Source organism: Atopobium sp. (assembly GCF_034113385.1).
Classification (GTDB): Bacteria; Actinomycetota; Coriobacteriia; order Coriobacteriales; family Atopobiaceae; genus Atopobium.
The window spans coordinates 57,672-115,342 of the sequence record NZ_JAXEXL010000011.1 but is presented as its reverse complement, the minus strand read 5'-3'; the positions used below and the strand labels follow the sequence as shown (position 1 = coordinate 115,342).

Sequence of the window (57,671 nt, the reverse complement as noted above, 5' to 3'; positions counted from 1 at the left end):
GTACGGACCTTCTACATCATTGCCCCAAACACCAGTATCCTGGCCAATGAGAATAATCTCGCGAACGCCACCCTCCATAAGAGTGTGCACCTCATCTAGAATCTCTTGTGCCGACCTTGAGGCATAACGACCACGGATATAAGGGATGGCGCAAAAGGCACAAAAACGATCACAACCATCAGAGATTTTTACAAAGGCGCTTGCGCCATCTACCGTACGCAAAGCCAGCTCTGAAAGATCTGCAACAGAAGAGCGTTTCTCGATACCTAAAACACCGGAAACGACGTCAACAATGCCATCTTCTTCATCGGTGCGTACAAAAGCAGCAACTTCAGGTAGCTCCTGAGGAAGCGCGTTGCCATACCGAGACGGAACACATCCACACATGATGATGGGTTTTTGTCGAACGCCAGAAGCGGCATCTTCGGCAAGCTCGAGGGTTGTCTCGATACTTTCTGTCGTAGCACTGGCGAGAAAAGAACAGGTATTGACGAGGACAATATCTGCATCCTCAACGTCCGTAGCATCGTTATAGCCACTCATACGCAAGAGCGCACGCATGCGATCCGTATCTACTTCATTTTTTGCACAACCGAGCGTGACATAACAAACAGATGGCATAAAGGCATAGTCCTAACGATAGTTAACAAATTGAAGAGGCTGATTGTAATCCTTTTCACGAAGGAAGCTAATAACTTGTTGTAAAGCGTCCTTAGAAGCAGAAGTAACGCGGAGTTTATCACCCTCTACGGTAGCCTTAACCTTAAGCTTCTGATCACGAATGTCCTTGGAAATCTTCTTGGCAAGTTCCTGCTCAATACCTTGCACAATATGACCAATCAAACGCACAGAAGAACCCGTTGCAGCTTGAGGCTTATCCCAGCGAACAGCCTTAAGGTCAACCTTACGTTTAACAAGCTTGCTATTAAGCACATCAGTTACTTGTGAAGCAGTAAACTCGGAAGGAGCATGAACCGTAATGATGCCATCTGCTTTAGAAAGCTCAATTGTGGCACCTGTATCTTTGAGGTCATAGCGCTGCGTAAGTTCACGTGCGGTCTGTTGGAATGCGTTATCAACTTCTTGCATATCTACCGTAGATACAACATCAAAACTAGAATCTTTTGCCATAATGATGCTCCTTTACTGGGTGCCCGAAGACGAGTGAGACGAAGAGTCGGAAGCAGTGGTGCTCTTGGTGTCAGAGTTAGCATCTGCAGCCTCTGTTGTAGCAGCATTGGGATTGGTGCCCTGGATAGTAATGCTGCCTACACCATTAGAACGCTCATCAAAGCGCACGTTTTCTCCGTTTTTACTTATGCTTACTGCAGAAGTGTCATTAACCCGAATAGTAATTTCCTTGGTAACGGTATAGGTCTTTGACCAAGGGCCTGTGACGGTTTGCGCAACCTCAGAGATTCCGTCATTGGTAATCTCTAACCATGTTACTGAGCCTTCTCCCACTGACACCTTTACTACGGTCTCGGTAACGGGAGCCGTCGTGGTAGCAGCAGGGGTATCGGCGGCGCTGGTTGTTGCAGCACTACTTGCAGCACTTGTACTAGAGGCAGCAGTAGTTGCCGTAGAAACAGCAACGGTTTTCTTGGTATTGGTTACTTGATTAGTACAAGAACGAACCGCTACAAAAACTATGATGATAAGCAGCACTGCCAAAGCTATCAAAATGCTTATCATGGCACGAATTCTGTCAGAGAAAAAGTAACTCAAAAACCCAAGTATTCCAGGCTCTTGAGGGGTTGTGTTAGAACGCCTATTGCGCAACTGTCTACGTTGCAGCTCATCATTGCGCTTGACTGAAGGACGATTGGTTGACGCAATGTTGCGGTACGAACGTCTACCCTGACGAGAAGAAGCTGACTCATACCTACGCGCGTTATTCTCGATACGCAAATCATCCGTGTATTGATCAGACGCTGGACGACGAGAAACCACATCACCAGTACGTGGAGTACGGACACGAGCTTGATTATCTTGTGAAGCAGCCGCATTACGAGAACGTCGAGAAGAGCGTCGAGGGCTTGTATATGCTGAAGAGGCAGAACTGCTGGTATAAGGACGGCCCTGCGGATATGACGTATTTGCAGATGACATCATATTGGTGGCAGTGTCATCATAGCTACGCATGGCAGAGCTACCCTGCTGATACAATTCAGAGCGTGAACGCGCTTGCGAGGTAGTATCAAAGGAACCCGTTCGCCCGAGTAAGGGGTTCTCGGGCAGTAAATGAGGTGGTTCTGGCAAGCGAGTGTTGGCTGAACGCCTACCAACAATAGGCAGTTCGTAGCTTGACGCCTCCATTGGACCGCGACCGTGTACACCATCACGTGTGCGACGGCGCAGCTCATGAGACATAACACCGTTGGTATGCTCATATAAATCTTCTTGGAACTGATCGACCACTTCACGGGCATTGAGACCCAAGTAGCGCGCATATGAAGAAAGCATGCCCTGAGCATAACCAGACTTTGGAATGGAGGTGAAGTCTGCTTCTTCAAAAGCGATAAGTGCCTGCTCCTTAAGCTTGAGTACGCGAGCAGCTTGCTCAATAGATAGACCAAGCTGTTTGCGGCGATTGCGCAACATTTCACTAAAGCGTGGATATGTCATGACTACACCTCCCTATACTCAGACTCTGCAGCACGAAGTTCCTCAAGTCCGTCTGCGTCAATAAGCACTTCACGGGGTTTTGAACCATCCGGAGGACCAACAACCCCTTTTGCTTCAAGCATATCCATAATACGTCCAGCACGAGCATAACCAACTTTAAGCCTGCGCTGAATACCAGAGGTAGAACCAAGCTGCGAATCCACAACTATTTGTGCTGCTTCCCACACCAAAGGATCATCATCAGAAGCAACATCTGCCCCACCAGCACTTGGCTTTCCAGGTGCTACGGCAGACAAGATATCCTCATGATAATCTGCCTCATGATGTTCCTTAATGAAGTCAACCACCTGTTCGACTTCTGCCTCAGAGACAAAACATGCCTGTGCACGCTTGGGTTTGCGGCCGCGAAGCTTATACAACATATCGCCGCGACCCAAAAGCTTCTCGGCACCCGTCTGATCTAAAATGATACGCGAGTTGATGCTGTTATCAACAGAAAGAGCTACGCGGTTATCGATGTTTGCCTTAATAAGGCCTGTTACCACATCGGCAGAAGGACGTTGTGTTGCAACAATCAGGTGAATGCCCGCAGCACGGCCCAGCTGAGCAATGCGAACAATAGATGACTCAACGTCTTTGCCGGCAACCATCATAAGATCGCTCAGCTCGTCAATAACAATAACAAAGTACGGCATTTTGTTGGGAGGATTGTCCATCTCGGACAATTTACCACTCTCTACCTGCCTATTAAACGACTTGATGTCACGAACTTTGTAGTGTTCAAACACCTTAAGACGACGTTCCATCTCGGTCACGCCCCACTGCAGGGCACTGGTAGCCTGCCTGGGTTCTGTAACAACAGGTACATACAAATGAGGAAGCCCTGCATAGAAAGTAAACTCTACGCGCTTAGGATCAACCATAATAAGACGCAGTTCTTCAGGCGTAGCACGCATCAGCATGGTCATAACAATGCTGTTAAGAAGAACGGACTTACCGGAGCCCGTCGTACCTGCAACAAGCAAGTGGGGCAGCGCAGCTATATCTACCACAACGGGAGCACCCTCAGAGTCACGACCAAATGCCGCCTCCAAAGGACCACCTGTTACATGAGAGAGCACATCTCCCAAATACACGGGCTGCGTTGCCTTATTTGGGATTTCAATACCAACCAACGAGGTTCCAGGAATGGGCGCAAAAATACGAACAGATTTTGCTGCCAGTGAAAGAGCAATGTCATCTTCAAGATTGCGAATCTTGTTTACACGCTCACCTTCGCCCATCTCAATTTTAAACGTCGTAACAGCAGGTCCACTAGTCCAACCCACTACCCTACTCACAAGACCAAACTCTTCCAACGTAGATTGAAGTTTGGTAGCTGTTGCAGAAAGCTCATCAGAGCTCACGGCATGAGATACCGAACGCTCCCCCCGTTTAATCATGTCAATAGGTGGCAAGGCGCCATCGAGCTGACCAGCACGTTCGCGCAGAGGATCCACCTTTGGAGCTGTAGAGTTCTTTGCCTTTTGATCCTGGGCGGATGCGTTTTGCAAAAAGCCGGGAATAGCCGCTGGACTGCTTGTTTCATTTTTTGTCGTGCGCTTATTGTTAGAAGGTGCAGCATCCCCAACAGCTGCTGTCTCATTCTGAGAAACATTTTTTTTCTTGCGTTTAAGCACCGTAGTTGCTGGAGTAGAAGCCTCTTCTGCTTTTGAAGCATCATTGCGCTTAATAACCGTAGTTTTACGTGCTCCAATAAAGGTAGTTGCAGGCTCATTACTTGCAGCACGCGCATTATGCGGCACTGCTTGATACTCTTGAGCACGTTCAAGTTTGTTGTGCGCTGCGCGCTTTGCCGCTTCTTCTCTTCTGATTGCGGCAGCTTCACGAAAATCTGCAGCTTTATCCTGCAAATTTGCAACCACAGAACTTATCGAGAAGCCACAAACAATAATGCCAGCAATCACGACACCAGCTAAAACAACCAAGGCAACCAGTTTACCTAACAAAGAAACTAATACCCATGCAACACCGCCACCTACATATCCACCAGCTCTGAGCAATACGGCTGTTTGGAAGACTATGGCTGGGTTAGTTTCTATGCCAGGTACAAGTACCGATAATATCGACAGAACCGCAACTACAATGAGCGTAAGACCCAGGGCGATACGATGAGAAATAGGCCCATCAGACGACATGAAGTATGTAAGTGCATACAAAAACAAAGCAATGGGCACTAAGAGAGCACCCGCACCAAACCCCTGCATAAGCGCCTGACCGGTAAGATGAGTTACTGGTGCATCTGAAGGAGAAAGAAGTGCGAGTGCGAGTGCAAGTGCAACAACAGCAATCAAAACACCAATGATGTCATTGATGGCTGTGCTTGAGGCAAACAAACGAGCATCATTACGACGAGCACCTGCTCCACGATTGGCACTCGCGTTGGACTTTTTGCCTTTACGGGATATGTTTGAACTGCGATTGGGCATGAAAAATCCTAAACTTCCATCACGACCGGGATAACCATTGGACGTGTGTGAGTCTTATTCCACAAATAATTAGAAAGGCTATTACGAGCAGTCTTACGCAGTGACTCAAGCGAGGAACCATTACTGCTTGCAGCATTGTTTACTGAATCACGAATAGAATCCTGCGCGCCAGACAACAAGGAATCATCGCCTGCAAAGGAAACACCACGCATGGAGATTTCAATCTCTGAAACCTTGCGATTGCGCGTAGAGATTGCAACAAAGCACGTAACAATACCATCCTCAGAAAGCTTTTGACGATCGCGCAAAACCGCTGGTTCTGTATCGCCAATACGAAGACCATCTACATATACAATGCCAGACTCAACCGGTGTGCCAAAACGCACCTTTCCAGCACGCATCTCCAGGGTATCGCCATTATCTAACAAGAAGATATTATCGGGATTAACTCCCATATCACGCCCAAGCTGAGCATGGGCACGCACATGAATAGCTTCACCATGAACAGGAGCAAAATTAACAGGATGCGTCATGGCCAACAAAAGCTTGAGCTCTTCTTTTGAACCATGACCAGAAACATGAACCAGCGCATTGCTTTTATCGTAAATAACGCAACCAATTTTAGATAGTGAGTTCACAATGCCCTGAACGGAACGCTCATTACCAGGAACAGGCGTTGCAGAAATAATGACGGTATCCTGTGCGGTAATAGAAAGCGATTTGTGCTCACCATTTGCCATACGTGCAAGCGCACTCAAAGGCTCACCTTGACTACCAGTACACAACACAACGATTTTATCGTCAGGAATCTCATCAACGTTGAAGGCGTCAATAATGTCCTCATCTGCAATGTGTAAATAACCCAAGTCACGAGCAATCTTGGTATTGGTAATCATAGAGCGACCGGTTACAACAACTTTGCGGCCAGATGCAACGGCAAAGTCACAGATTTGCTGTAAGCGATGAATGTGACTTGCAAAGGATGCGACAAAAACTTTACCCGTAGCATTCTTGATGATATGTCGAAGTGAGGCGCCAACCTCGGCTTCAGAGGGGGTGTAACCAGGGCGAATGGCATTGGTAGAATCTGAGAGCAGTAAATCTATGCCTTGATGACCAAACTTTGTAATAGCGTAATAGTTAGGCAAAACGCCATCAATAGGAGTTTGATCCAGTTTAAAGTCTCCTGTATGCATGACCGTACCCTGAGGCGTTTGTAAAAACACGCCAAAAGCACCAGGGATGGAATGTGTCATAGAAAAAAAATCAATTGAAAACTTGCCTAAATCAATATGAGACCCATCTGTAACTATACGAAACTTAGGGTTACGAATCTTATGCTCTGCTAATTTACCCTCAATAAAGCCCAGCGTAAGGGCGCTAGAAAAAATAGGTACTTTGGGAACTAAATCCTGAAGCAAATAGGGCAACGCACCCGTATGATCCTCATGACCATGCGTGATAATAATGCCGCGCAGTTTGTTTTCATTTTCAAGCACATAGGTGTAATCAGGAAGAACCAAATCAATACCTGGTTGATCATCATCTGGAAACATAAGACCAGCATCGATAAGAACCATGTCATCGCCATATTCAAAGGCGGTCATATTCTTACCAATGCCATCCAAACCACCCAAGGGGATAATCTTGAGAGGTGGCTTCTTTTTTGCCATAGTAGTAGTAAATCCTTTCGGTTTTTTCTTTATAAAACACAGCAACACTTTGCTGAACTGTTCAATCTTTGTAACCTATTCATTGTAATGGAAAGTCAGTTTTAATCGAACTACCTGCACTATACCCACAATTAAAAGAGTGTATTTCTTATGCTGCTCACGCCTGCATAGCACCAGCTTAAAACTACATATAAAAAAGCTGCTCTCTTATACGAAAGCAGCTTTTAAAAATGTGATACCAAAAAACTTGAACTACATGGCCTTAGTCTGCGTTATGGTGACGGCGTGGCTTACGTACACCGTTAGATCCTTGATCACCAGGACGGCGCGTGTTGTTGCGGTCATTGCGCGTCTTGGTGCCATCAAAACCCTTGGATGCGCCTTCGGGGGCCTCGGGTTTATCGATACGGTCAAGAGAAATCTTGCCCTTGTCATCTACCTCAAGAACCTTAACCTTAACCTCATCGCCAACGTTAAGGATGTCTTCAACCTTATTGACACGACCCTGAGCAAGACGAGAGATATGCAGCAAGCCGTCCTTACCAGGGAGTAACTCAACAAACGCACCAAATGCCTGGATACCTACGACACGTCCAACGTACTCTTCACCAGGCTCTGGAACCTTAACGATGGCTTTAACACGCTCTGCAGCCTCATTACCAGCTTCACCAACACCAGCAATAAAGACAGTTCCGTCTTCCTGAATGTCAATCGTAGCGCCAGTCTCATCCTGAATGCCACGAATAACCTTGCCGCCGGAGCCAATGACATCACGGATTTTATCAACTGGAATCTGCAGGCTAATAATAGTAGGCGCAGTATCCTTAGTGTGCTCGCGAGGCGCTGGAATCTCATCAAGCATTGCCTGAAGGATGTGCATGCGTCCTTCATGGGACTGCTTCATAGCCTGCTCAAAAATCTCGGAGGTAAGACCGGTTGCCTTGTTATCCATCTGCATGGCAGTAATGCCTCGCTCGGTACCAGTTACCTTAAAGTCCATATCTCCCAAGAAGTCCTCAAGACCTTGAATATCTGTAAGGACAACTGTCTTACCTGCTTCTTGAATAAGGCCCATGGCAACACCGGAAACGGGGCGTTTAATGGGTACGCCAGCATCCATCAGTGCAAGAGTAGAACCGCAGGTAGATCCCATGGAAGAGGAGCCATTGGATTCCATTACCTCAGATACAACACGAATGGCATAGGGGAACTCTTCCTCAGAAGGCAAAACGGGCAGCAGTGCACGCTCGGCCAACGCACCATGCCCAAGCTCACGACGCTTAGGACTGCCCATACGACCAGTTTCACCCGTGCAGTATGGAGGGAAGTTGTAATGATGGATGTAACGCTTACCCTCAACAGGCTCAATGGTATCTAAGCGCTGCCACTCATTAAGCATGCCCAAGGTGGCTACCGAAAGCACCTGAGTTTGGCCACGCTGGAACAAACCAGAACCATGAACCAAAGGCAAATAATCAGGCTTCACCATAAGCGGACGCACCTCATTGGCAACACGACCATCTACACGCTCGCCCGTCTCGACAACCATCATGCGCATAGCATGCTTTTCAAGACCCTTGAGCTCCACCGCAATGGCACGGCTCCACTCCTCAAGTTCCTCGTCACTAAACTCAGCCTTAATTTGCTCTTTAAGTGCAGAAACACGACCAATACGAGACTGTTTGTCCTCATTTTTAAGGGCAGCGCTCATTTCATCATAGTGAGCAAAAATACGCTCGTGAACCTCGGCAATGGGCTCATCAAGGATGTATTGACGCTGCTCAATAGGACCGTTTACCTCTTCATACTTGGCAATAAACTTCTTTTGCTCCTCGCAAAATGCTGCAATAGCTTTTTGACCAAATGCCATAGCTGCAAGCATATCCTGCTCAGAGATTTCCTCTGCACCTGCTTCAAGCATGGAGATAAAACCGTCAGAACCAGCAAGTTCCAAATCAAGATCAGAGTTAGCGCGCTCTTCATAGGTAGGGTTAACCATAAGCTCGCCTGTGTCTTTAGAGCGACCAATGCGAACACATGCCAAAGGACCCTCAAAAGGAACGCCACCTACTGCCAATGCAGCAGATGCTCCCATAATGCAGATAGTATCTACCGCGTGAATTTGGTCGGCAACCAAGGAGGTTGCTACAACCTGCACCTCATTGCGGAATCCCTCAGGAAAGCTTGGGCGAAGCGGACGATCAATCATACGAGCTGTAAGCGTGGCTTTTTCGGAAGGACGAGCCTCACGCTTAAGATAGCCGCCAGGAATACGGCCAACTGCATACATCTTTTCGATAAAATCCACCGTCAGTGGAAAGAAGTCGTAATCCTTACGCTCATCCGATACCACAGCAGTGAGAAGAACCGTCGAGTCGCCGCAGGTAACCAAACATGCTCCAGTTGCCTGTTTTGCAAGCTCACCAGATTCTAAAACGTAATGCTTACCATACAAATCGAACTCGTGGGTAACCTTTGTCATATCTTATTTCCCCTTAACTCCGCCTGCCCCATTGCAGACGGGCCTCATATAAAAAGGGGCGCTGTGCGGCGCCCCTACTTGCCAAATTACTGGACGTTGTCGCGGATGCCCAGGCGAGCGATAAGCTCACGATACTCGTTAATGTCATTACGCTTGATATAACCAAGCAAACGACGACGCTGACCTACCAGCATCAACAAACCACGACGAGTGTGGAAGTCCTTAGGATGAGACTTCATGTGCTCAGTGAGGTTCTTAATACGAGTGGTAAGAATGGCAACCTGAACAGGTGCAGAACCAGAGTCCTTCTCGTTCTTACCAAACTCCTTGATAATGTCAACAATCTGCTCATTTGTGATGGTAGCCATAAGACTGTCCACCTTTCTGGTGCAAGCACCATAGTGCGGCGTGCAACCGCTGGATAATACGCCCAAAGCTGCGTAACCATGTAGGTGGTACGTGGTAACGAAACTTGGGTAATGCAACGTAGGAAGTATAACAAAAACTCCCTACAAAAGCTGGGAATATACAAAAATCGCTACACGGACAAATAATATTCAAAGGCGCGCAAACGACAATCCAGATGCGTAACCGCCCAAATATGCGCCAACGAAATTAGATATAAAACGGTTTGTTTATCAATCTGAACTGCAAGTATTTGATCAAAGGTCATATGCAACAAAGCATCAAGCCATTTGATTTCTGTTTGTGTAATCAACTCGGCTCCCTCTATGTGAGATGCACAACTTTCACACACAACACCGCCCATAGCTGCCGAGAAACGCGACACGTCAGAGTCTCCACAGACAACGCATGCGTCCAATTGAGCACGCCATCCTTGGTGGGCAAGAATCTTAAATACATACGCAGTAATAATCAAATCGAGTTGTTCGGTTGTATGTGCCTGCTCAATTGCTAATAACACACGAGACAGCAGCGGAAACAAAAAACTATCGCGTGCATCTTCAAAAGAACTATGCTGTGCAATCTCGACCACACATGACGCACAGCTCATATGCTCCAAATTGGTGCGCAACACCTGGTGAGAAGTTATAAGCGATGCTTCTGCCACCACATTCAAAGAGCGACCTTGCGCCAGCAAGAAATCCACTTCACAAAACAAATCGCAGCGCGCTGCCAAGCGACCACCTGGTTTACGTGCACCTTTAGCAACAGCCTGATGCTGCGAACCATCGTCAGCCAAAAAAGTAAGGATGATATCTTGTTCACCTAGTTTTGTCTTATGAAGCACGATCCCTTTTGTGCGAAAGGTACGACCACGAGGCATAGCTTTTATTCACCAGCGTCATAGCCTAAACGGCGAATTTCATTTTGATCACGACGCCATGCAGGACGAACGCGCACTTCAAGGGCTAAAAAGACCGGTGCGCCAAACAAGCGCTCGATATCTTTACGCGCCTGCATACCAATAGTTTTAATCATCTGCCCACCATGGCCAATAACAATGCGCTTTTGTCCTTCTCGTTCTACTAAAACTGTAGCTTCAATAGAAGCATGCCCATCTTTTGCCCAGCTAATATCCGTGCAAAGCACACCAACAGAGTGAGGTATCTCCTGCCTGCAATTAAGCAAAACTTTCTCACGAACAAACTCTGCCACCAGCTCCTCATCGGTAGCATCGGTTTCCATATCATCAGGAAACCACTTGGGTCCTTCAGGTAAGCGAGAAGACACCAATGAAATAAAGGCATCAACGTTGAAGTTTTCTGCTGCTGAAACAACTAATACATCATCAAAGTGTGCCAACGCTTGAGCAGCTTCAAGTTGAGAGGACACTTGCTCAGGCGTGGCTATATCTGCCTTAGTGACTACGAGTAACTTATACGCAGGCGAAGCAGCTACATGTCCAGCAACCCATTCATCTCCCCTGCCAACAGGCTTAGTGGCATCAATAAGCAAGGCAACCACATCTACGTCTGCAAGCTCACCCAGCGCTGCTCGATTGAGTTCTTTACCCAAGGCATCCTTAGGCTTATGTAAGCCTGGAGTATCCACAATAATAAGTTGAGAGGTATCCGTAGTAACCACTGCACGCAGCCGCTTGCGAGTAGTTTGCGCAACAGGACTTGTAATTGCAATACGATGACCGAGACAAGCATTGAGCAGCGTTGATTTACCAACATTGGGACGACCAACCAATGCAACAAATCCACTATGAAACGTATTGGAAGACTCAGCAGTCATACCATACTCCTAACAACACAGCGCACGTGCAAAAACAAGAAGTCCCGCACAGGCTACAAACATACAAAGAACCCACACGGCAGCAGCAGCAATATCTTTTGCACGCGCCGCCAAAGGATGCATTTCTGGGGAAGCTAAATCTACAACAGTCTCTATAGAGGTGTTAATGAGTTCTGCAGATAGCACCATGCCACTGCCCAGCAGAACAACCACCCACCCAGTAGTATCAAGTTTTACTATAAAGCCCGCTATGATTGAAGCAAGCGCAAGCGCCACCATCACGCAAATATTGCGCTCGGTTTTTAAAGCCGTTATGCAACCCTTAATGGCAAAACCAAAGCTTTTTTTAAAGCTTGGATGATTATGGGTAGATTCAGGAATCATTTATACATCCTCACGATGGCGCGTAAGCACCGTCTTATTTAATGTGCCATCTGTAGGAAGCATCTGTAATACCTTATCCTCAATGCGTTGCATGATACTGGCATCGTGTTCTTCCATATGGTCATAGCCTAATAAATGCAAAAGGCCATGTACCAACATAAGGCGTGTCTCATCAGCGGGAGTAGTGCCAAAGTCATGTGCTTGCCGCGCAACATACTCTGGCGCAATAACAATATCACCAAGCTCGCATACTTCACCATCTGCCAAATCAGGATCATCGGGACGTTCAATCTCAAAAGAAAGCACATCCGTAGGAGCAGCAACATTACGCCACTCCTCATTAAGCTCTGCAATACTGTCATTGGACACAAACGACAATGAAATGGAACACTCACGAGAAATACCGCGCTCCTTCAAAACGGTATTAAAGAGAGCAAGCGCCTCTTCTTGGTCTATTGCAGGATTGGCATTGTCTTCGCAAAACATATCAAGTGTTGCTGCCATACTAAGATCTCCTTGTGAGCGCATCGGCTTCTTCATACGCATCCACAATGCGTGCCACCAGTGAGTGACGAACGATGTCTGCGCGGGTAAGCTCTATAAAATCAATATCCTTCACCTGCGACAAAACGCGCTGAGCAGATTCCAAACCATTACTTCCCAGCACGTCGCGCTGAGACAAATCTCCCGTTATTACAAAACGTGACGAGAAGCCCAAACGAGTCAAAAACATCTTCATTTGCTCTGGTGTGGTATTTTGCGCCTCATCGAGAATAACAAATGAGTCATTAAAGGTACGTCCACGCATAAACGCAAGTGGTGCAATTTCTATAACACCTTGCTCAATAAGCGAATGAGCCCGCTCCATATCTGTCATATCAAAAAGCGCATCATATAAGGGGCGTACATAGGGATCGAGTTTTTCTTCTAAGGTGCCTGGTAAAAATCCCAGAGATTCCCCCGCTTCTACCACGGGTCGCGCTAAAACAATGCGCCCCACCTCATGGCGCTTAAGCGCTGCCACTGCCATGGCCATCGCAAGATATGTTTTGCCGGTACCTGCAGGTCCAATACCAAAGGTGATGGTATGCGTGCGCATAGCATCAATGTATGCCTTTTGACCAACTGTTTTTGGTCTAATCGCACGTCCACGATAGGTTAAAAGAATATCATCAGAAAGCGTAGCAGGAGGAGTGCTGCCAGATTTGACTTGTTCAATAAGTACATCTACATCCAAGGTGGTAGGCACATCACCATCTAACACCTGACGAATTAAATGGGAAAATACCTGAGTAGCACCATTGGCTTCCATAGGAGAGCCGCTGACACTCACCTGATTTCCTCGTACTGTAATAAGAGCATCAAACGCTTGCTCAATATGACGAAGTAAACAGTCAGCTGGTCCCATCAACACCGTAAGGTCCACTGAATCTGGAATCGTTAAACGAAGCTGAGTAGGCTCCATATTCCTCCAAGGTAATCTCGCTTTGTGCGAATACTTATGAGCTTATTCTAACCAATGCTCTGGACATTATTCAATAAAAAGCAGGTAAGCTCAGGGCCTACCTGCCTTATTAGAATCATTTCTGAGTAAAATTACTCCTAAGGAAGGGTATCTCCCTTTGCGTGCGCTTCTTCTGGAGTATCGGGGTCTGCAGAAATGGGATCTGCATTTGCATCCCAGCCTCCCCTACCATACGTAGGACGCGCCGCCTCGTATTGCATTTCTCGCGCAATTTTTGATACGTCACTAAAGAGGGCGTCATCATAGCGATGACATGCGCAAAAATGCCTCGTTGTTACTTCTCGTACGTCTGGATGTGCCACATCGCAGGCACCAATCTTGGCAAAGCAACGGCTTGCAAAACGACATCCAACCGGAGGGTCAATAGGACTGGGCACATCTCCTTGTAAAATAATGCGCTTGCGAGAGAGCTTGGGGTCAGGCGAGGGAATTGCAGAAAGCAAAGCCTGAGTATAGGGGCACAGTGGTTCACGATACAGTTCATTTTTGTCCGCAATTTCCATGAGCTTACCAAGATACATGACGCCAACACGATCAGATACATGCTTTACTACGTTGAGTCCATGCGCAATAAATAAATATGTAAGACCCATATCCTCTTTAAGGTCATCAAGAAGGTTGAGCACTTGGGCCTGAATAGAAACGTCCAATGCAGAAACTGGCTCGTCGCACACAATGAGCTTTGGATTAACCGAAAGTGCGCGTGCAATGCCTACACGCTGCCGTTGTCCGCCAGAAAACTCATGAGGATAGCGATTTTTGAGTTCAGGACGAATGCCCACACGCTCAAGAAGTTCATTTACTTTTGCATCTATTGCTTCTGCAGGCATGATTTTATTAGTAATGAGTGGTTCAGACACTATTTGAGCAACCGTCATGCGTGGGTTGAGGGATGCATAGGGATCTTGAAAAATAAGCTGGATGTCCGTACATAACGCGCGACGCTGAGCGCGGGTATAGTCGGTAATATCCTGTCCATCAAAGAAGATACGACCACTTGAGGGTTTAAGAAGACCTACCAACATCTTTCCAATGGTGGTTTTGCCACAACCAGATTCACCAACTAGACCAAATGCTTCACCAGGCATAATCTTAAAAGATACGTCATCTACAGCACGAACAAATGAAGTTGGGCGGCCAAAGAAGTTGGTGTCTGCCACAAAACTTTTGGACAAATTTTTAACCTCAACAAGAGGCTTAGCTGATACTTCCTGCATATGCATTAGGCCTCCTTTTGGTCATAAAGAAAACAACGTACTTTACGGGTGGGGTCACTAGCAACTGCCGTGAGCTTTGGGCGTTCCTTCAAGCAGCGGTCAAAACATTTGTCACAACGATCTGAAAAGGGACAACCCTTAGGCATATCGAGAGGGTTAGGGACTGTTCCTTTAATGGTGTACAAACGAGCAGCATCCTCATCCTCAAGTCGAGGGATAGAGTTAAGCAGTCCCAGCGTATACGGATGCAAGGGTTTCTCGAACAAGGCCATTTTATTGGCTTGCTCCACCACTTGCCCGCAGTACATAACTACTACGTTATCTGCCACTTCAGATACAACACCAAGGTCATGAGTAATAAACAGCACGGCCATATCGTAGTCATCACGTAACTTATAGATAAGGTCTAGAATTTGTGCCTGGATAGTTACATCAAGCGCTGTTGTAGGCTCGTCTGCAATCAGTAGTTGAGGGTTACATGAGAGTGCCATAGCAATCATGACGCGCTGACGCATACCGCCACTCATCTGATGGGGAAAATCTCGTGCGCGATCTTCTGGAGAAGGAATGCCTACAACACGTAGCATTTCTACCGCACGCTCCCAAGCCTCATTTTTCTTCATGGGTGTATGCGTTTGAATTGCTTCTACAATTTGATCTCCCACACGATATACCGGATTAAGCGACGTCATAGGCTCTTGAAAAATCATGGCAATTTTTTGCCCACGTACGTGCTCCATCTCTTTATCGTCTAAGGCAAGTAAATCAACGCCATCAAAGGTAATGCTTCCACCAGCAACATGTCCTGGTTCTTGCAACAATCCCATGATGGAAAGTGAGGTAACGGACTTACCTGATCCAGACTCTCCTACTACAGCAAGTATTTCTCCACGGTCAATAGAGAAGTTCACGCCATCAACTGCTTTGACAGTGCCTTTACGAGTAGGAAACTCAGTAACCAAATCTGTAACTTCAAGAAGTGCCATGTTAGCGTCTCCTACTCTTTGGGTCAAAGGCATCACGCACGCCATCACCCAGCAGGTTAAATGCCAAAACAGTAAGCGTAATGGCAAAGCCAGGATAAATCATGGCATGTGGCGCCTGGAAGATATAGTTACGGCCACGGCCAAGCATGTCTCCCCACTCTGCCTGAGGTGGTTGAACACCTAGACCTAAGAAACCAAGAGCAGCTGCGTCCAAAATAGCGCTCGAAATACCAAGGGTTGCTCGCACAATAATAGAAGGAGCAACGTTTGGCAAAATATGCCTAAAAATGATTTTGGCATCAGAATCACCAATGATTTGAGCTGCTGCCACAAAATCATTAGACTTAACTGCCAAGATTTGTGAGCGAACAATACGAGCGTATTCGGGAATAGACACCAAACCAATTGCAATAACAGCCTTATCAATGCCCTTGCCCAGCGCCGCCATAAAGGTAATAGCAAGCAAAATAGATGGAACTGCAAGCATAATATCCATCATACGCATAATAAATGTGTCTATTTTGCCGCCCTTATAGCCAGCAAGAGCTCCTAGCGTAACGCCAACCACTAAGGAAATGGCAACAGACAGCAATCCTACACTTAAAGAGATTTGTGAACCAATAAGAATACGCGAGAAGATATCACGCCCTTGTTGGTCACAGCCAAACCAATGGGCAGCACTTGGAGCAGCAAAGGACTGAGTTAGGTCTTGCGCATAGGGGTCATAAGGCAAAATCTGCGGAAAGATTGCTGTTACCAAAGCAACTAAAGCAATCAGAGCAATGAAAATAAAACTTACAAACGCCGCAGTGTTGTGAGAAAGCGAGTACCACACGTCCTTCCACAATGATTCTGGCTTTTGTATATCTGTTAGTACTGCAGAACTGGTAGCGTTAGCATCACAAGAGTCAGCCATCTGTTTGTTTAACATGCAACTCACCTCTCTTCCTGGGAGTATTTAATACGTGGGTCAAGATAGGCGTATACGATATCAACGGCAAGATTTATGACAATAAAAATCACACCAATAAGAAGCACTACGCCTTGTACCACCGGAAAGTCTGACTTAAGGATGCAATCAACAACATATTTACCAATGCCAGGCCATGCAAAAACAGTCTCTGTAAGCAGCGCACCACCAAGCAAACTTCCAAGTTGTAAGCCAATAACAGTTGACACTGGTAAAAGTGCGTTGCGCAGCGCATGATGACGATGTACACGCCCACGAGAAAGACCTTTAGCGCGAGCGGTACGTACATAGTCCTCATTGAGCGTATCCAACATACTGGAACGCGTCATGCGCGTAATGATTGCCATTGAATATAAAGACAGTGCCAAAGCTGGCAAAAAGATATGCGCAAGCGCATCAAGAAAAGCTTCCACATCTCCAGAAAACAAGGTGTCGATCAAGAAAAGCCCTGTGCCACCTACAGGCGCTAACAAAGGATCAATACGCCCGCCCGAAGGCAAGAGATGCAATATACCTGCAAAAAGAATAATCATGAGTACGCCCGACCAAAAAATAGGAATGGAAACTCCCACGAGTGCCAAAATCATACTCATGCCATCGATAAAAGAACCTTTATGTACTGCAGATATAACACCTAAAAACACGCCGATGCCTGAGGCAAAGACAATAGCTACTAATGCAAGTTCAACCGTAGCTGGAAAGCGACTAGCAAGCTCAGAAGTAACCGAAGCATGCGTGTAGTATGAGGCGCCTAAATCACCACGCAGTGCGCCAGTTATAAAGTTTAGATACTGCGTAACAATAGGCTCGTTTAATCCATTGGCTTCTCGCCAGGCTTCTTTTGCCTGAGCAGTAGCGTGCTCTCCCAAAACTACAGGTGCAGGATCAGGAGAAAACACGCGCATGATAAGAAATACCACGATGGACAAGCCGATAAGTACGGGAATTGCCTGCAGCAAACGTTTTGCAACGTACTTAATCAACGTATACACCCCTTATGATTGGACAATAGGTTATTTGGGTATTCGTGCATCAGATGTGCGTAAAAAAGCTCGAGCCGCAAAGCCGGCTCGAGCTACCAATACACGAGATTCGGCTCGCGCTATGCAGACTTAGTGCAGTTGCGCAAATACGTATTGCCCGTTGGATGGAAAACAAAACCATCGACGCCCTGCTTGTAACCAATCAATGCCTTTGCATGCGAGATGGGAAGCCATGGCTGCTCGGAAGCAATGATTTTTTCACATTGTAGATAGATATCGTCACGAGCACTACCGTTAGGCGTCTGAAGACCCTGAGCAATCAGCTTCTTGTACTCGTCATTGTTAAAACGAGCAGCATTAAGGGATGGGTCAGTATCGGCAAGCAGATTCATAAAGTTATCTGGATCGCCGTTGTCACCTACCCAACCATAGAAGCAAATATCAAAATTGCCTCTTACTTCGGCATCTTTATACGACGTCCAATCATATTGATCAATGGTCATCTCTACGCCAGCTTCGCGCAAGTATCCCTGAATAGCTTCTGCCAAAGCCGTGCCACCCTTGCCGTTATAGGGACGAGGATTGGAATACGTGATGCAGCTGATTTTTGTAATACCCAACTTAGCCAGCTCTTCTTTAGCAGCTGCAGCGTCATACGCAGTCTGAACAACATCCTTATCATAAGGAGCCATCCACGTAGGCATGACAGAATTTGCGTAGGTACCATAGCCCTTATACAGACTATCTACAATGGTAGGAACATCAATTGCCTTAGCAACAGCAATACGTGCCTCTTTGTTCTTAAACAACTCAGACGTGCAATTAAAGGCCATATAGTTAATGTTCATGCCGTCAGCCTGGCTAATCTTATTGCCGTTGGACTCAATCTGATCAACTACAGCCTCATCAATACCAGTAATGATGTCTACCTCACCATTTGCCAAAGCAGTTACCCGCGTAGCAGACTCGGCAATAATGCGAATAACAACATTTTTTGGTTTAGCAGCATTGTCTTTATCCCAATATTCCTCAAAGCGCGCGAGCTTAACGTCAGAGTTCTTTGTCCAGCTCACAAACTTAAAGGGACCAGTGCCCACGGGTTTCTCGTTAAGCGTGCCTGCCTCAATGGCCTTAGGAGAAGCAATAGGCGCAGCAAGACTCATAGCAAGATTGGCAAGAAAAGCCGTGGAGACAGCGCGCAACTTGATAACCACTGTTGTGTCATCAGGTGCTTCTACAGAATCAATGCCGCTGTTCTGCTCCTTGGAGCCAAAGGTAAACGACGCATAGGGCATATCTTCAGTACGATTAGGCTCAAGCTGTCGATCAAGATTTGCCTTTACTGCAGCAGCATTAAAATCAGTACCGTCATGGAACTTTACACCAGTTTGAAGAGTGAAGGTATAGGTCAAACCATCGTCGGAGACCTCATAAGACTTAGCAAGACAGGGACGCAAAGAGCAGCTCGTGTCTTCATATTGCAAAAGATTCTCGTACACTTGGACTATTACTTCGGCGGACTCGCCATCCTCTACCAAGGCGGGGTCAAGACCGCGCGGATCGGCACCCTGTGCCAACGTAATGGTGTAGTCACCCGCTGAGCCAGAAGCAGAGCCAGAACGCTTGGAGTTACAACCTGCTAAAGCAAACGCAGATGTTGCGCCTACAGCAGCCATTGCTTGGACAAATAGCCTACGAGATAGTTGTGCTTGGGGGGCTTCCATACTGTTTACCTTCCTCTTCGTGTACGTTCACATTTACTGGTGTAGGGCAAATGTGATTTTTAGCACAATACACGATACCGTGCATAAAAGAGGGTTAGTAACAAGTTATTAACCTATAAAAGTCAAAGTGGAAACAATCAAGAAATTGAAACTTAATCTAAAGGCGATGCCAAAAGTGTTGTCCCCTGCACCCCTGTTATTGTGCAGATATGCATTCCAATAGGCAGTGGGCGGTCAAATTGTACTTCAAACAAACCTGATGAGATACCCTTACCATCCACCTGTGAAATTATGGAATCTGTGGTGCCTACCAGTGAAGCAGCAAGCTCTTTACGCATAGATAATGCCAGTTCACGAGCCTGTTTTGCACGAAAAGCCTTTGTTTGTGCATCCACCTGATGTGCCATAGTAGCTGCAGGAGTTCCAGGACGTTTAGAATACCTAAAAATATGCATTTTTGAGAAGGTAACATCCATACATGTTTGCAAACTTTGCTCAAACTCAGTGCTTGTCTCGCCCGGAAAACCAACAATGAGGTCGCAGCCTAAAAACACATTGGAAAGCATTGTTTTTGTTAGCTCAATCGTACGCAGATATTCATCAAGGCTATAGGCCCGACCCATGCGTGTAAGTGTTTGATTACAACCTGACTGCAATGGAATGTGTAAATACGGCGCCACGCGCCCATTTGATTGCGCAATAACCCCCAACAACTCTGCACCTACATCCTGGGGCTCAATGGACGACAGACGAATCCGAGAAATATCCGTATGCTCCAGCAGGCTATCGAGAAGCCCTGCAATATTGACAGTTTTGCCTGTACTGACATCCTCATACCGACCCAGATTAATACCCGTAAGAACCACTTCTTGAGCGCCCTGTATATGTTCTGATTGCACGCGCTGGATAACTTGATTTATGGGTAATGAGCGTCCAGCGCCACGGGCTTTCCATACTATGCAATAGGTACAGCGATTATCACAACCATCTTGAATTTTTATACCAGGACGAGTGCGGCCCGTTGGCGTCAAAACAGAGTGTAGAGATGATGCTTGCACGGTAGTGTCTGCAGTCTGGTGAGACGCAGCTACAAGCTCATAATCAACGTCAAAGCCCAACTCTTGCAAAGCACGCATGGGTACCAGGCACTTGTTTGTCTCGACAAGCACCTGCTCCCCTAAATCAGTAAGCTCGTCAGCAAAAAGATTGGCAACGCAACCTGTAGCCATAACAAGTGGTCTATGTGTTAAAGCAGCATGCTTGCGAATTGTTTTACGTGTTTTTGCCTCAGCTTCACCCGTTACGGCACAGGTGTTAATAACAACAACATCAGCCTCTTCTGGACGTACAACCTGTGCGCCTAGAAGTTCGGCAGTATATGCCATATCATCAAGCTCAAAGCGATTAACACGACAGCCCAAATTAACAAACGCAATGCGCGGGATTGCAGCGTTCACTTATGGTGACCTTTACGAGGACGCTTCTTTTTAGTGTCAGCCTTGGCTTTTGGGATTTGATTCTCTTTCTCAGCTTGAGATGTGCGCTGTACCATCAGCTTATGAACAAGCGTAAGCTGCTCATCAGTTAATGCAGTAGGAATGCTTACCTCAACAGCAACAATCAAATTGCCGCGGGCAGAACTATGTAAACGCGGCATACCATAGCGAGAAACCACAAGACGCTGGCCATATTGGCAACCAGCAGGAACAACAACATCGACCTTCTCGTTAGCTAAAATGCCATCAATCGTATAGGTAGTTCCAACCATGGCCTCAAAAGCATCAATGGCAAGCACATAATAGAGGTCATCACCTTGGCGCTGGAATTGTTCATGCTCAGAAACGTTAATGGTTACCACCAAGTCACCCGCAGCCTCGCCGCGAACGCCCGCTTCACCACGGCCCTTAATACGAATAGACTGGCCAGAATGAATACCAGCAGGAATCTGAACCTGAACGGTCTCACGCGAAGGAGTGCGGCCTTGACCACCGCAGGTCTCACAAGCACCTTCCACAATCTTGCCAGTACCACCACACTCAGGACAGGTAGTTTGCGTTTGCATTTGACCCAAGATAGTCTGCTGAACGGTAACAACACGACCCGTACCATGGCAGTGGCTGCAGGTGGTTACCTTTCCACTCTCGCCTACACCGGTGCCGCCACAATCATCACAAGGAGCCAAGCGATCATAGGCAACTGTCTTGGTACAACCCGCAGCCGCTTCTTCCAAAGAGATATGCAGATTAAGGCCCATATCGCGACCGCGTGTACGAACAGAACGAGCGCCAGAGTTACCGCCCATACCGCCAAAGAAGGACGAAAACAAATCGTCCATACCAAAGCCGCCAAAAATATCAGACATGTCCACGTAGTCCCCGCCAAAGCCAGTGGGACCATCGGGATTACCAAACTGATCATAATTTGCACGGCGTTTCTCGTCAGATAAGACGGAATAGGCTTCATTAATCTCTTTAAACTTCTCTTCCGCGTCTGGCTCGTTTGAAACATCGGGGTGTAACTTGCGCGCAAGCTTTAAAAACGCACGTTTTATAGTTTTTGCATCCGCATCACGCTCGACGCCCAAAATCTCGTAATAATCCTTTGAAGCAGCCACACCAAAACCAATCACATCGAAATGGAAACCGTCACACTATATTTGAGTTCAGAAACTCTTGGAAGCTAAAAACGCCCACCGGAAATGCATGATACCATTGCCACCAAGAACAAAGTGATAATTAAGCCATTTGCAAAGCCATCACCTAAGTAACGCAAAGCGTTTTTCCACCAGGTACCACGCCTGCCTATAACGCCACGAGAAAACACAAGGTACAAGCCTATAAATAGAGGAATTGAGAAGGTAAAACTAAAGCCTAACAGTGTTCTTGCAACAACACCATAGGCAAAAAATGGCAGGGTAATACCTACCAGTCTAAAGCCAAAAGCTTGCAAGGGATCCAAACGTTCGCTAGGAACGCCAACTCTCAACACAAAGTCACCAGCAGCAGAACCATTTGTGCCCGCATTGCCTTTGCCAGCCAAACGAATGACATCACCATTATGTGAATTAGCAGGAATATCAACCACAATCTCACTCGCAGTAAGCACGCGACCAGAGCCACCACAGGCCTCACAAGGATCTGCTACAACCTTACCCGTGCCTTCACATTCAGGGCAAACCATTTGTACTTCACCAAAGCCCAGCACACTCATAAGATCAACACTTATGTGGCCAGTGCCATTACAGGTGGGACAGGTTTGAGCATGACCGGTATGTACCGACCCTTTACCAGCACAAACACTGCAGCTAGCAAAATGGTTATAGGTTATGCCGCGCCGCGTACCTTTTTTGGCTGTATCTGCATCAAAATCTATTTGATACACCACATCAGCACCTGCTTTGGGGTTATAGGCACGTGCACGCGTCCTCGCTTTGGCAGAACCAGCTCCTCCAAAAGGAGAAGTGCCAAAGGGAGAGCCCCAGCCACCAAACGGCCAACCGCCAAAGTCTACATCGCCAGGAGTAGAAGGATTCCAATTACCCGAAGAGGCAAAAGGACTACCTGAGCGCATGGCATCATAACGCCTGCGCTTAGACTCATCAGAAAGCACCGCATATGCCTCTGAAAGCTCTTTGAACTTCTCTTCCGCATCGGGAGCTTTATTGACATCAGGATGCAGTTTACGAGCCTTTTGTTGGAATGTCTTGCGAATCTCATCCACACTTGCATGAGGCGAGACACCCAAAATATCGTAATAGTCCTTCTCATTCATAGAAGCCAAGGCTAAAATCCTATCCCCAAGGTTTTTTATGACCTACTTGTAACCTACAATACTTCATACGTGCGAGATTATATCCATCATGCATGCATCTTAAGCATTCCTGTGGCATAGTACAAACAATAAACGCGCAAGCACCTATCCTATGAACGCATTGAGCGGCAGAGAAGAGCAAGTATGTCCCCAATATCTCCAACATCTACCAACCCAACAGATAAGACTGTTACCTTTTATTATATGCGCCATGGCAAAACCGAGTTTAATTGTAAGCGCATTATTCAAGGTGGAAACGTTGATTCTGCGCTGGTAGATGAGTACCTATACCTCATTCACGATACCGCTGATGCCCTTAAAGACGTGCATTTTGCTGCCTGTTATTGTTCACCGCTTAAGCGCGCACAAGATACCGCACGCATCGTGCTGCACAACCATGCGGTACAACTACAGCTTGCTGAAGACTTACGTGAATTTGATTTTGGTTCCCTCGATGGCAAACCGTATAAGAACAACCAATTCAAATTTATAAGCAGTTATCTTATGCAAGACTTTTCTCGCTTTGGTGGCGAGAAGCGCAATGATGTTCGCAGGCGTATTCGTCGTATCTTTGAGCAGATGTATCGCGACGCTTCCGATGGAGATAAGATTCTTGTTGTCGCTCATGGCGCTTTGGTGCGCTACCTTATTTGGGAGTTTATGGAAGCTGATACGCTTACACGGGGATGGAAAAGTCGCACAACCAAAACGTCTAATGCAGCTGTAGGGCTTATTCAGGCACATAACGGTAACTTTACCCTGCTTACTACGCCGTTGCCTGCCGCACAACTTAAGCAGCAATTTCCCGAGTTTTTGCAGTAGGATACATTAGCCGTTACTTATGCCAGCTATCTGCATTGATGCAACAGGCTTCTGCGCTAAATCCCACAGCAGGCCATAGAGCTCATTTCCCAACAGCCACCCTTGTTGAGTTGGTGTCCATTGGCAATATGCCCGCTGTTCTAACAACCCCATACGCCGTGCTTGATTAAGCGCTGCATCTAACTTCAAGCGGCCCAGTGCGGCACAAGCGCGTGCATAGAGCACAGGTGTAATACCATAGCTTGTGCGTGCAGCCAACATTAAATCCTCTGCAGCAGCCTGACGATCAGTAAGAAGTTCCAAACTATAGGAAAGCTGCGCCAAACACTGTGCAGTTGCCACCTGCCTATGCGTGCTAGAAATCGTATATCGCACTCGCGAAATATCAGCATCGAGTTGTGGCATATGCGGCACAAGCTTACAAAAAGCTTCATATGCCTGTTTGGAAAGCATGGCAGAACCTGAAGCACCTAAAGCAAGATATGACACACCAGACCAGTAGGCCAAATTATGCTGACATTGTTTGTTTGGACGTGCATAACTAGCCACTTCATAGCGAGAAAATCCCTGTTGTTGCAACATATTTTGGGCAAAGCACATCATCTGTGCCTGTACATCATCGTCGGGCAAAGCAAGTAGTCCATTTTGATACTGCTTCCAAAACGGTGTATGTTCTTCAATCATAAGCGGATAGATACTCAGATGATCTACACCGCAGTTAAGAAGCTGATTGATGGAATACTCCCAGCTTTGATGCGTTTGAAGCGGAATGCCACACATTAAATCTGCCGATACATCAAGGCCAGCTTGTTTGGCAAAAGTAAGAGCCTGATGGGCTGTTTGAGCAGAATGAACTCGACCCAAGGCCTCAAGCTCTTGGTCTACCAAAGACTGCACACCCAAAGAAATGCGAGTAACACCACAAACAGCTAAATCTTGAGCAAGGCTTTGTGAAAATGACTCAGGATTAGCCTCACAACTAAACTCTACAGGCGCACAGAGTTGACCAATCTCTTTGACAAGATGCACGAGCTTCTCGCCTAAAAGTGAAGGAGTACCACCGCCAAGATAAACTGTCTGAATGCTGGTGAGCAACCCTACCGAAGCAAGCTGATGCAGTGAGTGTATGAGGCTGTCAACGTAGTTTGCCATAAGGGTATCAGTGCGCACTGTTGCCCAAGTGGCAAAATCACAATACTGGCAACGCTTTGCACAAAACGGAATATGTACATAAAGCGCACGTGGCATATCTTCAGAATAATCGTGGACAAATCCACTGGGTATGCTCATATAATCACCCGCGGACGTGCTCATGCTCATCAAGTCCATGAGCCAAAAACTCATATTTTACTTCAGCTATAAGCTCATAGTAATCCTGCGGAGTAACGCATCCAACAGCTTTTTGACGCCATAGTGCTGCCTGCGGAATGCTGCGTAAATACCAGCCAGCAAGGCTACGCGCGCGGGCCAGATGTGCACCAGTTGCCACCAATAAACGAACATGCAAGTCAAATGCGTTAAGGCGCTGAGTTATGGCGTGCTTGGCAGGAGCCTTGCCGCACAACAGCGACGCAGCATCACCAAACAGCCAAGGATTACCATAGCTGCCGCGTGCAATATAGACTGCTGCGCAGGGCGTTTGGGTAACCACATATGCTGCTGCTTCGGGTGTTAGCATGTCTCCCGATCCAATAACCGGAATGGACACTGCCTGGGCAACTTCACATACATGCTCCAGATGAGACGACCCACGATACATCTGTGAAGCCGTGCGCCCGTGCACCGCAAGAGCAGCAATACCAGCATCTTCTAGTCTGCGTGCAAACTCAGGGCCTACAATGGCATTAGGTGTACGCCCAATACGAATTTTTGCCGTAACAGGAACCGTTGTGTTGCGTGTAATACTTTTAATGATTGCTCCAGCACGCTGAGGCTCATTCAACAAGGCAGAACCTTCACCTTTGCGTGTTACTTTAGGTACCGGACAGGCCATGTTCACATCAAGGGCACTCAAGCGCTTACCTAAGCGTTCTGTTATGGCAACAGCTGCCTCGGCAAACTGCTCTGGCTTGCTGCCAAAGAGCTGCACCACCATATCTGGCTCAGCATCATGTGGAAGAGCAAGCTCCCAGGTTTTCTCGCCACCATAATGAAGACCAGCAACAGAAACCATTTCACTGACTGCCCATGCAGCACCACCAGCACGAGCCATAATGCGATATGCCGCATCCGACACGCCAGCCATAGGTGCCATCAAAAATGGGTTGTGCGACAAGCGCTGTGCAAATGAGGTATCGCTTGGTGCTGGAGCAAGCGTGGGCGATAAACCCGCAGAAGGTCCATAGGTTTGTAGCAGCTCAGATACGGATAACTCCATTACTCGTCGTCCACCTTGAGCACCGCAAGAAACGCCTCTTGCGGAACTTCAACCGAACCAATTTGCTTCATGCGCTTTTTGCCCTCTTTTTGCTTTTCTAACAGCTTGCGTTTACGCGAAATATCGCCGCCATAGCATTTAGCAAGAACATCCTTACGCATAGCTTTTACGGTTGAGCGACTAATAATTTTGTTACCAATAGCGCCCTGAATAGGAACTTCAAATTGCTGACGTGGAATAATTTCTTTGAGTTTGTCACATAAAGAACGTCCCATGTCATAGGCTTTGTCTTTATGCACGATAAACGACAAGGCATCCACAACCTCACCAGAAAGTAAGATATCAAGCTTAACCAGGTCAGACGCACGGTAATCACCAAACTCATAATCCAGTGATGCGTATCCCTTAGTGCGACTCTTAAGCTGGTCAAAAAAGTCCAAAATCAGCTCTGCCAACGGAATGTCAAAGTGCATCTCCACGCTTTTCTCGGTCAGATACACCATGTCTTGCATAGCGCCACGATGTTCTACCGCAAGCTGCATAACGGCACCCATGTAGTCAGGCGGAACAATAACTTTTGCCTTAAGATATGGCTCATCAATATGGTCAATGCGCGTAGGCTCAGGTAACTCCTGCGGACTGGTAATAGAAATCTGCTCACCATCTGTTAGATACACCCGATAGCTCACTGAGGGCGATGTGGCAATTAACGATAGGTCAAACTCACGCTCAAGGCGCTCCTTAACCACTTCCATATGGAGCAGGCCCAAAAAACCAACGCGGAAACCAAAACCCAATGCCACAGAAGTCTCGGGCGTCCAGGTAAGGGATGGGTCGTTTACCTTAAGTTTCTCGAGAGCATCGCGCAAGTTTTCATACTGCTTGTTATCCACGGGGAACAGGCCTGTATACACCATAGGCTTGGCTTCATGATACCCTGAGCATGGTTCTGCACACGGGTTGTCTGCCAAGGTAATGGTATCGCCCGTCTTAACCAAAGCGGGGTCCTTAAGACCAGTAACAACAAAACCAACCTCACCCACGCCAAGCTGGGGCAAACTCACCTCAACGGGGCGCTTACAGCCAACGCCATCACAGATAAAGTTCTCCCCCACAGCCATGAGTTTAAGCTTTTGACCAGCCTTAAGCACGCCATCAAAGATGCGCACCGTAGCAACAACACCGCGATACTCATCAAAATATGAATCTAAAATCAATGCCTTAAGCGGTGCCTGTGAATCACCCGTAGGAGGAGAAACCAAATACACAATGCTTTCGAGAAGATCTTGGATGCCCTCACCTGTCTTGCCAGAAACACAGACGGCATCTTCAGCTGGGATTGCCAGTTCCTCCTCTATTTCTATCTTAACCTCTTCTGGATGTGCACTCGGAAGGTCAATCTTGTTAATAGCAGGAACGATATCCAAGTTGGCATTCATGGCAAGCGTGGCATTAGACACGGTTTGTGCCTCGACGCCCTGAGTTGCATCAACAACCAAGACGGCTCCCTCACAGGCAGCCAGCGAACGAGATACTTCATAGGTGAAGTCAACATGGCCAGGTGTGTCAATAAGATTAAACTGGTACTTTTGTCCATCACGAGCCTCATACACCACGCGAACGGCGTTGGATTTGATGGTAATACCACGCTCACGCTCAATATCCATGGAATCAAGCAACTGCTGTTCCATGTCACGTTCCTCAACCGTATGGGTAAGTTCCAAAATACGGTCAGAAATCGTTGATTTACCGTGATCGATGTGTGCCACAACAGAGAAGTTGCGGATATGTAAGGTGTCAAATGTAGTCATAGTAGAGATAATAGCGTATACCACTCCATTCATGCTATACTTCCTTGTTGACCTCACCGTGTCTCAACGTCAGAGGCCTCACAGAGATTATTTTTGAAAGGAAACACACGTGGCAAACATTAAGTCTCAGAAGAAGCGCATCAAGACTGCCGAGAAGGCTCGTATTCGCAACAAGGCAGTCCGTTCCGAGCTCAAGACTGCAGTTAAAAACGTCCGCCTTGCCGTAGAGGCAAATGACGCTGCAGCAGCTCAGGCAGCAGTTCAGCATGCAGGAAAGCTCCTGGATAAGGCAGCTTCCAAGGGTATTATCCACAAGAACCAGGCAGCAAAGCGTAAGAGCGGCGTTGCTAAACTTGCTAATACCATTGCATAACTAAGCGCTTTTCTTAGTAATCTTTGTGTGTAAGACCTCGCGTGCTGGCGAGGTCTTTTTATAAATAAGCCCACTCTGAAAGCGATATACCTTGCGCACTATACCTGGTATACATTGGTGTAGTTCTTGCGTTTATTTGCCACAAACAGCGACAATAAACTGGATAAACGCAGTGTCTTTCTCGCTTGAATTTTTAAGCGTCCACTCAAGTTCTTTGCTCTTTTTAAGAAGCTTCTCAAGCTCGCCTGGGGCAAACTTACGAGCAAAACCCGGATAGTTTTTTATCTGCCAATCTTGCTTACCAAGTTCAGAAGCAATATGTGCTGCTGTACCACGTGCCTGCAATGCTTTTACACAAATGAGTTCACGCAAACACGTTGTAATATACATCTGAAGCGGTACATAGCCATTGGATTTCATTGCTTGGAACAACTCCATAGACCGAGCAAAATCCCTGTTACAAAGAACATCTAAAAACTCCCAAGGGCTCACTTCTGCGATTTGTGCCACATAAGCATCTACATCTGAGACGTGAATAGCAGCTCCTGCACCAAAACGTGCAGCCAATGAAGCAAGCTGATTATCTAGCATGACTGTTGACTCGCCCACTTTAAAAATGAGTCTACGAGCAGCCGCGTTGTCCATGTGTAAACCGTATGTCTGAGCAATGTTTACCACATCACCCGCAAGGGCAAACTTTTTCTTAGCTGCACAATCAATAACAGCCTTTGTCCCAATCTTTGCTACAGCTTTATATAAACGTGTTGACTTGGCTAAGCTATGTGCAATAAGAACCAGAACACTGGAAGGGTTAGGGTCTGCTAAATAGCCTACTAACGTCTCAGATACATCCTTGGTAAGCTTATCGGCTTCCCACACAATAACAAGTTTACGGCTATCTCCAAAAGGAAGTGCCTGCAGCGCATTGAGCACACTCTCTTGCTCTAACGTAGAGGCGCTCATATGCTCTTCCACGTTAAAATCTATAAAGTCAGGATTAAGGTATTGCTTCAGACGAGCAACTGAACGCTGCTGCTTAAGTTCATCAGAACCTACCAATAAGTAAGCAGCAAGCAGATCTGTTTTGTTCATCTTAGTCATCAATACCTCCTTTATGTGCTCCCATAATAGCAAAGCCCCCACTGTTGTCTGGACGCAGCTCAAGGTCTCCGTAATCTTTTGTACACAACACCTGTGAACCAGCCTGAGAAAGTGCGTCCAAACATGTGTGTGTTGGATGTCCATACTTATTGTGAGCTCCAACACTAATAAGACTATAGCGAGGCATTAGTTTTTGTGCTTGGCTTGGAGTAAGGCTTACTTCTGAACCGTGATGTCCTACTTTAAGCACATCAATTTTTCCCACGTCCTGAGACTGTATCACGTGCTCCAACTCGTCCTTCTCGGCATCTCCAGTAAGCAATATGGTAACGGACGGGCGTGTGTAAGCATTGTCTTGATACGTACACAGCAACATAACGGAATCCGCATTGTGTGTGCCATCCGCTGGATTATGAGGCCAAACACTACGCAAAGAAAAACGACCAACAGAAATTACAGCCCCATACATAAGTTCCTGTGCGTCAGTACCCGTTATTTTGCGAATATACTGCTCCAACTCTGGAGAAATGGAAGGTTTTACCCCATTGCCCACAAATACCTGCTGTGCATAGATGCTATGGGACAACTCTTCCATGCCACCAATGTGATCATCATGCAAGTGAGTAAGTAGTATCCCATCTAAATGCACAACATGGTTACGACCTAAAGCCTGCATGATGGCTCCCTTAGGCCCTGTATCCACCAGCAATGCATGCGGACCATCCTGAAACACAATTGCATCGCCTTGCCCCACATCACATACCACGACACGAGGAGGAGCAAAATACCGCACGCGCACAAACCACAGCACAAAAAGACAAAGCAGCCCAGCAATGCAACTGCGAACAGCCCGAGCAGATAAGCGTGGCCACACAAGTGCTACCAGCACGAGTACAGCCACTACAATAACACTCAACCACCAACTGGAAGCATCAAGCGTAATGCACGCAAGCGGAAGACGAGAAAACCATCCCGACAACAACAAGATGCCTTCTCCTAGTACATCTAATAGTGCAAGCAGCCAATCTCCCAACAAAGGCACAAATAAAAAAGGTGCTGCAATGACACCAAGCATGATAAAAAGCACAAAGAGTGGTCCAATCACGCAGTTAGAGAGTGGACCTACGAGGGGCAACTTCCCAAATATCTGTACAACAAGAGGGAGCGTGCTTACCAAGGCAGCACAAGAAGTTACTGCAGATGAGCTCATCGATTCTTGAATAGGCTGTACAACGCGCATGCATTTGTGCACAACCTTAGGCAACGATATACTCAATTGAGGCAGTATAAGCTTTCCAATATAGGTGCCATAAGAATTAAACAGACACAAGCCCATAACCGAACTTACTGACAGTAAAAAACCAAGGTCCACCACTAAAAATGGTTCTATCATCAGCATAGCTATGCCACAGACACAAAGAGCAGAAAGTGCGTAAGGACGTCTACCCAACAACACTGATGTCTGCGTTGTTATAGACATAAGCCATGCACGTATTGCAGAGGCTGAGCAGCCACACAATACTACAAACAAACCTGTTACCGCTATTACAATTCCCATTCGCCATGCAGGCTTAAGCGATGTTTTGCCTATACACCCCATTAAAATATGCGCTACAAGCGTAAGGTGAGCACCAGATACGGCCACCATATGAGCGAGTCCACAACTTGCCAGACTTTGAGAAATACCAAAGCTCGAAAGCCCCGTTTTGTATCCACAGATACATCCGGCTAAAATCGCTCGTGATGCACGTACATCTGGGCTGATACGACCTAACAGCTTTTCTCGACCTGCAATAACAGCTCCTCGAATGTTTTCTTGATGCGACGTGTGTGTCACGTGTACAACCTGTACCGTTCCACAAATGCCACGCGCAGCATTGTGCTGTCCAGATTGATCAGATGCATTTTTCTTATAGCGCCCTACCAGCTGTATAACTTTTCCATACTGCAAAGGCTCTTTGCTGGAAAGCCACACCTGTGCGCGTAAGGTTTGTGTGGGATGCTCAGCGCTCCTATATATGCACAGTGCACGGGCTTTCCACCCAAAGCGCGTCTGAGTACTATCGCTAAGCAGTTCATACTTGCAAGCTGAGGGTGCAACGTGTTGTAGTGCTTGTGCGGTATCTACAAATTGCTGCTGATGTATACCACCACTCAGAGCACATGCAACAATCAGACTCACACATACGATACTTTGGGTTTTACTTCTGCTCCTTAAACGACACAACGCAATTGTGCTCATACTACAAACTACAACTGCACCAATTTGCACAAGAACAGAAAAACATCCCATCACAATGAGGGCGGTTATAGCCAGACAGCAAGCCAGTACCAACAGGCTTTCTGGCACATAAGGTTTATAGGGAAGCTCAACTTCCTTATACACGAATCTTTCCTTGCAGTTTTGCAAACTTTTTATTGCCAATACCAGACACGCGCATAAGGTCTTCTGTGCTTGTAAATACACCGTTTGTTCTGCGGTCATCAATAATGGCTTGAGCTGTAGATTTTCCTACACCAGGAAGACTCATAAGCTCTTGTTCTGTTGCCGTATTAATATTGATACGCTCACCAGAGCTTGCGCTATCTGCTTGTACGTCCCCACTCGTTGCGCCAGCACAAGACCCACCTGAAGCAGCCTGTTCCACAACAGCTGCTTCTCCTTGTTTTGGGATATATACCTTGCTTCCGTCTTTCACAAGAGCAGCTAAGTTAATAGTAGACGTATCTGCCCCTTCTACTATTCCTCCCGCAAGATCTACGGCATCACGAATGCGTGGTTTAGCTTGTGTAAGCGTATATACACCAGGATGTGCCACTGCCCCATCTACATGAACTACTACGGACTGTACAGCATCTAACGTTTGAGCTTGCGCTGTTGACGCTTGTGTGACTGCATCAGAGCTCGCATCTGATTGAGCCGCCAATTTTTGTAAATGACTCGCTTCGATAGTTTGGGCAGATTGCGCTTTTGATTGACCAAGCAAAAAACCACCTGGCCAAGAACGCACTATAACACTACCCATTCCCCCAAGAAGGACAAGAGCAGCTATACCTAATGCAATAAGCTTGGGTTTTGTTAGGCGATATCTACGTTGTAAAACAGAGAGCTTGCGTGCAATGCGACTCGGTTGAATTTGTGCCATAGTGCCTCCTTGTCTTAAGTGTGGAAGACCTCTGACACAAACCCAAGAGCGTATGAAAAAACCTCTGCATGAGCTGTCACTACTCTAACAAAGCTCAAACAGAGGTTGTATAGACAATCAAACAGGCATAATACCTGCTCTAATAAACTACTCTTCTACAGGACTTGACTTTGCGGGGCCAAGAGTAGTGTGATACGTACGCATGAACTTGGGAGGCCTGTAGAAAGGACAACCTTCGACATCAAGATACTCAAGCTCATTAAGAAGCTTTTCTATACAGGCTTCGTGATCAAACTGCTCCCATGCCGCATGCACTTCTTTAAGACGAGCATGCGTCTCTGGACGACGCGGCATAAACAACGTACAACAATCCGGTGCAGTTTGACTGGAAATCTCAAACGTACCAATCTGCTGCGCACGCTTGATAATTTCCTGTTTATCCGTACCAATCAAAGGACGAAAAATAGGAATCTCTACCGCCTCATTAACAGCTGTGATGTTTTCCAACGTTTGAGAAGCAACTTGTCCCAAAGACTCACCTGTAACGAGTGCTTGCGCGCCCTCAATGCGAGCAATACGCTCAGCAATCTGAAACATCATGCGCCGATACATGATGATACGAAGTCCCTGTGGTACCGCCAAAGAAATCTCACGCTGAACCTCACCAAAAGGCACTACATACATACGACCAATAATGCCAGATGGACGAAGCTTTTCAACAATATCTTGGCAGAGATACTCACTTGTATCTGCTGTCATAGGACGACCAGAAAAATGAATAGGAATAACGGTAGCGCCGCGACGACCAACCATCCACGTAGCTACCGGAGAGTCAATACCGCTTGACAGCAAAGAGACAACCTTGCCTGCTGTACCAACAGGTAAACCGCCCACACCAACCAATGAGGCAGCATAGACAAATACATCACCCTGAACCACGTTTACGTACACCGTTACGTCAGGGTTATGCACATCAACTTTTTTAGAAGGAAACGCCTCGCACAAAACAGACCCAACAAGCCTGTTAAGTTCCAGCGTATGCAAGGGATAATTAGTGGCAGCACGATGAGCGTGTACCTTAAAGCTTGCAAACTCCCCTGCTTCACCCAACGCCTGAACTGCAGCAGCACAAAACTCTTCTTCACGCTGAGCAGTTCTTAAAGCAAGAGAAACACGAGCGATTCCTGGCACCAAAGAAGCTGTATGAGCAAGCTTGTGCACACAAGAATCATCTGTTACAGATACCAGTATATGTCCTGAAATCCTTGTAATATCCGCCACAGGAAACGCACTCAGTGCATGCTGCAGATTTACAACAAGTTGATTTTCAAAACGAGAACGGTTTTTACCTTTTAAACCAATCTCATGATAATGAACAAGACAAACGCGAGAAATCATATGCTTGTACTAGTCAATCTTGTCATATTTGCTGTTTGCGCCCTTAATATCCTCATCAAAAGCATCCTTTACAAAGCTGAGGGTGCCATCGGAAATCTCGGACATAGCAATGCCAATAGAATCCTTACCGGATGCAATAACGGTGATGTCATCTATGGCCTGAACAGCGGTAACACGCAAATGTTGACCACGAAGCATATCGTTAATGTCACAAGCGCGCTTTGATGCGATAGAGCACAGCAAGAAGGGGTTATTCTCGGTTTTATCGAGAAGATCGTTAATCTGTGGCTTAATGACGGACATTGAGCACACTCCTTACATCATTTCGTATTGCTTAATGATGGCACCTAGGTCTTTTACTGCCACCTCAAGCTCATCGTTTACGACACGTACGTCGTATTGGGGGGCAAGCGCAAGCTCTTTGTTTGCATTTGCCATACGAAGCTTAATGGAAGCTTCGTCTTCTGTTTTCCGATTGCGCAAACGTTGCTCAAGAACCTCTCGTGAAGGAGGTTCAATAAAAATGAGTACTGCCTTTGGATAGCGCTGTTTAACAATAAGCGCGCCCTGAACATCTATTTCTAAGATAACGGACTGACCAGCTGCCAAACAAGCATCTACCTCAGATTTTGGAGTGCCATATTTATGGCCATGCACCTCTGCCCACTCCAAAAAATCACCTGCAGCAATTCCGGCATCAAACTGCGCCTCGGAAAGAAAGTGATAAGAAATGCCGTCTTTTTCGCCGTCACGCGGACTGCGTGTAGTTGCTGAAACCGTCAGGCCCAGGTCCTGACGCTCTGCACGCAACCTTGCAAGCAGAGTGCCTTTACCTGCACCCGACGGTCCCGATACGACGAAAAGTTTTGGATTCGCCGACACTTACTTGGAAAGAGCCTCAAGGAGCTGCTCGCGCTGACGAGCACCCAAACCCTTTACACGACGAGAGTCAGAGATACCAAGCTCGGCCATGACCTTAGCAGCCTTTGCCTTGCCGTAGCCAGGAAGGGACTCAATAAGAGCAGAGACCTTCAGACGGCTAGCGATGGGATCATCAGAGTTAAGAACGCTATCGAGGGCAACCTCGCCATTCTTAATCTTCTCACGAAGCTCTGCACGAGCGTGACGGGCAGCAGCTGCCTTCTCGAGAGCGGCCTTACGCTGCTCTGGGGTGAGGTTAGGGAGAGCCATTTTTCCTCCAAACACAAAACATCTTATATATCGTTATGCAAACTGCACAAAAACGCGCTTTGACACGTCAACGAGAACATAGTTTGGCAATACAAGGCATTAAAATCAACCCTTGAGTGCATAAACTATAGTCTAGTACCACTCACTTTACACAACTAACAGGTATTTTTGCACACTTTTGGCAAATTTTCTCACTAATTGGTCTTTTTTAGCTCCTCAACGATAGCATCAAAGGCTCCTACGGGGTCATGCGCCTGAGTAATGGGACGTCCAACCACAATCATAGATGCACCGTCTGCGATTGCCTGAGCCGGTGTTGCAACACGCTGCTGATCGCCCAAAGCAGCTCCCACAGGACGAACACCCGGAGTAACGATAAGTGCGTCAGGCCCCAGTAGTTGGCGCATGGCGGCAGCTTCTTGAGGTGAGCACACAATGCCATCCGAACCATGAGCGCACGCAAGAGCAGCAAGACGCTGCACTTCTTCTTCAAGAGAGCATTCAATGCCAATAGAAGCGAGTGATTCTTGATTCATGCTGGTAAGCACCGTAATAGATACCAACTTAGTGCGCTCTTCTCGGTCTGAAGCAGCAGCTTGTACACCTTCTCGAGCTGCAGCGATCATAGCAGCTGAGCCAAGACCATGAATAGACAGAATATCTGCCCCCGCATAAGAGGCAGCCTCAGCTGCACCCCTAATCTGATGAGGAATGTCATGCAGTTTTAGATCGAGAAATACCTTAAGACCAGCATCATGCATTGCTTGAACAATTTTTGGTCCGCAAGCATAGTACAAGGTCATGCCAACCTTCACCCACTGAGCATGACCTTGTAGGCGCTGAGCGAGGCTCATTGCCTCTTCTTGCCCACAGTCAAGTGCTACGATTATGCGCTCGGAAGCAGTTAGCATTCAAAAGCTCCAATCAACTCGGTAATATGCGAGACACCCTGCGAAGCTGCCCAGGTGGTCAGCTCAGACAGAATGCGTGGTGCTGAACAGGGATCAACAAGATTTGCCGTACCAACAGAAATCGCAGTAGCGCCAGCCAAGATAAACTCGGCCGCATCTTCGCCAGTAGAAATACCGCCAATACCGCACAAGGGCAGCTTACAAGCCTTGTAAGCCTCCCACACCATACGAACTGCAATGTTATGGATAGCAGGGCCAGAAATACCTGCAGTAGGCCTAGAAAGCCTGCTCTTACGAGTATGCACGTTAATGGCCATGCCGGGAATGGAATTGATTAAAGACAAACCGTCAGCACCAGCATCTTCCAGCGCGCGAGCAATTTCTCCCACATTAACGGGCGCCATCTTTATGATAAGCGGTTTGGAAGTGCGATTACGTACCGCACGTACCACCGCAGCTGCCCCCTCAGGAGTGCCACCCATAGCTGCACCACCAGCAGAAACATTAGGGCAGCTCACATTAAGTTCAATAGCATCCGCAAAGGGAGCAAGCTGCTCGTACTTCTCTACAGATGCAATGTATTCATCAAGGGTATGCCCTACGGCTTGCACAATAATGCGTGTATTCTTGCTGCCAAGGTTAGTAAGATAGGTACCGTACGACTTTACAAAGCCCTCTACGCCAGGATTTTCCAAGCCAACAGAATTAATAATTGCACTGGTAATCTCTGCTGTGCGAGGCGTTGGGTTGCCTTCCCAAGGATCTGCCGAGCAACCCTTAGTAGTAATGGCACCTAAGGTAGAGACGGGATAAAATGCCTCAAACTGATAGCCCTGTCCATACGTACCAGAAGCCGTATTGATAGGATTTTTCATAGACATACCCGCAAAAGTTACGGACATATCTACCTGAGTATGAGCAGACTGCATTACCACACCACCTCAGTTGCATCAAATACGGGACCTTCAGTGCAACAGCGCTTATAGCTGCCGCCAACCATAGCCACATTACAGACATGACAGGCACCAAAACCACAGGTCATCATGCGCTCAAGAGATACTTCACAGGGAATAGCATGCTCAAGCGCTACCTGAGCAATCCCCTTCATCATAATTTGTGGACCGCAGGTAAAAACTCGATCATATGAATGAGTTGCAAGGAGCTGCTTCATACCATCTGTCGTAAACCCTTTAAGACCACAGCTGCCATCATCTGTCGTAATAACAACTTGCGCAGCACCTGCTGCATGCGCCTGGTCTGAACCCCACAAACGATCTTTGGTTTGAGCGCCAATAACCATGTCAAAAACGGTATTTGAATCAGCAAGCTCACGCGCCAAACCAATAAGAGGCGTAACTCCTACGCCACCTGCTACCAGCAGCACGCGCGTATCGTCATCATGAATCTGCCAGCCATTACCGCTTGCGCCAACAAGATTAGAGCCATCACCAGGCTTCATGGAAGCAAGACGACGAGTGCCCTCTCCTACCAGAGCATATACGATTTCTATAGTACCGGCCTGAGGGTCTGAAGCACTGTACGAAAGAGGAATACGTACAATATGCGAAGGGTCTCCTGGAACAGCAATGTTTACAAACTGACCAGGGATAATCGTATGAGCAAGCTTGTCTGCTTTGATTACTATCCTATGAAGACCAGCGGCTACCGGTGCGTTTTCTACCACGATAAACTCATGGAGCTGAGTGCGCGAACGTGCTCTCATAAACGCAACTCCTTCCTTATAAACCGCCTCTTTAGCAAAGATACCATGCTAAAGAGGCGATATACCTACGCATTAGGCAACGTTACCGTTGGCAACCACATGCTTTCCTGCAACAAATACCTCACAAGCAAAGCCCGTCAGTTCCTCACCAAGGAAAGCAGAGTTCTTAGATTTTGACTCGAAGTATTCCTTAGTAATAACACGGCTTTGCATGGGATCTATGAGTGTCACATCTGCCACACTCCCCTTGGCAATGCTCACAGGGTCTAGGCGCAAAATCTGACGAGGATTAATTGACATGACTTCTACCAACTTAGACCAGCTCATCTTGCCAGGAAGCACCATGTTGGTAAGCATAAGTGGCAGCGAGGTTTCCAAGCCAATCATGCCAAAGAATGCAATCTCCCACTCGCAGTCCTTCTCGTGAGCTGCATGAGGAGCATGGTCGGTAACCACGCAGTCAATAGAGCCATCGAGAAGACCTTCACGAAGTGCTGCTGCATCAGTAGCAAGGCGCAAAGGTGGATTCATCTTGAGGTTAGTGTTGTACGCATCGGTAATATCATCCTCACATAAAAAGAGGTGATGAGGTGTAACCTCACAGGTTACCGGCAGACCATCTGCTTTTGCAACACGGACTAAATCCAAGCCTTTTTTAGTAGAGATATGAGCAATATGCAACGGACAACCCGTTAGGCGGCACAGCTCAATATCACGATATATTTCCAGCTCCTCACCTAAGGCAGGCCAGCCAAACATACCCAGGCGCGTAGAAGCAAGACCTTCATTTATGACACCGTGAGAAGATAAAGACTCATCTTCACAGTGCGCAATAGCTACGCGATCAAATTGGGAGACATACTCCATGCAGGTGCGCATCATACCAGCAGATTGAACACCGTGACCATCATCAGAGAAGCCACAGGCACCTTCCATGACCATGTCGCCAATCTCTGCAAGAGCCTCGCCTTTCTCGCCCCGTGTAAGTGATCCCAAAGGACGCACATGAGCATATCCCGCCTCACGAGCACGGTCGATTTGGTAACGAATTTCGGCACCAGAATCCGTAATGGGATCTGTATTGGGCATAGTTGCTACATCTGTAAAACCACCATGAACAGCAGCGCGAGAACCGGTTTCGATAGTCTCTTTGTACTCAAAGCCAGGATCGCGGAAGTGAACGTGCATATCTACGAGACCGGGAACCAAATACTTACCCGTAGCATCAATGATTTGAGTGCCTTCGGGAGCGGATAAGTTTTGACCAACCTCAGCAATAGTGGTGCCTTCAATCAAAACATCACAGACCTCATCCAGCTGAGCTGCAGGATCTACAACGTGGGCAGCCTTAAGCAGAAACGCCATTATTTTCTCCTCCCAAAAGCAGGTACATCTCGGCCATGCGCGTTAAAACACCAGCATTTACCTGATCTAAAATCCTTGAACGAGCACAGTCAGCAACCTCAGTATTAATTTCCATGCCGCGGTTCATGGGGCCAGGATGGCACACGATTGCGCCAGGCTTCATGCGTTTCTCGCGCGCATCATCCAATCCATACAGGCGGTTGTACTCACGACGAGAAGGAATGGCAGCTCCTTCCATACGCTCGAGCTGAACGCGCAGCATGTATACGACATCCATATCCTCAAGCACGTCATCAAGGTTGGATGTTTGGGGGCAGCCAAACCATTGTGGGTCATCTACCTGGAAGGTTGGAGGTGCCACCAGCGTAACGTCTGCACCCATAGTTTTGAGCGCAGGAGCAAGCGAGCCACACACGCGACTGTGTTTAAGGTCGCCTACAATAGCCACTTTAAGACCATCAAGGTGGCCAAAGTTCTTGCGAATGGTGTACAGATCAAGCATGGCTTGCGTGGGGTGCTGATGTTTACCATCGCCCGCGTTAATAACAACTGCATCGGTATTCTCGGCAATTTTTTGAGGGGTGCCCGCTAATTTAGCACGGCAAATAAACATGTCTACATTCATAGCGTCGATAGTCTGAATGGTATCCGCGAGGCTCTCGCCCTTTACAACAGAACTCGTAGAACCACCCATATTAAGCGCGTCTGCACTCAGGCGCTTCTCGGCCAGCTCAAAAGAACTGCGCGTACGCGTGGAAGGCTCAAGGAACAAGTTTACGATGGTACGGCCACGCAAGGCGGGAACTTTCTTAATAGCACGGCTATTTACCTGCTCAAACGAGGCTGCAGTATCAAGGATTTGTGTAATGTCATCGGCGGTCAAGCTGTTGGTGTCGATTAAGTGTTTGACAGAAAGCATCTTGGCAAGCACCTCCTAGTTTTGCTTGGATGGAATATCCCAAATGCCAACGGAGTTTTCGTCATCAAATGGGGTAATTTGCACACGTACGTCCTCCTCATGAGAAGAGGGCACGTTTTTGCCAACGTAATCTGCGCGAATAGGAAGTTCACGATGACCACGGTCTACCATGACTGCCAATTGAACCGTACGTGGACGACCCAAATCCATCAACGCATCGAGCGCCGAGCGAACGGTACGACCGGTGTAGAGCACATCATCTACCAGCACGACATCAATATCATCGACATCAAAAGAAATGTTTGTTGCATGAAGTACGGGAGCTATGGTTCTTGTTACATCATCGCGATAAAAGCTGATGTCTAGCGACCCCGTTTGGGGACGGGTGCCTTCAATCTTCTCAATCTGATCAGCTAAACGCTCAGCCAAAAATACGCCGCGACGCACAATACCTACCAAAGCAAGATGAGATGCACCTTCATTGCGCTCCAAAATCTCATGTGCAATACGGGTAAGTGCGCGGTTCATGGCAGCCTCATCCATGAGAATTGCCTTAGCCTGCTGCTCCATATGACCCCTTTCAAAAAAAGATGTCCCTGCCGTCATGCGACACGAGACATCCAAGAAAGGCATATGAATCTTGTAGTGCGCCTTGTGGGTATCTCGTACCACACTTAAAGGTCTGAGAGCACTATACCATAGGCCTTGAGTCTAGCTATGAACTTTTGCCCGTCCACGAAGAATTCTTTTTACAATACCTCTGACTCCACGCTTTGCTAGTAAATAGCGCAATTTAAGCAGTTTGCGCTGATTAGCTGACAGCGGCTTGCCATCATAACAGGCTAACAATATCGTTTTTGATGCATGTCTGAGCCGCGCGGTTGTAATGTGCTGGCGTTCAAAATTGTCATGTAGTTGCTTGCGTGCTGCTTCCCATACCGTCAAGAAATCTTGTGTATCAAGAGATAGCGCGTCAAACAAGTAAAACTCCATAAGCCACTCAAGCTGATAGCTCGCATACGTTTGTAGTATGCCCCTATCTTTCCAGGAATCAAAAATAATCTGTTGCAGCTTAATGTGCTCAAGCAGCAAAGCTGTTGTATCCTGCAACATAGTGTTGAGCAAAGACGTCTTATGTATAATGCGGTACTCATACAATTTGTCAGAAATGAGTTGTGTTGTTCTAGACTGAGAAAAAAGCTCAAATGCAAATATCTGGTCTTCTCCATAGCGAACCTGCTCATTAAATAAAATCTGCTGTTCACACAAGAATGCTCGTTTGCAAGCAAGACGCCAAGAAAACGGTTTAACTGCCTCAGTAAAGAGTAACTCTGGTGTACACGTATGGTATATGACGTTACGCGGAGACAACACGTCTTCCAACCACGCATAGGACTCAGAATGTTGGAGCGCTTCCCCACCAAAGACCAGCACATCCGCATGGTTGGCATCAAGTTCTTGCACTATACGCTCACAGGTTTGTGGTTTAAAACGATCATCTGCATCTAAAAAGCAAACGTATGGAGCATGAGCAGCCAAAATACCTGCATTACGAGCACTCGAAAGCCCGCCATTGGGTTTATCGATAAGCATAAAGCGTGTATCGCGCTTGGCATAGTCCTGTGCAATTGCATAAGAATCATCAGGAGAGCCATCATTTACACAGATAATCTCTATGTCTGTAAACGTTTGTGCAAGCAGTGAATCTAAGCATTCTGGCAGATATGCTTGAACGTTATACATGGGAACTATGATGCTAAGCTTTGCCATACGATAGATATCCCTTAAACTTTTTGCCCACTAAAAACAGTAACAGTTGCAAACCACCAAGAGCATATACATGCTTAAGTGCATTCCAACGACCAGGCTTAGGTTCACCGTGTTGCCAGGCAGACATAAAGCGTTTGGGGTTATACAAAAGCGTGTTTAATTCTGCCGTACGAATTAAGCCCAAATCGTGCTCATCAAAAATATGCTGATCAAAGTCTGCTTGTAAATCGGCACGCATGGTTGGAAAAAACTCTTTGCGCAACTCAGGCGACAGGCGATTATAGTTCCATAGATAGGTATTGAGCCTCATGCGTGCCAGAACGCTCTTAAGACGTACCTCCAGCTCAGGACGGTGCGCCAGCCACGTTTGCATCTCTGTGTATTCATCACATACACAAAATACTTTGCCAGGTGCATTAACGGAAGAAGCTTCATTATCCTGCCGATACAACAACACCTCATCCGCAATACAGCTCACCCGCGATGCCGCAGCAAATACCTTAAAACTAAAAGAGGCATCTTGATACGAAGCTCCGGGAGTCTCTAAAAAACGAATGTGGTTCTCATCCAAAAATGCACGACTATACAGCGCACTCCAAATGGATGGCTTTTGATAAAAGATTTCATGACCCTCACAAGAAGGACAAAATGTTTTACCTGCAAACGAACCAACTACATCAAAGGATTCTGTCCGTTTTTGAGGCTCAGACCAATACAGGGTAAAATTTGCTTTTGCAACAGGTGCCTTAGAAGTGCTCAGTGCCTGGTAGAGAAGCTCAAGCGCTTGCGGGGCAAACATATCATCCGATTCCAAAACAGCAATATAAGTGCCAGTTGCAGCCTCAAGACCTTGATTCATAGAGGCGCCATACCCAGAATTGGGTTTATCGATAAGCTTAAATCGAGCATCCATAGCTACATAGCGCTGGATAAGAGCACGCGAGCCATCTGTAGAGCCATCATTGATGCACAAAACTTCAAATTCGCTCAAGGTCTGAGCACGCAAGGAATCCAAGCATTCCTCAAGATAGCGTTCTACATTATAGATAGGCACCAATACCGAGATAAGCGGTGCTGTTTGATCAGAAGAAGCCATTGTAATCCTTTGTTTGACTGCTCACATTGTAGCAGCCGCCACATGCCAACCAACTAAGCTTTATGTGTCAGGCCCCATACCACGCGCTTCATACTGCTTACCACGCCACGTTTACGCAGATAAAACATTGTAAGATGCCGTTTTGATACCGCATGAGCATCGGATACGATATCGGTTAAACAGCCCTTGGCTGCACTCGATAATTTGCTCGAACTCAGCAGCGTTTGCAAAGCAAATCCACTCAACACGTCGGTACACCACTGTTCCCAAAATGAAACTTGTTTACCAAGGGGCAACTTAGACACATCCAATAACAGCAAATCAAGGCACCACTCAAGGAGTTTCTCGTCACAAAGACCCATAAAACCAGCCTTGGTCCAATCCTGAATGATGGCACGTTCGCACGCAAGGTGTTGAGAAAGCTTGTTGAGACGGGCATCTACATCCGAGCCCAGTCTATGACTCATAGACTGTCTATTCATGCGATACCGATACAGCTGCTCGCTCATGAGAACTGTTTTGGTAGATCGAGGATACACCTCAAAGCAAAAATACTGATCTTCACCGAGGGTAAGCTTGGGATGAAACGTAATATGTTGCTCGCGCATAAAACTTGCACGCAACGCCAGGCGTGCCCCAAAAGGGCGTGCCTTTTCTTCAAAAAGAAGCTGCTCTATGCCGCGCGCACTTTGCGTAATAACAACATCACGTGGATGAAGTTGAGAAGCTAAAGAAGGATGCAAGGCACCCGCAGGAAATACCTCAAAACCAAAGACCACAACGCTGCACTTGGTAGAAATAAACTGTTGATATACCTTCTCACAAGCCTGAGGCTTAAGCATGTCATCCGCATCACACAGCATGATTATCTCGCCACAAGCAGCAGCAACTCCCGCATTACGCGCACACCCAATACCTGAGTTTTGTTGCTGTACTACTACAACACGTCTATCTTGACTTGCAATTTCTTCCACTATGTCTTGGGTGGCATCCGTGGAGCCATCATTCACACAAACAATTTCAATATTGTGCAGGGTCTGGGCACGCAAGGAATCAAGACAGCTTCTTACATACTCTTGTGCGTTATAAGCAGGAACAATAATAGAAACAAGAGGATGCTTAGGACGATGAGCAGAGCAAGCAATCGATGGATGTGTTGGCATTATCGCATCTTTCGTTCTTTAACAGCCGAAACAAGTGCTGCAGGCCCACCAAGCTCTAAGGCAAAGGCAACTTTAGACAAGGTGCTCTGCCCATGAAGACGCTCGCGGATGGTTAGGTAACCCTTGGGATCATCCAATATTTTGCGCAGGTTACGCGTGCGCCATTCATCTAAATGAGCCCAATCGATTCTGCCTGCATCATCCATCAGAGAAAACTCTTTGCTCATAAAGCAAATAAACTCCTCGCGAAACTCAGGAGCAATACGGTCAAGGTTCCATAAATACGCATTGTAACGACCAATGAGCGCTGCCATCTGGAAGTTTTTCTCGAATGATTGATTGTTACGATGTGTTAACCAGTGGCTAATCTCATCATATTCCTGACAAACAGCATACACTTTGCCACGAGAACGCACGGAAGAACCCTCATTATCCTGACGATAATGGATGATGGGCGTGTCCAAAAAAACGGTCTTTTGAGAAGCTGCATAAGTCTTAAATGCAAAGGACGTATCTTGATATGATGCGCCAGCTGTCTCTAGAAAACGGATATTTTGATCAAAGAGCATCTGACGTCGATATACACCATCCCAAATGGCGTAGGGCGTTAAGAATGGACGTATATCTGCACGATAATCTTTGGCACGGCCTATTAAATCTGCAGCATAGGGGTGCTGTATTTCATCCTTATTGTCCATAGACCAATAGTAGGAATAAGTGCCACGAACCACATCTGCATCATGAGCACATGCGGCATCCATAAGCGCGCGCAAGGCATGTGGATACATTAAATCATCTGACTCGAGAAAACCAAGGTAGGTACCGCGAGCTTTATCAATGCCCAGATTAAGAGTGGCGCCATAACCAGAGTTTTCTTTATTGATAAGCGATACACGCTCATAAGAACGAGCAAATTCTTCTGCAATGCTGGCGGATGAATCAGTAGACCCATCATTGAGCAAAATCACTTCAAAGTCCTGGTAATCCTGTGCCATAAGCGATGTTAAGCACTGGCGCAAGTACTTCTCGACATTAAAAATAGGGACCAAAATACTAAGACTAGGCTTTTCTAAAGAGGTGGTAGGCATATTACGCTTCCAACCTCTTGTAGTGCTCACACACATCATCAGTAGGTCCAAGCATGCGTTGCTTACCCTTCTCAATCCAACAGACACGGTCGCAAATACGCTCTACCAACTCAATGCTATGGCTTACGAGCAAAACGGTAACGCCATCGGATTCAACAAGCTCCTTAATGCGACGTTCACACTTTTGCTGGAACAAAAAGTCACCAACGGAAAGCGTTTCATCAACAATAAGAATATCTGGCTCGGTAATAGTAGCAATAGCAAAGGCAATACGCGCAACCATACCGCTTGAATAATTTTTGAGGGGCATATCCATGAAGTTCTGGAGTTCTGCAAACTCAACAATCTCGTCAAAATGATCGTCAATGAACTCTTTTTTGTATCCCAAAAGTGCACCATTAAGGTAGATATTCTCTGCAGCAGTCAACTCCATATCAAAACCAGCACCGAGCTCAATAAGAGGTGCAATGGTGCCCGCTACTTGGCAGCTACCTTCAGAAGCCTCAAGCACGCCAGCAATAATCTTAAGCATTGTAGACTTGCCAGATCCATTGGTGCCTACCAGACCAAATGCTTCACCACGCTTAACTTCAAAGTTAATGTGATCAAGCGCACGAAACTCCTTAAAGCTCAACTCGCCTTTGGTAAGTGCTAAGAAATACTCTTTAAGAGAATTAAACTGCTCAGATGCAATATTAAAGACCATGGAGACATCGTCCACCGCAATGACCGTCTCTGCATCTGGTGCTGGAAGATCAGGACGTTTAAAACCATCGGGTGCAGATACGGTTACCCAACCAGAAACCGTCATAGTCCCACTCGTAGAATCATTGATGTCTACAAAAATTTGATAGCGCCCCTCATGAGGCGGATTAAAAACCCAAGATGTCTCTTGGGTATAGGAGCCCGTACGGTTATAGGTAGAATCCCAGTTGCCTTCATCCCAACGACCTTCAGATGACCAGGTAAAGTTAAGCCATAATTCCTTGGGATCGATGCCCTCAATAATAGGCTCTACCAGTGCAGTTTCTCCCGTAAGCAAGTTAGACTTCTCAATATGAAATTGAGCAGACCAGCCATCGGGCTTATGTAGTGTGACGTCTGACAAGAGTTACTCCCCTGTTAGATATACAAAATAAACTTGTGCTCGTTTTTGTGAAATACAATCCATCCAAGCGCTAACGTGCCCAAAGCAAAACCAACACAACGAATGAGAAGACCCGTGGTTGGCATCTGCTGCCATAACAAGGCATCACGAATAAGTGTGATATAGCAGTACATGGGATTAAATCCCTCTGCAACCTTCATCCATTCAGGCAACTGGCTAAAGGGATAAAACAAGGGCGTGGCATACATCCATGCCGTAAGAAAAACGCTCCAGAGATGAATAACATCGCGAAAAAAGACGGATAAGGTAGACAGCAACAACGATAGTCCGATGGAAAAAATGCCCAAGAGCAGCAAGGCTACCGGCATAAAAAATGCCATTGGCGTAAGCGGTATGCGGAAAAATAGCATAACCAATGCAACGGCTACCAGGGAAAACGAGTAATTTACCATGGCAAAAAGAACCTTTTGTACGGGGAACACAAAACGGTTAACCCGCACTTTTTTAAGGAGTGATGCCGCGCCAATAATTGACACCATACCCTGAGAGGTGGAGTCTGCCATAAGCTGCCAAGCCGTATTACCCAAAATCAAATACAGAGGGTAATTACCAAGATCCTTATCTTGGTAACGCATGAATGAAGAAAATACAACTGCCATAACAATCATCATAAGCAGTGGATTTAAAACACTCCAAACCACACCCAAAATACTGCGACGATATTTGAGTTTAAAATCCTTAGAAACAAGTTGTTCCAGGATGGAAAGATCACGTTTAAGCGGTGCGTTCCAGGCATCCCTACGACTGGTTGTTTGAGCTGCATGTACAGATTGAGAAGTACTCACTATTTAGCTCCCAAATCCTTTCGTAACCTGCATGGATGAATTGTCATCTATGTCGTTTACGTTCCTATAAATCCTACCATTTACATCCTGTAAATGGGAAAATTCCAAACAAACGGCGCAAGCGCTTGTGCTATTCTTTAAAGTTTTGGGAGACAGGCGTATTAAAAAACGAACCCGCAAGATTGACCATCTCACGGGTTCGCACAATTTCTAACTGGCTCCCCATCCATTCTACAAGCCGAATCAATACGGGAACATGCGAAATAGGAATACATAATTGCACACTCTTAATAAGACTGCAACGCGCAGCATAACCGCCAGATGAATTGTGTGCAAAATATGAACGTACCAATTCATGCTTGTATTAGTCTGGTTTACGGACTATATTATAAGTGTCAAGAGGGACGGCACAAGGTCAGCCCTCACCCGAGAAAAGGGGAATGAAATGAAGTACACAGTCCAGCAAGTTAAACTCCTTGGCAACGAGGTTCTCGAGGTTCGCGATGTATTCCAAAGCGACGACCATGACGAAGCCATGAAGTACTGGGTGAGTTACGCAAGCGGTCTTAATGACTACGAAGAGCCTCACGGCAACCAGAACTTCACAGTTGCCATTTTCTACCGCATCGTAGCAAACTAAAACAAGGGGGTGGGGCGAAAGCTCCGCCCTTTTTTCATTAGAAAGGGAAACATATGAGTACAAATCGACCGAACCGCAGCAAAGCGGAATTTCGCGCATTGCGTGAGACTTTAGGACTTACAGATGCCCGCTTGGCTGATTTAGCAGGAGTACAGGAGCGCTCAGTCAGGCGCTGGGCAACACCTAGCGATACTGGATACCGTGCCCCTGCTGATGTATGGGAGCTACTCGATGATATGCGCGAGCAGATGCAAGCAGCTATTGATGTCGCGCTTGATATTGTTGAACAACAGACCGAGGAGTATGGGGCAGCAAGGGCAATACAGCTCCCCTACTGGTTTAGCGCAGTGGACTACAGGCAGCACCATTACACTGACGATGGCAGAGATTGGCGTTTTGCCAATGCATGCAGCCGTGCTGTAGCTATTGCTCTTGAGACGCAAGGGTATGAGGTTGAGTTCGTGGATGGAAAGGACAATACCGTCCTAAAACAGGTATAAATAGTCATTTACAAAATTACAGCGTCTTAAAACGCCTTACAACAAGCCGTTTACCTGCATAAACAAAAAAGACCCCTCACTTGCCAAATGGTAGGTGAGGGGTTAGTTATGTCTAGTACGAACCAAGTCGGAAGTTACAACGAACGTGATTTTTTCTCGTTCGTTGTCACCCCTTAATAACTACACTGCACTTTTGCTTATCGTCGAACCACGTAACTTTTGCGGCAAGATACCTACCCTTGATAAATGCCACCACATCATCTTTAGTGGAAAACCGCTCAACGCGTTCTTTACTATAGTGAAGACCGGGGCCATCGGATAGCGTACTCCATACTGTAAGCGTCCATTCTTCCATGGCTCTCCTTACGGTTTGATATGCAAAACGCCATTTTCATCGGCTGATGCCATTACATCGCCTGTGACCATGGAGCCATCAGGGCGGAATGCATAAGCATTATCACCAGATATAGCAATGGTATTAGTCTTGATGGCACCGCTGCCATCTGTGAGATACCACTTGCCATTGTCCAGTATCCAACCAACCTTCATGTCGCCGTTAGTATCAAGGTAATACCACTTGCCCTCGTCGCGCACCCAGCCTGTAGCCATATCGCCGTTCTTATTGAAGTAATACCATTTGCCGCTAATAGCCTGCCAGCCTGTCACCATAGCACCAGAGCCATCAAGGTAATACCAATATCCATAGCGTTGTAGCCAGCCACGGTACATATAGCCGCGCTCGTCGAAGAAGTACCACTTACCATCAATAGCCTGCCAGCCGTCCTTGGTATAGCTACCATCAGCGTTCTTGTACCACCAACCGACGGAGTCTTGTATCCAGCCGCCATCGGCATAATTTGGGCGAATGACGCAATTTACACTAGTAAAACTGCGTGTACGGCGAGCAACACGACCGCCGTTAGACTGTGAGCCAGATGTGCCAACAGATGTGTTGCCCTCAATTGTCTGCAGGTAATTACCACAATTCTTCTCTACGATGCCTACGTGGTCACACACGCCATCGCCGCCCCAGTCAAACAGCACTACATCACCGGGGCGTGCCTGGTATTTGTCTACAAGCATGCCTGCCTGCCTAGCTTTATTCTTCATGTAGGGGCAATATGCTTCGGGCAGAAACGGCTCGGCAATTCCCAGCTTGTCAAAAAGATAGCTAACGAACATTGCGCAGTACGGAACACCAGACGTGCCGTAGTAAGCATTACCTACTAATTGCGCGTATCGTCTGCCGTATTTAGTGCCTGCTAAAGGATCATCGAATCGGTTATAGCCAATCTCAGCATTAGCAGCTGCTAAGAGGTCACCAGCTCTACTCATAGATAACCTCCTCCACCTCTGCTACGTCATCCTCATCGTGTACGTCTTGCGTACTCATAAGCTCTGCCAGCTGCTCGTCGGTAAGCTCGTCCATACCTACTCCTCGATTTTCTTAAGAGGACTTGCGCCCTCGGATACCTCGGGAAGCCCCGCAATGCTGGTAAGGATTGAGGTTACTGCTGCTACACCTGCTACAGATGCAATTTGCACCCAGTCAAGGTCAGTAAAACCAACAGCTCCAGTACCTATAAGCGATACTGCTACTTGTGCAAATGTCTTTAGTGCTCGTACTGCTGCGGCAATTGCCCAATGCTTAATGTGTGTCATGATTACTCCTTTGTTTTTAAGGCTGCCAAAACTTCTGTATGCATCCCGCACCTGTCCTCAATGTCACCCATACGGCTTTCAAGTGCGGTTACTCTAAGGTCGATTTTTGATAAATCAACCGTATGGGTATTTAGCTGATTGTTTATCTCGTCTACCTTTCGCTCTAACTTCTCCACCATCTTCTTTAGCTGCTCGATGCTCAACGCAAGCGTCTCAAAGCTGCGGGCGCTCTGCTCTCGGTCTTGGAGCATTACGCGCGCAAATAAAATGAGTGTGGTAATTGGCACCAACAGACTTAGAATTGGCTGTATTTCCTGCGTCATAATGCACCTCCTTAGAATCTGTAGCCGTAGACAGCGATAATGCCGATGCTATTTGTATGGCTGGTATAAAGACCTGCATTTGAGGTATATGCAAATCGGTATTCCTGTGCCCACCAAGACGAATCAGACCCAGTTACACGAGCAGCATTAATGCTCTTCGCATTTTCTTGAATTAGGAATGCTTTATTTTTGAAAAAGATATAATCATTCGACGGCTCAGCCGACCATACTACAAACTTTGTGCCAGCTTGCGGATTGTAGAGCGGAATCGTGCCAACATCTCCGCCAGAGGTTTGATAAACAACATCTATCTTTGTGTAATTGGTAACCACATCAGATAAGGTAATTTGAGAACTTTTTGTCTGTGCAAAATCACCAGTAAAGAGCACCTTAGGGGTCATCATGCCAAGATAGCTATTTACCTCGCGAAACATTTTCTCAGGGGTGCCAACGGTAATACCATCAATCTTAATGCGCCATAGACTAAACCATGCGGACCTGTCACCATTTAGAAGATTACCGCTTGGGGTCTCGGGGTCTGATGGATTAAGTGTTACAGGAGTTCCCTGGATAACCTCAAGCGAAATACTTTCATTGCCGAGAGAATCAGTAGTCCAGCGAACGCCGATAATATCATTTCTTTTAAATCCTTGAGAGCCTGACTTAATAACTACCGATTCAGGTACTTCGCATCGAAACGCGTGCCCATGAATAAAACCAAGCCCTGTGCCAATTGTGGCTTTATTTGCAGTCTCGACGATGCACTTAAACATGTCTCCTCGCTGCATTACGCAGCTCTCGCCACCGATAAGCGAAGCGAAAATCTCAGCATCATCAGCAGAGGTAACGTGATTCTTGCCATTTCCTGCGGTGATTGCATCCATACTTACTCCTTCCCTGCTAAGAATTTGCGGTATTCATAAGATTGGTCAAGAACAAAATCACGGTATTTATCTGCGCATTCTTTACAGAGAATTGCGGTTACTTCATTCCCATTACTATCAATGCGCCGCACCGTCTCCCACTTATCCCCCGCAGGGTCATTTGGGAGTACGTTCTCCTCTTTTTTGCATCTATCGCATTTGTACTGGGTGACTCCCTCAATTTTTGGCATAACAAATCCTTACGTATAATCGACCGTATCAGCCCGCCCGTCCGCTTTCGGTGTGACCGAACAAAACCCGTTCTGTATCTTTAATACAACACCTGTGATATTGGCTTTAGCTCTCAAACCATATGTAGTGGATACTGCTGTAACAGAATCGCCAACAGACATACCGACTGCATCAGGTAGAACAGCCTTAGCGGTATTCTTATCTTCTTGTAATTTTTTCAGCTTAGACTTACCAGCCGACAAAAGCTCCGAGCCAGACTTAGAACTTATGTCATATACCTGCCCCACGTGGTCAAGCCCAAATAAGCTCTGTGTTTGGCTAATATTGCCCTTTTCATCAGCGAAAAGATGGACTACCTCGCGCTCTTTAAGCTCGCCTTTTCCAAGACAAACAAGGTGATTCACAGGTCGGTTATTACGTCGCGCCGAAAAAGCTACATTCTCCGCACCAAGCAAATCGCCCCAGTCGGTAATTTCTTTTGAATTTAGAACAATCGCACCATCAACAGCTTTAATCTCTAAACGCTGGTTGACACTTGCGAGCATCCCCCGAATCGCGGTGTAGAGGTCAATATAGCGGTTGAATTTGTAATTGCTGATAGATGGGCTTGTTGCGATGGATACCGTAAATACATCCGATAGTTTGCTACGGTCAATGAGTGCCTTAATTAGTCCATTGCAGGTGCCCGATAAAGTGAGGTAGTCATGACCGCTATCAGGCATAACGATATTACCCTCTAATATCCCCTGCCAAGTCCTGCCATGATAATAGATAGAGTCGCCCTTTACGGTACGCGATGGGTTATCATCATCGATTACACCGCCATACTCTGTATTAGGTATCCATACACGCGAGCCAAGAGCCAAGCGCTCATTGATTCCCGCGAGCTTAAAGTCATTGCCAAGACCAATGCCGAACTCTAAATCAAGGCTAAAGTCATCAAGTATTTTTTGCTTCTTGCCATCGGGTGTCGAGATTACAATATCCATGGCACCTCACAATCCTCAAGGTAGGTCGTGAGGTCAAACCCAAATGAGCCGTTCCAATCTACGCGGCTCGTCCCTGGCTTTAATTTCTCGAAGGCATACGTACCGCATCCCTCGCCCGAGCCTATTTCAAGTTCAGGCAAGGCGTTCTTTACGTCGCCATTCTCATTAGTGACAGTTGCGGTTTTAGTTGCCCCATCAATTACCAAATAACCGCCAGTTGGAACGTCTCCACCGTATTTATAAACGTTACCGCCAATGGTAACTGATGGTGCGGATACCGCACCGAATATAGTTAGCTTAAGCGACGAGGGAAGATAGCCATCGAGCTTAATAGTCTGACTAGGCGCTTGAACTGCATAACCGTGGGGGTAACCGTGCGGGTATCCTTTGCCGATGCCGTCTCCAGCAAAGCCACCAGCAGGTGGAACGTGTACAGTCTTCTCTTTTCGCCAAATGCCATCAAGAAGACCCACCGTAAGAGTAATGCCGAGTACGGATGGCCTCCAAACATCATTCTCCATCTCTACAACAAGTGCGTGCTGCGTCCATCCCCCAAGGGATAGTACACCAGGCTTGTTTATTGCCACGTCATAATCAAACGCCTTACGCATCTCGTCGGCAAACTCTAAATCTGTGACAACTGCGTCAATATTTATCTCACTTGCCTGACGCGCAAGCCCCGTATATCCACGATAACCGAGAGTGCGTGACCACTTATGAGAGCGAAGTATATCGCCCTCACCAAGTCTGATAGCACGCACGTCGTCAAACTCAATCTTTACCCCAGTGGAGCTGGTATAAATGAGGCTATCGTACATATTCATTTACAAGTCTCCTCATATCTCTATCGTCTAGATGGTCGGTATTCTCGGAGATAATTTTGCCAAGATTGCCGTGCAAGGCTTTAACTTCTGCAAGTAAAGAGACTAAGAGTTGCGTGAGTTCCTCATTGCTAGCCGTAGGGGCAGCGGTGCCGTATTTGGTTTGTGGAGCTGCTGCAAATGCCAGCCCCTCAGCTGCTTTAGTAATGTCTGCCGTGCCCTCATTCATACCTTGAGCAAAGTTTTGCGCCAAGTGCATACCCGAGCGAATGCCGCCACGCTCAGCACCGCTCCAAGGCCCCATATCAGGCTGCGTAAATTGCAAGAAGTTTTTCGCAGCATTGGCAATATTTCGGGCAGCATCAGCAACCCATCCCTTAGCTGCATTGATACCAGCTGCGAAGTTTTGCCCTAAGTGTTTACCCCATTCCGATGAATTAACGTTACCCATATTACTTGCAGCATTTGCAAGAGCGCGAGCGCTCGAGTGTGTAGCAGTAACACCATTTCCAATCCCTTGTGCGAAACCAGAACTTGCACTCTGACCAGTGCTTGAAAGCGAGCTACTAACGCTACTTACGCCGCCCTGTGCTCCGCCCGCAAGTTTGGCGGCGCTCGATACAACGCCGCCAACGTTTGACAGAAGCCCAGAAGCCAAGCCACCAGAAGCAGAGTTACCAGTGCTTTGCATAGATGGGGCAAGCCCAGTAAGGCTACCAACAAGCTGAGCACCCAGAGAGGCAATAGCGCCGAGCGGTGAGCCAGAATTGCCATCGATACCTTGGCTTAAGCCCGCGTCTACGTCATAACCAATTTGCTCGAATGCTAAAGATGGGCTATGAGAATCGAGCGCAGTCTTTGCTGCATTGATAACGTCTTGCCCGAGGAATTGCGACTCTTGCTCTGACAGGGTGCCATTTTGAATACCGCTCGCCAAGCCTGCGTCAATATCATGACCGAGCATCTCGGCAGCAGCCTTAACATCTCCACCCGTAAGCTTAAGCGCAATTGCAGACATCATAGATTCAGTAGCCCCAGATGGCTTGAACGAACCATCTTTAATTCCCTTAGCCACGCTCTCGGGCAGCTGAATACCAGCTTGTGCCATCTGATTGGCAACAGATGACCAGTCACCAGATGCAGAGGCTTTAAGTATCTCGGTAGCGCTCTCTACAGAAACCGTGCCATTAGCCATGCCATTAGCTAAGGCATTAGCAGCATTAAGACCCGAGTCCTCCATTTTGATGCCCATATCATTAAGGGTATTGATAATGGATTCTGTAGAGCCATCCCACTTACCGACAAGCTCGGCAAGCTGTGAGTCATTAAGAGACTTAAAGGTATCTACTGATACGCCCGCATTTGCTAAATCGCTACTAAAATCGTTTAAATCATAGCCCATAGCATTACAGGCAGAACTTACTACGGATGACGCAGAGGCAAGCGAGGAAATATCAGTCGCAGCGCTGCTCGCAACCTCAGCTGAGGTCTGCATATTTTTGTTTATAACTTCAATTGATTTGTTTGTAGAATCAAGCGCGTCTTTAGCATCCTTAACACCGTAGGTATCAGAAAGACGTTTGTTTAGATTTTCCCAATCCTTCTCCGCTTGCTTAATGCCATTTGCGCCACCGCCGTATAATGCAGATTGACGCTTAATGTATTCAGCGTGCCCGCCCTGCTTCTCCAGCTCCTTATTTAAGCCAGCTTGAGCCTTGACGTATGATTCTAAGTCATCTGCTTGCTGCTTATATAAGCCCTTAAGTTTCTCCTGCTGAGCATCGATGCGAATTTGCTCGAGTTTCTTCTTTACATATTCGCCAATACTCGCAGTTACATCGGTAACCGCACCTTTTTCATCTGCAAGCTTGCCATTAGCAGCATCAATTACTTGTATTTGCGTGCCGCAGGTATCATTGATAGTGTCAACAGCTACTTTAAGCCTATTTTGTGCGTCGAAACTTAAATCAGACTTATTAGCATACTCGCCGATAGTGGCGTATGCGTTACGAATTTCTGCATCTTGCGCCGCCGCCTCTGAGTTAATTGCACGAATTGAATCAGCGAGCTTAGATTGAGATTCAATCGATTCATCCACCGCAGCTCGGTAATTTTTTTGCGCAGGGATAAGCCCACCAAGTGCGCCGCCCTGTTCTTTTACGGCATTGGTGCCGCCGCGTACAGCATCCTCAAGACCAGTAGTAGCATTCTTGAGTGTGTTTGCCTTGTCTTCCGCTTCCTTAAACTTAGCCACTAAGGCAGCGACACCAGCCACAAGAGCAAGTGGGGCAATGGTGGCAAGTGCTGCCTTTGCGATGTTTGCAGCAGCAGAAAGCGCCATCAATCCACCAGCGTGTAATTTGTTTGCTGCCGTAGACACAGCAGCGTTTGTCGCCTCAGTCTTGTATCCATTAGCAACAGCGCTTGAACTGTCCTTTGCAGCTTTAGCTTGAGCGACTTCGTTTTTAAGCTGCGCTACCCTTTCGGCACTCGCTTTATTGCCCTTACTCTGCTCGCGCTCAAGTTTAGCGACCGCACGGTTATATTCTCCCGTATCTCGTGCAGCGTCTTTAACTGCAGACACATATTTATCTACGCCACCCGCCGCTTTAACTGCGGGGTTAGCGTTAAGAGCTTGGTTGAGCTTTGAATTAGACGAGTATGTCTCAAGCGCTGCCGCATTGGTAGTAGTGAGCGCGTCTTGATACATGCCAAACGTTTGAGCAGTTTTGCCTGCAAAAGACATAAGCGAGCCTGTGCCTTGGATGAGCTTACCCGTAACCGTAAGCACAGGGCTAGCTGCAATGGCTACGCCACCAAGGCCAAGGATGAATTGCTGGGTGCCCTTATCAGCCTTAGAGAAGGCGGTACTTGCTGCCTCTACTGTATCAAGCAAAGGTTGCGCCGCATCGATTGCCTCAGTAAGAGCGCCGACAAGAGGTGTGCCGACATCCTCGGCAATTGCAGTAATTTTGTTCTTGAGAATCTCAAGTTTTGCCGCCATTGACTCATTGCGGTTCTCAACCTCTTTTTGCAGCGCAGTGTTCTCATTCCAGCCCTGATTAGATACCTGCAGCGCCTGAGAAACAAGGTCGGTATTGCCAGCAAGACGCTTTAATACATCGGATTGGCGCACCGATGTAACGCCCATTTCCTCAAGAGCAACCGTTAGATTTTCAGCGCCGCCAGCACCCTTAAGAATTGCAAGTAAAGCCTCAGATGAATTGTTCTTCCAAGCTTGCGCGAATTTCTCAGCTGACATGCCAGCCATATCGGCGAAAGTCTGTAATTTTTCACCACCAGTAGCAACCTCTTTATCAATTGTCGCAACGGTTTGCGAAAATGCTGTACCGCCTTTTTCGGCTTCTACGCCAAGAGATGACATAGCGCCCGACCAACCGAGGATGTCAGGCACAGACATATTAGCCTGTTTGCCCGCCGCGGCGATATTCTGCGACATTGCCGAAACTTTGGACTCTGTAGTTGCGAGATTATTACCGAGGTTTACAACAGCTGAGCCATAGCGAGATACATCACCATGAGCCATCTTAGTAATATTGGCAAACTGAGCCATCTCAGTTGCTGCTTGCTCTGCCCCCATATCAGTAGCAATTGATAAGCCACTCGTGACGCGAGACATCTCGTTAAGCTCGTCGATGCTAAATCCAAGCTGTGCCCCAAGCGCTTGAATGTCTAAAATCTGGTCAGCAGAAACGGCGTTTGTCTTGGAAAACTCTATAGCAGCTTCCTTTAACTGCTGATATTGCTCATCAGTGCCGTTAACCGTCTTCCTAACGCCCGTTAAAGCGGTATCAATCTTAATAGCGGCACTGCCAGTTGCAGCGGCAACCAAGCCAGTAGCAATAGATAGCCCTTGGAGCTTCCGCCCCGTCTCTTCGACTTTCTGCCCAGTGCGATATATATCTCCACCAGCAGCAGACCACTTAGCCCCAAGCTCAACCGCGCTAGCGCCAACGCCCCCAGTATTTACGGCTGCTCTTTTGGAAAATGCATCTATGCGCTTCTCGGCGCGGTCAATTGCCGCACCATCAAATGCGCCTGAGACTGCAATTTTAATATTAGCTTTACCCATTGAGGTAACTCCTGATTATATCCTGAATACGCTTCTGTACTGCCTCGACGATAAGTGGCTCTTCTTCGTCACGCGCTTTAACAAGTGCTCGCGGGGGTGAGCCAGACGGAACGCCTGCGGGCTTGCCCATACGCTTGCCTGAGCGGACAAGTGCCCCAGGATTGGCAAACTCTATTACGCCTGCGCCAGGGTCAGATGAGTAGATATACACGCCCTTGCTATTGGTGCGCACGCCAAAACTTGCA

56 protein-coding genes (2 of these 56 cut by a window edge) are annotated in these 57,671 nt (G+C 47.0%); 4 read left to right on the top strand and 52 right to left on the bottom strand.

From position 1 onward, the window contains the following. The 20 genes from rimO to SPD80_RS02990 form a co-directional block, all read right to left on the bottom strand. Window positions 1-621, bottom strand: partial view of a 30S ribosomal protein S12 methylthiotransferase RimO gene (gene rimO, locus SPD80_RS03085; RefSeq protein WP_320828446.1) — the start only. 720 nt of this gene lie to the left of the window's left edge; 621 of the gene's 1,341 nt are visible here — the first part of the coding sequence; the start codon lies at window positions 619-621; its stop codon lies off the left edge, out of view. 12 nt (window positions 622-633) lie between these two features. After that, window positions 634-1,131, bottom strand: a complete 498-nt coding sequence (locus SPD80_RS03080; protein ID WP_320828444.1) for a YajQ family cyclic di-GMP-binding protein — start codon at window positions 1,129-1,131, stop codon at window positions 634-636. A gap of 12 nt (window positions 1,132-1,143) precedes the next feature. Continuing rightward, the gene (locus SPD80_RS03075) at window positions 1,144-2,628 is read right to left on the bottom strand and encodes a helix-turn-helix transcriptional regulator (RefSeq protein WP_320604741.1); all 1,485 of its coding nucleotides are present in this window, start codon (window positions 2,626-2,628) and stop codon (window positions 1,144-1,146) included. 2 nt (window positions 2,629-2,630) lie between these two features. After that, window positions 2,631-5,117, bottom strand: a complete 2,487-nt coding sequence (locus tag SPD80_RS03070) for a DNA translocase FtsK (protein WP_320828442.1) — start codon at window positions 5,115-5,117, stop codon at window positions 2,631-2,633. A gap of 8 nt (window positions 5,118-5,125) precedes the next feature. Further along, entirely contained in the window at window positions 5,126-6,790 is a 1,665-nt protein-coding gene (locus tag SPD80_RS03065; protein ID WP_320828441.1) for a ribonuclease J, read from the bottom strand. 262 nt (window positions 6,791-7,052) lie between these two features. Further along, window positions 7,053-9,272 (bottom strand): polyribonucleotide nucleotidyltransferase, encoded by a 2,220-nt coding sequence (locus SPD80_RS03060; protein ID WP_320604736.1) that lies wholly within the window; start codon window positions 9,270-9,272, stop codon window positions 7,053-7,055. A gap of 86 nt (window positions 9,273-9,358) precedes the next feature. Next, the gene (rpsO, locus tag SPD80_RS03055; RefSeq protein ID WP_320828440.1) at window positions 9,359-9,640 is read right to left on the bottom strand and encodes a 30S ribosomal protein S15; all 282 of its coding nucleotides are present in this window, start codon (window positions 9,638-9,640) and stop codon (window positions 9,359-9,361) included. 170 nt (window positions 9,641-9,810) lie between these two features. Then, the gene (gene recO, locus SPD80_RS03050; RefSeq protein WP_320604731.1) at window positions 9,811-10,560 is read right to left on the bottom strand and encodes a DNA repair protein RecO; all 750 of its coding nucleotides are present in this window, start codon (window positions 10,558-10,560) and stop codon (window positions 9,811-9,813) included. Window positions 10,561-10,565: 5 nt separating this feature from the next. Next, window positions 10,566-11,477, bottom strand: coding sequence for a GTPase Era (gene era / locus SPD80_RS03045; protein WP_320828438.1), 912 nt, complete (start codon window positions 11,475-11,477; stop codon window positions 10,566-10,568). 9 nt (window positions 11,478-11,486) lie between these two features. Beyond that, entirely contained in the window at window positions 11,487-11,861 is a 375-nt protein-coding gene (locus SPD80_RS03040; RefSeq protein ID WP_320604727.1) for a diacylglycerol kinase family protein, read from the bottom strand. Then, the gene (gene ybeY, locus SPD80_RS03035; RefSeq protein WP_320604725.1) at window positions 11,862-12,365 is read right to left on the bottom strand and encodes an rRNA maturation RNase YbeY; all 504 of its coding nucleotides are present in this window, start codon (window positions 12,363-12,365) and stop codon (window positions 11,862-11,864) included. A 1-nt stretch (window position 12,366) separates the two neighbouring features. Then, window positions 12,367-13,326: a PhoH family protein gene (locus SPD80_RS03030; protein ID WP_320604723.1), complete on the bottom strand. Its 960-nt coding sequence runs from the start codon at window positions 13,324-13,326 to the stop codon at window positions 12,367-12,369. A gap of 137 nt (window positions 13,327-13,463) precedes the next feature. Then, entirely contained in the window at window positions 13,464-14,603 is a 1,140-nt protein-coding gene (locus SPD80_RS03025) for an oligopeptide/dipeptide ABC transporter ATP-binding protein (protein ID WP_320604819.1), read from the bottom strand. Between the two features lie 5 nt (window positions 14,604-14,608). Further along, complete coding sequence (locus tag SPD80_RS03020; protein ID WP_320604721.1) at window positions 14,609-15,589, bottom strand: ABC transporter ATP-binding protein; 981 nt, start codon at window positions 15,587-15,589, stop codon at window positions 14,609-14,611. Window position 15,590: 1 nt separating this feature from the next. Then, window positions 15,591-16,520, bottom strand: a complete 930-nt coding sequence (gene nikC / locus SPD80_RS03015; protein WP_320604719.1) for a nickel transporter permease — start codon at window positions 16,518-16,520, stop codon at window positions 15,591-15,593. 5 nt (window positions 16,521-16,525) lie between these two features. Next, the gene (locus tag SPD80_RS03010) at window positions 16,526-17,542 is read right to left on the bottom strand and encodes an ABC transporter permease (protein WP_320604717.1); all 1,017 of its coding nucleotides are present in this window, start codon (window positions 17,540-17,542) and stop codon (window positions 16,526-16,528) included. Window positions 17,543-17,661: 119 nt separating this feature from the next. Then, window positions 17,662-19,266, bottom strand: a complete 1,605-nt coding sequence (locus SPD80_RS03005; protein WP_320604715.1) for an ABC transporter substrate-binding protein — start codon at window positions 19,264-19,266, stop codon at window positions 17,662-17,664. 152 nt (window positions 19,267-19,418) lie between these two features. Next, the gene (locus SPD80_RS03000; protein WP_320604713.1) at window positions 19,419-20,723 is read right to left on the bottom strand and encodes a MiaB/RimO family radical SAM methylthiotransferase; all 1,305 of its coding nucleotides are present in this window, start codon (window positions 20,721-20,723) and stop codon (window positions 19,419-19,421) included. Further along, window positions 20,720-21,880: a molecular chaperone DnaJ gene (gene dnaJ, locus SPD80_RS02995; RefSeq protein ID WP_320604711.1), complete on the bottom strand. Its 1,161-nt coding sequence runs from the start codon at window positions 21,878-21,880 to the stop codon at window positions 20,720-20,722. The genes SPD80_RS03000 and dnaJ overlap by 4 nt, the downstream gene beginning before the upstream one ends. Window positions 21,881-21,945: 65 nt before the next feature. After that, on the bottom strand, window positions 21,946-23,037 hold the full coding sequence (locus SPD80_RS02990; RefSeq protein WP_320604817.1) for a DnaJ domain-containing protein: 1,092 nt from the start codon (window positions 23,035-23,037) through the stop codon (window positions 21,946-21,948). 183 nt (window positions 23,038-23,220) lie between these two features. On the opposite strand from SPD80_RS02990, the gene SPD80_RS02985 reads away from it, so the two are divergent. Beyond that, window positions 23,221-23,898, top strand: a complete 678-nt coding sequence (locus SPD80_RS02985; protein WP_320604709.1) for a histidine phosphatase family protein — start codon at window positions 23,221-23,223, stop codon at window positions 23,896-23,898. Between the two features lie 6 nt (window positions 23,899-23,904). Here the strand turns inward: SPD80_RS02985 and hemW are convergent, their stop codons facing one another. The 3 genes from hemW to lepA are packed head-to-tail and all read right to left on the bottom strand — an operon-like array spanning window position 23,905 to window position 28,086. Beyond that, on the bottom strand, window positions 23,905-25,188 hold the full coding sequence (gene hemW / locus SPD80_RS02980; protein WP_320604707.1) for a radical SAM family heme chaperone HemW: 1,284 nt from the start codon (window positions 25,186-25,188) through the stop codon (window positions 23,905-23,907). Between the two features lie 4 nt (window positions 25,189-25,192). Further along, entirely contained in the window at window positions 25,193-26,275 is a 1,083-nt protein-coding gene (locus SPD80_RS02975; RefSeq protein WP_320828435.1) for a tRNA dihydrouridine synthase, read from the bottom strand. Beyond that, complete coding sequence (gene lepA / locus SPD80_RS02970; protein ID WP_320604143.1) at window positions 26,275-28,086, bottom strand: translation elongation factor 4; 1,812 nt, start codon at window positions 28,084-28,086, stop codon at window positions 26,275-26,277. Before lepA ends, SPD80_RS02975 begins: the two co-directional genes overlap by 1 nt. Window positions 28,087-28,195: 109 nt before the next feature. Here lepA and rpsT point away from each other — a divergent pair, with 109 nt between their 5' ends. Beyond that, window positions 28,196-28,459 (top strand): 30S ribosomal protein S20, encoded by a 264-nt coding sequence (gene rpsT, locus SPD80_RS02965; protein WP_028264205.1) that lies wholly within the window; start codon window positions 28,196-28,198, stop codon window positions 28,457-28,459. 132 nt (window positions 28,460-28,591) lie between these two features. Here rpsT and holA read toward each other — a convergent pair whose 3' ends face one another. From holA to SPD80_RS02870, 19 genes are all read right to left on the bottom strand, one after another. Continuing rightward, on the bottom strand, window positions 28,592-29,560 hold the full coding sequence (gene holA, locus SPD80_RS02960; RefSeq protein ID WP_320604100.1) for a DNA polymerase III subunit delta: 969 nt from the start codon (window positions 29,558-29,560) through the stop codon (window positions 28,592-28,594). After that, window positions 29,553-31,946, bottom strand: coding sequence for a ComEC/Rec2 family competence protein (locus SPD80_RS02955; RefSeq protein ID WP_320604101.1), 2,394 nt, complete (start codon window positions 31,944-31,946; stop codon window positions 29,553-29,555). Before SPD80_RS02955 ends, holA begins: the two co-directional genes overlap by 8 nt. Beyond that, a complete protein-coding gene (locus SPD80_RS02950) occupies window positions 31,939-32,706 on the bottom strand; it encodes a ComEA family DNA-binding protein (protein ID WP_320828433.1) in 768 nt (255 codons plus the stop codon). The genes SPD80_RS02955 and SPD80_RS02950 overlap by 8 nt, the downstream gene beginning before the upstream one ends. A gap of 147 nt (window positions 32,707-32,853) precedes the next feature. Beyond that, window positions 32,854-34,104 carry a tRNA uracil 4-sulfurtransferase ThiI gene (gene thiI, locus SPD80_RS02945; protein WP_320604105.1) on the bottom strand — a complete coding sequence of 417 codons (1,251 nt, stop codon included), beginning with the start codon at window positions 34,102-34,104 and terminating at the stop codon, window positions 32,854-32,856. A 9-nt stretch (window positions 34,105-34,113) separates the two neighbouring features. Beyond that, window positions 34,114-34,407, bottom strand: a complete 294-nt coding sequence (locus tag SPD80_RS02940; protein ID WP_320604107.1) for a DNA-directed RNA polymerase subunit omega — start codon at window positions 34,405-34,407, stop codon at window positions 34,114-34,116. Window positions 34,408-34,419: 12 nt separating this feature from the next. Beyond that, window positions 34,420-34,986 (bottom strand): guanylate kinase, encoded by a 567-nt coding sequence (gene gmk, locus SPD80_RS02935; RefSeq protein ID WP_320604109.1) that lies wholly within the window; start codon window positions 34,984-34,986, stop codon window positions 34,420-34,422. Beyond that, on the bottom strand, window positions 34,987-35,295 hold the full coding sequence (gene mihF / locus SPD80_RS02930) for an integration host factor, actinobacterial type (protein WP_320604111.1): 309 nt from the start codon (window positions 35,293-35,295) through the stop codon (window positions 34,987-34,989). 194 nt (window positions 35,296-35,489) lie between these two features. Further along, window positions 35,490-36,206 (bottom strand): orotidine-5'-phosphate decarboxylase, encoded by a 717-nt coding sequence (gene pyrF, locus SPD80_RS02925; RefSeq protein WP_320604113.1) that lies wholly within the window; start codon window positions 36,204-36,206, stop codon window positions 35,490-35,492. Further along, entirely contained in the window at window positions 36,200-37,135 is a 936-nt protein-coding gene (locus SPD80_RS02920; protein ID WP_320604115.1) for a dihydroorotate dehydrogenase, read from the bottom strand. The genes pyrF and SPD80_RS02920 overlap by 7 nt, the downstream gene beginning before the upstream one ends. After that, window positions 37,135-37,929 (bottom strand): dihydroorotate dehydrogenase electron transfer subunit, encoded by a 795-nt coding sequence (locus SPD80_RS02915; RefSeq protein ID WP_320604117.1) that lies wholly within the window; start codon window positions 37,927-37,929, stop codon window positions 37,135-37,137. The genes SPD80_RS02920 and SPD80_RS02915 overlap by 1 nt, the downstream gene beginning before the upstream one ends. Before the next feature lie 72 nt (window positions 37,930-38,001). Further along, complete coding sequence (locus SPD80_RS02910; protein WP_320828431.1) at window positions 38,002-39,294, bottom strand: dihydroorotase; 1,293 nt, start codon at window positions 39,292-39,294, stop codon at window positions 38,002-38,004. Beyond that, entirely contained in the window at window positions 39,278-40,213 is a 936-nt protein-coding gene (locus SPD80_RS02905) for an aspartate carbamoyltransferase catalytic subunit (RefSeq protein WP_320604121.1), read from the bottom strand. The genes SPD80_RS02910 and SPD80_RS02905 overlap by 17 nt, the downstream gene beginning before the upstream one ends. A gap of 15 nt (window positions 40,214-40,228) precedes the next feature. Continuing rightward, window positions 40,229-40,783: a bifunctional pyr operon transcriptional regulator/uracil phosphoribosyltransferase PyrR gene (gene pyrR, locus SPD80_RS02900; protein WP_320828429.1), complete on the bottom strand. Its 555-nt coding sequence runs from the start codon at window positions 40,781-40,783 to the stop codon at window positions 40,229-40,231. A 141-nt stretch (window positions 40,784-40,924) separates the two neighbouring features. After that, entirely contained in the window at window positions 40,925-41,983 is a 1,059-nt protein-coding gene (locus SPD80_RS02895; RefSeq protein WP_320828428.1) for a glycosyltransferase family 2 protein, read from the bottom strand. Beyond that, window positions 41,970-43,079, bottom strand: coding sequence for a glycosyltransferase family 2 protein (locus SPD80_RS02890; protein ID WP_320828426.1), 1,110 nt, complete (start codon window positions 43,077-43,079; stop codon window positions 41,970-41,972). Before SPD80_RS02890 ends, SPD80_RS02895 begins: the two co-directional genes overlap by 14 nt. 53 nt (window positions 43,080-43,132) lie before the next feature. Then, window positions 43,133-44,242, bottom strand: coding sequence for a glycosyltransferase family 2 protein (locus SPD80_RS02885; protein ID WP_320604128.1), 1,110 nt, complete (start codon window positions 44,240-44,242; stop codon window positions 43,133-43,135). Continuing rightward, window positions 44,242-45,360, bottom strand: coding sequence for a glycosyltransferase family 2 protein (locus SPD80_RS02880; RefSeq protein WP_320828424.1), 1,119 nt, complete (start codon window positions 45,358-45,360; stop codon window positions 44,242-44,244). The genes SPD80_RS02885 and SPD80_RS02880 overlap by 1 nt, the downstream gene beginning before the upstream one ends. Continuing rightward, a complete protein-coding gene (locus SPD80_RS02875) occupies window positions 45,332-46,438 on the bottom strand; it encodes an ABC transporter ATP-binding protein (protein WP_320828422.1) in 1,107 nt (368 codons plus the stop codon). Before SPD80_RS02875 ends, SPD80_RS02880 begins: the two co-directional genes overlap by 29 nt. A 14-nt stretch (window positions 46,439-46,452) precedes the next feature. Beyond that, on the bottom strand, window positions 46,453-47,283 hold the full coding sequence (locus tag SPD80_RS02870) for an ABC transporter permease (protein ID WP_320604134.1): 831 nt from the start codon (window positions 47,281-47,283) through the stop codon (window positions 46,453-46,455). A 445-nt stretch (window positions 47,284-47,728) separates the two neighbouring features. On the opposite strand from SPD80_RS02870, the gene SPD80_RS02865 reads away from it, so the two are divergent. Together SPD80_RS02865 and SPD80_RS02860 are read left to right on the top strand one after the other, a co-directional pair. Next, window positions 47,729-47,923: a hypothetical protein gene (locus SPD80_RS02865; RefSeq protein ID WP_320828421.1), complete on the top strand. Its 195-nt coding sequence runs from the start codon at window positions 47,729-47,731 to the stop codon at window positions 47,921-47,923. Window positions 47,924-47,976: 53 nt separating this feature from the next. Then, window positions 47,977-48,423: a hypothetical protein gene (locus SPD80_RS02860; protein WP_320828420.1), complete on the top strand. Its 447-nt coding sequence runs from the start codon at window positions 47,977-47,979 to the stop codon at window positions 48,421-48,423. Window positions 48,424-48,589: 166 nt separating this feature from the next. Here the strand turns inward: SPD80_RS02860 and SPD80_RS02855 are convergent, their stop codons facing one another. From SPD80_RS02855 to SPD80_RS02810, 10 genes are all read right to left on the bottom strand, one after another. Then, window positions 48,590-48,778, bottom strand: a complete 189-nt coding sequence (locus SPD80_RS02855; protein WP_320828418.1) for a hypothetical protein — start codon at window positions 48,776-48,778, stop codon at window positions 48,590-48,592. A gap of 8 nt (window positions 48,779-48,786) precedes the next feature. Beyond that, window positions 48,787-49,758, bottom strand: a complete 972-nt coding sequence (locus tag SPD80_RS02850; RefSeq protein ID WP_320828417.1) for a CHAP domain-containing protein — start codon at window positions 49,756-49,758, stop codon at window positions 48,787-48,789. A gap of 96 nt (window positions 49,759-49,854) precedes the next feature. Next, window positions 49,855-50,085: a holin gene (locus SPD80_RS02845; protein WP_320828415.1), complete on the bottom strand. Its 231-nt coding sequence runs from the start codon at window positions 50,083-50,085 to the stop codon at window positions 49,855-49,857. Between the two features lie 2 nt (window positions 50,086-50,087). Further along, on the bottom strand, window positions 50,088-50,408 hold the full coding sequence (locus SPD80_RS02840) for a hypothetical protein (protein ID WP_320828413.1): 321 nt from the start codon (window positions 50,406-50,408) through the stop codon (window positions 50,088-50,090). A gap of 11 nt (window positions 50,409-50,419) precedes the next feature. Continuing rightward, window positions 50,420-51,292: a hypothetical protein gene (locus tag SPD80_RS02835; RefSeq protein WP_320828412.1), complete on the bottom strand. Its 873-nt coding sequence runs from the start codon at window positions 51,290-51,292 to the stop codon at window positions 50,420-50,422. 2 nt (window positions 51,293-51,294) lie between these two features. After that, a complete protein-coding gene (locus SPD80_RS02830) occupies window positions 51,295-51,522 on the bottom strand; it encodes a hypothetical protein (RefSeq protein WP_320828410.1) in 228 nt (75 codons plus the stop codon). Between the two features lie 9 nt (window positions 51,523-51,531). Continuing rightward, entirely contained in the window at window positions 51,532-52,512 is a 981-nt protein-coding gene (locus SPD80_RS02825) for a hypothetical protein (protein ID WP_320828408.1), read from the bottom strand. Next, window positions 52,500-53,336, bottom strand: a complete 837-nt coding sequence (locus SPD80_RS02820; protein WP_320828406.1) for a hypothetical protein — start codon at window positions 53,334-53,336, stop codon at window positions 52,500-52,502. The genes SPD80_RS02825 and SPD80_RS02820 overlap by 13 nt, the downstream gene beginning before the upstream one ends. Continuing rightward, complete coding sequence (locus tag SPD80_RS02815; protein WP_320828404.1) at window positions 53,320-57,426, bottom strand: phage tail tape measure protein; 4,107 nt, start codon at window positions 57,424-57,426, stop codon at window positions 53,320-53,322. Before SPD80_RS02815 ends, SPD80_RS02820 begins: the two co-directional genes overlap by 17 nt. Further along, window positions 57,419-57,671: the 3' portion of a hypothetical protein gene (locus SPD80_RS02810; RefSeq protein WP_320828402.1), read on the bottom strand. It continues 176 nt past the right edge of the window; only the last 253 of its 429 coding nucleotides appear in the window; its start codon lies beyond the right edge, outside the window — the gene reads right to left on this strand; it ends in the stop codon at window positions 57,419-57,421. Before SPD80_RS02810 ends, SPD80_RS02815 begins: the two co-directional genes overlap by 8 nt.

Bases quoted from the DNA above. Each gene is read 5' to 3' on its own strand.
- SPD80_RS02905 (WP_320604121.1), bottom strand. From the start codon at position 40,213: ATGCTTTCTGTCAAACACTTAATCGACACCAACAGCTTGACCGCCGAT.
- pyrF (WP_320604113.1), bottom strand. From the start codon at position 36,206: ATGCTAACTGCTTCCGAGCGCATAATCGTAGCACTTGACTGTGGGCAA.
- SPD80_RS02855 (WP_320828418.1), bottom strand. From the start codon at position 48,778: ATGGAAGAATGGACGCTTACAGTATGGAGTACGCTATCCGATGGCCCC.
- SPD80_RS03030 (WP_320604723.1), bottom strand. From the start codon at position 13,326: ATGGAGCCTACTCAGCTTCGTTTAACGATTCCAGATTCAGTGGACCTT.
- SPD80_RS03005 (WP_320604715.1), bottom strand. From the start codon at position 19,266: ATGGAAGCCCCCCAAGCACAACTATCTCGTAGGCTATTTGTCCAAGCA.
- SPD80_RS03080 (WP_320828444.1), bottom strand. From the start codon at position 1,131: ATGGCAAAAGATTCTAGTTTTGATGTTGTATCTACGGTAGATATGCAA.
- SPD80_RS03065 (WP_320828441.1), bottom strand. From the start codon at position 6,790: ATGGCAAAAAAGAAGCCACCTCTCAAGATTATCCCCTTGGGTGGTTTG.
- SPD80_RS02860 (WP_320828420.1), top strand. From the start codon at position 47,977: ATGAGTACAAATCGACCGAACCGCAGCAAAGCGGAATTTCGCGCATTG.
- pyrR (WP_320828429.1), bottom strand. From the start codon at position 40,783: ATGGAGCAGCAGGCTAAGGCAATTCTCATGGATGAGGCTGCCATGAAC.
- rpsO (WP_320828440.1), bottom strand. From the start codon at position 9,640: ATGGCTACCATCACAAATGAGCAGATTGTTGACATTATCAAGGAGTTT.
- SPD80_RS03025 (WP_320604819.1), bottom strand. From the start codon at position 14,603: ATGCAGGAAGTATCAGCTAAGCCTCTTGTTGAGGTTAAAAATTTGTCC.
- lepA (WP_320604143.1), bottom strand. From the start codon at position 28,086: ATGACTACATTTGACACCTTACATATCCGCAACTTCTCTGTTGTGGCA.
- SPD80_RS02950 (WP_320828433.1), bottom strand. From the start codon at position 32,706: ATGGCACAAATTCAACCGAGTCGCATTGCACGCAAGCTCTCTGTTTTA.
- SPD80_RS02840 (WP_320828413.1), bottom strand. From the start codon at position 50,408: ATGACGCAGGAAATACAGCCAATTCTAAGTCTGTTGGTGCCAATTACC.
- holA (WP_320604100.1), bottom strand. From the start codon at position 29,560: ATGACTAAGATGAACAAAACAGATCTGCTTGCTGCTTACTTATTGGTA.
- SPD80_RS02985 (WP_320604709.1), top strand. From the start codon at position 23,221: ATGTCCCCAATATCTCCAACATCTACCAACCCAACAGATAAGACTGTT.
- SPD80_RS02815 (WP_320828404.1), bottom strand. From the start codon at position 57,426: ATGGGTAAAGCTAATATTAAAATTGCAGTCTCAGGCGCATTTGATGGT.
- era (WP_320828438.1), bottom strand. From the start codon at position 11,477: ATGACTGCTGAGTCTTCCAATACGTTTCATAGTGGATTTGTTGCATTG.
- nikC (WP_320604719.1), bottom strand. From the start codon at position 16,520: ATGTTAAACAAACAGATGGCTGACTCTTGTGATGCTAACGCTACCAGT.
- SPD80_RS02940 (WP_320604107.1), bottom strand. From the start codon at position 34,407: ATGTCCGTCATTAAGCCACAGATTAACGATCTTCTCGATAAAACCGAG.
- mihF (WP_320604111.1), bottom strand. From the start codon at position 35,295: ATGGCTCTCCCTAACCTCACCCCAGAGCAGCGTAAGGCCGCTCTCGAG.
- thiI (WP_320604105.1), bottom strand. From the start codon at position 34,104: ATGATTTCTCGCGTTTGTCTTGTTCATTATCATGAGATTGGTTTAAAA.
- SPD80_RS02920 (WP_320604115.1), bottom strand. From the start codon at position 37,135: ATGCAGTCTGCTCATACTCAGGTAGATATGTCCGTAACTTTTGCGGGT.
- SPD80_RS02820 (WP_320828406.1), bottom strand. From the start codon at position 53,336: ATGAATATGTACGATAGCCTCATTTATACCAGCTCCACTGGGGTAAAG.
- SPD80_RS02895 (WP_320828428.1), bottom strand. From the start codon at position 41,983: ATGGCAAAGCTTAGCATCATAGTTCCCATGTATAACGTTCAAGCATAT.
- SPD80_RS03040 (WP_320604727.1), bottom strand. From the start codon at position 11,861: ATGATTCCTGAATCTACCCATAATCATCCAAGCTTTAAAAAAAGCTTT.
- SPD80_RS03075 (WP_320604741.1), bottom strand. From the start codon at position 2,628: ATGACATATCCACGCTTTAGTGAAATGTTGCGCAATCGCCGCAAACAG.
- SPD80_RS02835 (WP_320828412.1), bottom strand. From the start codon at position 51,292: ATGGATGCAATCACCGCAGGAAATGGCAAGAATCACGTTACCTCTGCT.
- SPD80_RS02865 (WP_320828421.1), top strand. From the start codon at position 47,729: ATGAAGTACACAGTCCAGCAAGTTAAACTCCTTGGCAACGAGGTTCTC.
- SPD80_RS03020 (WP_320604721.1), bottom strand. From the start codon at position 15,589: ATGGCACTTCTTGAAGTTACAGATTTGGTTACTGAGTTTCCTACTCGT.
- SPD80_RS02915 (WP_320604117.1), bottom strand. From the start codon at position 37,929: ATGAGAGCACGTTCGCGCACTCAGCTCCATGAGTTTATCGTGGTAGAA.
- SPD80_RS02890 (WP_320828426.1), bottom strand. From the start codon at position 43,079: ATGGCTTCTTCTGATCAAACAGCACCGCTTATCTCGGTATTGGTGCCT.
- recO (WP_320604731.1), bottom strand. From the start codon at position 10,560: ATGCCTCGTGGTCGTACCTTTCGCACAAAAGGGATCGTGCTTCATAAG.
- SPD80_RS02990 (WP_320604817.1), bottom strand. From the start codon at position 23,037: ATGAATGAGAAGGACTATTACGATATTTTGGGTGTCTCGCCTCATGCA.
- SPD80_RS02845 (WP_320828415.1), bottom strand. From the start codon at position 50,085: ATGACACACATTAAGCATTGGGCAATTGCCGCAGCAGTACGAGCACTA.
- SPD80_RS02975 (WP_320828435.1), bottom strand. From the start codon at position 26,275: ATGGAGTTATCCGTATCTGAGCTGCTACAAACCTATGGACCTTCTGCG.
- SPD80_RS02910 (WP_320828431.1), bottom strand. From the start codon at position 39,294: ATGGCGTTTCTGCTTAAGGCTGCCCACGTTGTAGATCCTGCAGCTCAG.
- ybeY (WP_320604725.1), bottom strand. From the start codon at position 12,365: ATGGCAGCAACACTTGATATGTTTTGCGAAGACAATGCCAATCCTGCA.
- hemW (WP_320604707.1), bottom strand. From the start codon at position 25,188: ATGAGCATACCCAGTGGATTTGTCCACGATTATTCTGAAGATATGCCA.
- SPD80_RS02825 (WP_320828408.1), bottom strand. From the start codon at position 52,512: ATGGATATTGTAATCTCGACACCCGATGGCAAGAAGCAAAAAATACTT.
- SPD80_RS02830 (WP_320828410.1), bottom strand. From the start codon at position 51,522: ATGCCAAAAATTGAGGGAGTCACCCAGTACAAATGCGATAGATGCAAA.
- SPD80_RS02850 (WP_320828417.1), bottom strand. From the start codon at position 49,758: ATGAGTAGAGCTGGTGACCTCTTAGCAGCTGCTAATGCTGAGATTGGC.
- SPD80_RS03060 (WP_320604736.1), bottom strand. From the start codon at position 9,272: ATGACAAAGGTTACCCACGAGTTCGATTTGTATGGTAAGCATTACGTT.
- SPD80_RS03070 (WP_320828442.1), bottom strand. From the start codon at position 5,117: ATGCCCAATCGCAGTTCAAACATATCCCGTAAAGGCAAAAAGTCCAAC.
- SPD80_RS02885 (WP_320604128.1), bottom strand. From the start codon at position 44,242: ATGCCAACACATCCATCGATTGCTTGCTCTGCTCATCGTCCTAAGCAT.